This is a genomic window from Cupriavidus sp. UYPR2.512, from assembly GCF_000379565.1.
Classification (GTDB): Bacteria; Pseudomonadota; Gammaproteobacteria; order Burkholderiales; family Burkholderiaceae; genus Cupriavidus.
The window spans coordinates 1-52,756 of record NZ_KB903152.1 but is presented as its reverse complement, the minus strand read 5'-3'; the positions used below and the strand labels follow the sequence as shown (position 1 = coordinate 52,756).

51 protein-coding genes, 1 pseudogene and 1 riboswitch are annotated in these 52,756 nt (G+C 66.8%); of the genes and pseudogenes, 23 read left to right on the top strand and 29 right to left on the bottom strand.

Annotation, left to right across the window (positions count from 1 at the left end; all coding sequences use genetic code 11):
- From A3A5_RS0126010 to A3A5_RS0125945, 14 genes are all read right to left on the bottom strand, one after another.
- The coding region (locus tag A3A5_RS0126010; protein WP_026201137.1) for an alcohol dehydrogenase catalytic domain-containing protein at positions 1 to 432 on the bottom strand (432 nt) is incomplete at its 3' end.
- A gap of 181 nt (positions 433 to 613) precedes the next feature.
- Entirely contained in the window at positions 614 to 1,198 is a 585-nt protein-coding gene (locus tag A3A5_RS0126005) for a glycerol-3-phosphate responsive antiterminator (protein WP_018313403.1), read from the bottom strand.
- 6 nt (positions 1,199 to 1,204) lie between these two features.
- Positions 1,205 to 2,755 (bottom strand): FAD-binding oxidoreductase, encoded by a 1,551-nt coding sequence (locus A3A5_RS0126000; protein WP_018313402.1) that lies wholly within the window; start codon positions 2,753 to 2,755, stop codon positions 1,205 to 1,207.
- The gene (locus A3A5_RS0125995; protein WP_018313401.1) at positions 2,752 to 4,431 is read right to left on the bottom strand and encodes a glycerol-3-phosphate dehydrogenase/oxidase; all 1,680 of its coding nucleotides are present in this window, start codon (positions 4,429 to 4,431) and stop codon (positions 2,752 to 2,754) included. The genes A3A5_RS0126000 and A3A5_RS0125995 overlap by 4 nt, the downstream gene beginning before the upstream one ends.
- An 18-nt stretch (positions 4,432 to 4,449) precedes the next feature.
- Positions 4,450 to 5,973 carry an FGGY family carbohydrate kinase gene (locus A3A5_RS0125990; RefSeq protein ID WP_020508586.1) on the bottom strand — a complete coding sequence of 508 codons (1,524 nt, stop codon included), beginning with the start codon at positions 5,971 to 5,973 and terminating at the stop codon, positions 4,450 to 4,452.
- A complete protein-coding gene (locus A3A5_RS0125985) occupies positions 5,970 to 7,433 on the bottom strand; it encodes an MFS transporter (RefSeq protein WP_018313398.1) in 1,464 nt (487 codons plus the stop codon). The genes A3A5_RS0125990 and A3A5_RS0125985 overlap by 4 nt, the downstream gene beginning before the upstream one ends.
- 122 nt (positions 7,434 to 7,555) lie before the next feature.
- On the bottom strand, positions 7,556 to 8,941 hold the full coding sequence (locus A3A5_RS0125980) for an NTP/NDP exchange transporter (protein WP_018313397.1): 1,386 nt from the start codon (positions 8,939 to 8,941) through the stop codon (positions 7,556 to 7,558).
- A gap of 12 nt (positions 8,942 to 8,953) precedes the next feature.
- Positions 8,954 to 9,871, bottom strand: a complete 918-nt coding sequence (locus A3A5_RS0125975) for an aldo/keto reductase (protein WP_018313396.1) — start codon at positions 9,869 to 9,871, stop codon at positions 8,954 to 8,956.
- Positions 9,872 to 10,019: 148 nt separating this feature from the next.
- On the bottom strand, positions 10,020 to 10,400 hold the full coding sequence (locus A3A5_RS0125970) for a type II toxin-antitoxin system VapC family toxin (protein WP_018313395.1): 381 nt from the start codon (positions 10,398 to 10,400) through the stop codon (positions 10,020 to 10,022).
- Entirely contained in the window at positions 10,397 to 10,603 is a 207-nt protein-coding gene (locus A3A5_RS0125965) for a type II toxin-antitoxin system VapB family antitoxin (RefSeq protein ID WP_018313394.1), read from the bottom strand. The genes A3A5_RS0125970 and A3A5_RS0125965 overlap by 4 nt, the downstream gene beginning before the upstream one ends.
- A gap of 520 nt (positions 10,604 to 11,123) precedes the next feature.
- The gene (locus A3A5_RS0125960) at positions 11,124 to 12,485 is read right to left on the bottom strand and encodes a GntP family permease (RefSeq protein ID WP_018313393.1); all 1,362 of its coding nucleotides are present in this window, start codon (positions 12,483 to 12,485) and stop codon (positions 11,124 to 11,126) included.
- 108 nt (positions 12,486 to 12,593) lie between these two features.
- Positions 12,594 to 12,986, bottom strand: coding sequence for a RidA family protein (locus A3A5_RS0125955; RefSeq protein ID WP_012355941.1), 393 nt, complete (start codon positions 12,984 to 12,986; stop codon positions 12,594 to 12,596).
- 53 nt (positions 12,987 to 13,039) lie between these two features.
- A complete protein-coding gene (locus tag A3A5_RS0125950; protein ID WP_018313392.1) occupies positions 13,040 to 14,512 on the bottom strand; it encodes an amidohydrolase family protein in 1,473 nt (490 codons plus the stop codon).
- 2 nt (positions 14,513 to 14,514) lie between these two features.
- Positions 14,515 to 15,420 carry a MurR/RpiR family transcriptional regulator gene (locus A3A5_RS0125945; protein ID WP_013952846.1) on the bottom strand — a complete coding sequence of 302 codons (906 nt, stop codon included), beginning with the start codon at positions 15,418 to 15,420 and terminating at the stop codon, positions 14,515 to 14,517.
- 224 nt (positions 15,421 to 15,644) lie between these two features.
- Here A3A5_RS0125945 and A3A5_RS0125940 point away from each other — a divergent pair, with 224 nt between their 5' ends.
- The 3 genes from A3A5_RS0125940 (at position 15,645) to A3A5_RS0125930 (ending at position 18,572) form a co-directional block, all read left to right on the top strand.
- Complete coding sequence (locus A3A5_RS0125940; RefSeq protein ID WP_026201136.1) at positions 15,645 to 16,913, top strand: amino acid deaminase; 1,269 nt, start codon at positions 15,645 to 15,647, stop codon at positions 16,911 to 16,913.
- A gap of 13 nt (positions 16,914 to 16,926) precedes the next feature.
- A complete protein-coding gene (locus A3A5_RS0125935) occupies positions 16,927 to 17,862 on the top strand; it encodes a sugar kinase (RefSeq protein ID WP_018313390.1) in 936 nt (311 codons plus the stop codon).
- A gap of 65 nt (positions 17,863 to 17,927) precedes the next feature.
- Entirely contained in the window at positions 17,928 to 18,572 is a 645-nt protein-coding gene (locus A3A5_RS0125930; RefSeq protein WP_018313389.1) for a bifunctional 4-hydroxy-2-oxoglutarate aldolase/2-dehydro-3-deoxy-phosphogluconate aldolase, read from the top strand.
- A gap of 93 nt (positions 18,573 to 18,665) precedes the next feature.
- Here the strand turns inward: A3A5_RS0125930 and A3A5_RS0125925 are convergent, their stop codons facing one another.
- The 3 genes from A3A5_RS0125925 to A3A5_RS0125910 form a co-directional block, all read right to left on the bottom strand.
- Positions 18,666 to 18,797, bottom strand: a complete 132-nt coding sequence (locus A3A5_RS0125925; protein WP_010814145.1) for an entericidin A/B family lipoprotein — start codon at positions 18,795 to 18,797, stop codon at positions 18,666 to 18,668.
- Positions 18,798 to 18,941: 144 nt separating this feature from the next.
- Entirely contained in the window at positions 18,942 to 20,267 is a 1,326-nt protein-coding gene (locus tag A3A5_RS0125920; RefSeq protein WP_018313388.1) for a GGDEF domain-containing protein, read from the bottom strand.
- A 317-nt stretch (positions 20,268 to 20,584) separates the two neighbouring features.
- Complete coding sequence (locus tag A3A5_RS0125910) at positions 20,585 to 21,898, bottom strand: hemolysin family protein (RefSeq protein ID WP_018313386.1); 1,314 nt, start codon at positions 21,896 to 21,898, stop codon at positions 20,585 to 20,587.
- A 258-nt stretch (positions 21,899 to 22,156) separates the two neighbouring features.
- On the opposite strand from A3A5_RS0125910, the gene A3A5_RS0125905 reads away from it, so the two are divergent.
- From A3A5_RS0125905 to A3A5_RS0125885, 5 genes are all read left to right on the top strand, one after another.
- Positions 22,157 to 23,101, top strand: coding sequence for a YncE family protein (locus A3A5_RS0125905; RefSeq protein ID WP_018313385.1), 945 nt, complete (start codon positions 22,157 to 22,159; stop codon positions 23,099 to 23,101).
- An 84-nt stretch (positions 23,102 to 23,185) separates the two neighbouring features.
- Entirely contained in the window at positions 23,186 to 24,520 is a 1,335-nt protein-coding gene (locus tag A3A5_RS0125900) for an MFS transporter (protein ID WP_018313384.1), read from the top strand.
- On the top strand, positions 24,517 to 25,527 hold the full coding sequence (locus A3A5_RS0125895; protein ID WP_018313383.1) for an amidohydrolase: 1,011 nt from the start codon (positions 24,517 to 24,519) through the stop codon (positions 25,525 to 25,527). The genes A3A5_RS0125900 and A3A5_RS0125895 overlap by 4 nt, the downstream gene beginning before the upstream one ends.
- Before the next feature lie 38 nt (positions 25,528 to 25,565).
- Positions 25,566 to 26,555: a LysR family transcriptional regulator gene (locus A3A5_RS0125890; protein ID WP_026201134.1), complete on the top strand. Its 990-nt coding sequence runs from the start codon at positions 25,566 to 25,568 to the stop codon at positions 26,553 to 26,555.
- 35 nt (positions 26,556 to 26,590) lie between these two features.
- Complete coding sequence (locus A3A5_RS0125885; RefSeq protein ID WP_018313381.1) at positions 26,591 to 27,484, top strand: helix-turn-helix domain-containing protein; 894 nt, start codon at positions 26,591 to 26,593, stop codon at positions 27,482 to 27,484.
- Here the strand turns inward: A3A5_RS0125885 and A3A5_RS0125880 are convergent.
- Positions 27,459 to 27,998, bottom strand: coding sequence for an acyloxyacyl hydrolase (locus A3A5_RS0125880; RefSeq protein WP_018313380.1), 540 nt, complete (start codon positions 27,996 to 27,998; stop codon positions 27,459 to 27,461). The two genes, A3A5_RS0125885 and A3A5_RS0125880, sit on opposite strands and share 26 nt — an antisense overlap.
- 326 nt (positions 27,999 to 28,324) lie before the next feature.
- Positions 28,325 to 28,484: riboswitch (FMN riboswitch) on the top strand.
- A gap of 171 nt (positions 28,485 to 28,655) precedes the next feature.
- On the opposite strand from A3A5_RS0125880, the gene ribB reads away from it, so the two are divergent.
- The 3 genes from ribB (at position 28,656) to A3A5_RS0125865 (ending at position 30,442) form a co-directional block, all read left to right on the top strand.
- Complete coding sequence (ribB, locus tag A3A5_RS0125875) at positions 28,656 to 29,339, top strand: 3,4-dihydroxy-2-butanone-4-phosphate synthase (protein ID WP_026201132.1); 684 nt, start codon at positions 28,656 to 28,658, stop codon at positions 29,337 to 29,339.
- Positions 29,340 to 29,444: 105 nt separating this feature from the next.
- Positions 29,445 to 30,032, top strand: coding sequence for a surface-adhesin E family protein (locus tag A3A5_RS0125870; RefSeq protein WP_018313378.1), 588 nt, complete (start codon positions 29,445 to 29,447; stop codon positions 30,030 to 30,032).
- 176 nt (positions 30,033 to 30,208) lie between these two features.
- The gene (locus A3A5_RS0125865; protein WP_018313377.1) at positions 30,209 to 30,442 is read left to right on the top strand and encodes a hypothetical protein; all 234 of its coding nucleotides are present in this window, start codon (positions 30,209 to 30,211) and stop codon (positions 30,440 to 30,442) included.
- A 516-nt stretch (positions 30,443 to 30,958) separates the two neighbouring features.
- Here the strand turns inward: A3A5_RS0125865 and A3A5_RS0125855 are convergent.
- On the bottom strand, positions 30,959 to 31,390 hold the full coding sequence (locus A3A5_RS0125855) for an RT0821/Lpp0805 family surface protein (RefSeq protein WP_018313375.1): 432 nt from the start codon (positions 31,388 to 31,390) through the stop codon (positions 30,959 to 30,961).
- 202 nt (positions 31,391 to 31,592) lie between these two features.
- Here A3A5_RS0125855 and A3A5_RS0125850 point away from each other — a divergent pair, with 202 nt between their 5' ends.
- The 3 genes from A3A5_RS0125850 to mdoH all read left to right on the top strand — a co-directional run bounded on the left by A3A5_RS0125850 (position 31,593) and on the right by mdoH (position 36,479).
- Positions 31,593 to 31,928 (top strand): hypothetical protein, encoded by a 336-nt coding sequence (locus A3A5_RS0125850; protein ID WP_018313374.1) that lies wholly within the window; start codon positions 31,593 to 31,595, stop codon positions 31,926 to 31,928.
- 367 nt (positions 31,929 to 32,295) lie between these two features.
- Positions 32,296 to 33,894, top strand: a complete 1,599-nt coding sequence (locus A3A5_RS0125845) for a glucan biosynthesis protein G (protein ID WP_018313373.1) — start codon at positions 32,296 to 32,298, stop codon at positions 33,892 to 33,894.
- Entirely contained in the window at positions 33,867 to 36,479 is a 2,613-nt protein-coding gene (gene mdoH / locus A3A5_RS0125840) for a glucans biosynthesis glucosyltransferase MdoH (RefSeq protein ID WP_081623988.1), read from the top strand. Before A3A5_RS0125845 ends, mdoH begins: the two co-directional genes overlap by 28 nt.
- A gap of 105 nt (positions 36,480 to 36,584) precedes the next feature.
- Here mdoH and A3A5_RS0125835 read toward each other — a convergent pair whose 3' ends face one another.
- Positions 36,585 to 37,172, bottom strand: coding sequence for a hypothetical protein (locus A3A5_RS0125835; RefSeq protein WP_026201131.1), 588 nt, complete (start codon positions 37,170 to 37,172; stop codon positions 36,585 to 36,587).
- Positions 37,173 to 37,564: 392 nt separating this feature from the next.
- Between A3A5_RS0125835 and A3A5_RS0125830 the strand changes: the two genes are divergently transcribed.
- Positions 37,565 to 38,770, top strand: coding sequence for a Bcr/CflA family multidrug efflux MFS transporter (locus A3A5_RS0125830; RefSeq protein WP_018313370.1), 1,206 nt, complete (start codon positions 37,565 to 37,567; stop codon positions 38,768 to 38,770).
- 19 nt (positions 38,771 to 38,789) lie between these two features.
- Here A3A5_RS0125830 and A3A5_RS0125825 read toward each other — a convergent pair whose 3' ends face one another.
- Complete coding sequence (locus tag A3A5_RS0125825) at positions 38,790 to 39,644, bottom strand: mechanosensitive ion channel family protein (protein ID WP_018313369.1); 855 nt, start codon at positions 39,642 to 39,644, stop codon at positions 38,790 to 38,792.
- Between the two features lie 213 nt (positions 39,645 to 39,857).
- Positions 39,858 to 41,060: an ammonium transporter gene (locus A3A5_RS0125820; RefSeq protein WP_018313368.1), complete on the bottom strand. Its 1,203-nt coding sequence runs from the start codon at positions 41,058 to 41,060 to the stop codon at positions 39,858 to 39,860.
- Positions 41,061 to 41,569: 509 nt separating this feature from the next.
- On the opposite strand from A3A5_RS0125820, the gene A3A5_RS0125815 reads away from it, so the two are divergent.
- From A3A5_RS0125815 to A3A5_RS0125805, 3 genes are all read left to right on the top strand, one after another.
- Positions 41,570 to 41,851 carry an HU family DNA-binding protein gene (locus tag A3A5_RS0125815; protein WP_010814166.1) on the top strand — a complete coding sequence of 94 codons (282 nt, stop codon included), beginning with the start codon at positions 41,570 to 41,572 and terminating at the stop codon, positions 41,849 to 41,851.
- A gap of 211 nt (positions 41,852 to 42,062) precedes the next feature.
- Positions 42,063 to 42,548, top strand: coding sequence for an acyl-CoA thioesterase (locus A3A5_RS0125810; RefSeq protein ID WP_018313367.1), 486 nt, complete (start codon positions 42,063 to 42,065; stop codon positions 42,546 to 42,548).
- Between the two features lie 14 nt (positions 42,549 to 42,562).
- Positions 42,563 to 43,045, top strand: coding sequence for a CreA family protein (locus A3A5_RS0125805; RefSeq protein ID WP_018313366.1), 483 nt, complete (start codon positions 42,563 to 42,565; stop codon positions 43,043 to 43,045).
- 44 nt (positions 43,046 to 43,089) lie between these two features.
- Here A3A5_RS0125805 and A3A5_RS0125800 read toward each other — a convergent pair whose 3' ends face one another.
- The 5 genes from A3A5_RS0125800 to A3A5_RS0125780 form a co-directional block, all read right to left on the bottom strand.
- Positions 43,090 to 43,932, bottom strand: a complete 843-nt coding sequence (locus A3A5_RS0125800; protein ID WP_232431459.1) for a phosphatase PAP2 family protein — start codon at positions 43,930 to 43,932, stop codon at positions 43,090 to 43,092.
- Positions 43,933 to 43,979: 47 nt separating this feature from the next.
- Complete coding sequence (locus A3A5_RS0125795) at positions 43,980 to 45,728, bottom strand: class I adenylate-forming enzyme family protein (RefSeq protein ID WP_018313364.1); 1,749 nt, start codon at positions 45,726 to 45,728, stop codon at positions 43,980 to 43,982.
- A gap of 99 nt (positions 45,729 to 45,827) precedes the next feature.
- Entirely contained in the window at positions 45,828 to 46,592 is a 765-nt protein-coding gene (locus A3A5_RS0125790; protein ID WP_011617096.1) for an SDR family oxidoreductase, read from the bottom strand.
- 205 nt (positions 46,593 to 46,797) lie between these two features.
- A complete protein-coding gene (locus A3A5_RS0125785) occupies positions 46,798 to 47,664 on the bottom strand; it encodes an arylamine N-acetyltransferase (protein WP_018313363.1) in 867 nt (288 codons plus the stop codon).
- Positions 47,665 to 47,691: 27 nt separating this feature from the next.
- The gene (locus A3A5_RS0125780) at positions 47,692 to 48,444 is read right to left on the bottom strand and encodes a Crp/Fnr family transcriptional regulator (protein WP_018313362.1); all 753 of its coding nucleotides are present in this window, start codon (positions 48,442 to 48,444) and stop codon (positions 47,692 to 47,694) included.
- 216 nt (positions 48,445 to 48,660) lie between these two features.
- Here A3A5_RS0125780 and A3A5_RS0125775 point away from each other — a divergent pair, with 216 nt between their 5' ends.
- Positions 48,661 to 49,158: a DUF962 domain-containing protein gene (locus A3A5_RS0125775; RefSeq protein WP_018313361.1), complete on the top strand. Its 498-nt coding sequence runs from the start codon at positions 48,661 to 48,663 to the stop codon at positions 49,156 to 49,158.
- Here the strand turns inward: A3A5_RS0125775 and A3A5_RS43605 are convergent, their stop codons facing one another.
- Positions 49,159 to 49,311 carry a hypothetical protein gene (locus A3A5_RS43605; RefSeq protein ID WP_157637297.1) on the bottom strand — a complete coding sequence of 51 codons (153 nt, stop codon included), beginning with the start codon at positions 49,309 to 49,311 and terminating at the stop codon, positions 49,159 to 49,161.
- Between A3A5_RS43605 and A3A5_RS43600 the strand changes: the two genes are divergently transcribed.
- From A3A5_RS43600 to A3A5_RS0125755, 4 genes are all read left to right on the top strand, one after another.
- Positions 49,310 to 49,540 carry a hypothetical protein gene (locus tag A3A5_RS43600; RefSeq protein WP_081623987.1) on the top strand — a complete coding sequence of 77 codons (231 nt, stop codon included), beginning with the start codon at positions 49,310 to 49,312 and terminating at the stop codon, positions 49,538 to 49,540. The genes A3A5_RS43605 and A3A5_RS43600 overlap by 2 nt on opposite strands.
- Before the next feature lie 181 nt (positions 49,541 to 49,721).
- Entirely contained in the window at positions 49,722 to 50,180 is a 459-nt protein-coding gene (locus A3A5_RS0125765) for an HU family DNA-binding protein (RefSeq protein ID WP_018313359.1), read from the top strand.
- Between the two features lie 172 nt (positions 50,181 to 50,352).
- Positions 50,353 to 51,339, top strand: a complete 987-nt coding sequence (locus A3A5_RS0125760) for an alpha/beta hydrolase fold domain-containing protein (RefSeq protein ID WP_018313358.1) — start codon at positions 50,353 to 50,355, stop codon at positions 51,337 to 51,339.
- 608 nt (positions 51,340 to 51,947) lie between these two features.
- Positions 51,948 to 52,514, top strand: coding sequence for a reverse transcriptase domain-containing protein (locus tag A3A5_RS0125755; protein ID WP_018313357.1), 567 nt, complete (start codon positions 51,948 to 51,950; stop codon positions 52,512 to 52,514).
- 14 nt (positions 52,515 to 52,528) lie between these two features.
- Here the strand turns inward: A3A5_RS0125755 and A3A5_RS39365 are convergent.
- Positions 52,529 to 52,756 (bottom strand): annotated as a pseudogene (locus A3A5_RS39365) (recombinase family protein); the annotation flags it as partial.

Below are 52,756 nucleotides of genomic sequence, written 5' to 3'. Positions count from 1 at the left end.
GTGGTTGGCAAATGTCGACGTGCCCATGTAGTGGAAGATCGGCTTGCCGTCGATGGAAAAGCGCGAGGTGCCGTCCGGCATCAGGCCCTTGCCCTGCGTGGCGCGGATGGCCTGGCACAGGTTGGTCTTGCGCGACAGGCAGAACTTGCACTGGCGGCATTCCGGCGTGTAGAGCGGGATCACGTGGTCGCCGGGCTTGAGCGAGGTTACGCCCGGGCCGACGTCGGTGACGATGCCCGCGCCTTCATGGCCCAGGATCGCCGGGAAGATCCCTTCGGGGTCGGCCCCGGACAGCGTGTAGTAATCGGTATGGCAGATGCCGGTGGCCTTGACTTCCACCAGCACTTCCCCGGCGCGCGGGCCATCCAGGTCCACGTCTTCAATGGTCAGCGGGGCGCCGGCTTTCCAGGCGATGGCGGCTTTGGTTTTCATGGGGGAGTCCTCCGGGATCAGGAATGTGGGGGTGGCTTGCGGGCTGCGCTGCGCGGGCTGGCGCGGCGCGCGGGGGCAAGCCAGGTCCGAGGACATGACTATACGATTTTCCTGCGGCAGAAGGCCAGCTTTGGCCGATCAGCGGTCAGCGAAACTGCCCAGGCCGCGCCAGGCCGCAGTTCTACGGCTTCAGCGCTCCCGCTTCCAGATTCCAGAGCTTGCGGTCGCTGGTGGAGACGGCCACAGCGCCATGTGCGAGCGCGCTGCGGATATCATCCCGATTGCAGACAAAGCCTGACGTCACGATCGGCGGCAGCGCCTTGCGGTCCGCTTCGGGCAGGTGCGACAGCATCGGCGCCGGCATCAGCTGCACCAGGTTCGGGTCGCTCTGCTCGAGCGCCTTGACGCTGCGCGGCCAGGTGGAGCGGTCGGTCACAAAGACCTTCTGCATCGTCACCATGCCAGCGCGGTTGGCGCGCTGGATCGTTGCCACGCGTGTGGAAACCAGACTGGTCACCCCGATGTCGGCCAGGTACTCCACCCCGCCCTTGTCCTGCGACAAGCCTTCGCAGCTGTCGATATTGACGATGACGTACTTGCCGGCGCTGGCCAGCGTGGCGATGACTGGCTGCAGCTTGCGCAATTCCACGTTGGCGACAATGCAGACTTCGGCCACGCTTTCAAAGATGGCGTCGATCTGGTCAACACCGTAGAGTGTGCCGATGACGGGGTGTCGCGTCAGGCGCGCACCGAGGGACCTGTCCATGCCGGGTTACTTCGGTTCGTTGGTGAGCACGTCACTGAGACCCAGCTTGCCTGGGTTCAGGATATTCTGCGGATCAAGTGCCTGCTTGACTGCCGCCAGCAGCGGGAACGCCGTGTCCAGCGACGAGGCCATATATGGCGCGCGCAGCAGTCCGACTCCGTGGTGGTGGCTCAGTGCCGCATTGTATTGGATCAGCACCGCATTGGCAGCATCCCATGCCTGGCGATACCACTTCTGGCGGTCTGCCACCGCGACCTCGCCGCGCAGCGAGAAGTACAGGCAGGCGCCGTCCACATAGGCGTGCGACTGGTGCGCGGAGCCGGCGAGGGTGCCCGGCACCGCATTGATGGCCTTGACAACGTCCGTGTAGATGGCAGCCAGGTCGCGCCACGGTCCGGACATTTCGAGCGTGTCGGCGACAAAGCCGGGGCTGCGCTTGAAGCCCTCGGCGCTCTTGCCGGTCAGGTAGCGTGTGTCGAGCCAGCGCTCGAAAATCGACTCGCTGTCCAGCTTGTCACCACGTTCCAGGCATACGCGTTCGCTGATCGTCATCACCGCATCGACGATCTCGCGCGCACCCTCGTCGGCAACCAGCAGCACATTGGTGTCGGGCAGCCCGAACTGCACGCCGCTCTCCAGTTCGTCATAGAGCCGCAGCGCGGCCGGATTGGCCCCGCGCTGCATGATCTCGCGGCAGGCCTCCAGGCCGATGGCAAAAGTCTTGAAGCCATAGGCGATGGCGCGACCGTAGTCGGGCAGGCGGTGCAGCTTGAGGCGCACACGCACGATCACGCCCAGCATGCCCTCGGATCCGATGAACAGTTGCTGCAGATCCGGGCCTAACGCCGCGCGCGAATAGCCGCCCACGGTGACCAGGCTGCCGTCGGCCAGCACGACGTCCATGCCGAACACCATGTCCTCGATCTTGCCATAGCGCGTGGACAACTGGCCGGCGCCGCGGCAGGCTACCCATCCGCCGACCGTGCTGATGGCGTACGACGATGGCCAGTGGCCCATCGTCATGCCGAATTCCTTCTGCATGGTCTGTTCGAAAAGGTCGCCGAACATGCCGGCTTCCACGTCGACGATCTGGCTGTCCTTGTCGAATCCGACAAGCTTGTTCAGGCCGCATACGTCCAGCACGATTCCGCCGCGCACGGGCAGGGCGGCGCCCGTCACGTTGCTGCGTCCGGCCGATACGGTGACCGGGATGGCACTGGCGCTGGCAATGCGCATGACTGCCTGCACCTGTTCCACGGTGGAAGCGCGTACGATGACCGCGCGCGGCGTGGCGGGCTTGCCGGCGGTCTCTGTGATCATCGATCCGGCCCACCAGTCGCGTGTCCACGCCACTACATCGGCGGTATCGGTCAAGACTTCATCGGCAACCTTGCGCAGGGCCGCGACATCGGCCGCGCCGACAGCAATGGTGTCGCGCTGCAGGCCCGGCGCATCCGGGGTGTCCTGGATGTTCGCTGCATAGCCCGGCGGCGTGTGGGCGCCGACGACATAGTTGCCGCGGTTGTAGCCGCGCTTGATGGCTTCCTTGCTGATCATGCTGAGTCTCCCATGAGGACGGATTTTTCGAGGGCGACGGCGGCCAGGTATTCGCTGACCTGCCGCGCCACGGCCGCTTCGGACAATCCGAGTTCGGCCTGGAGGATCTGGCCCACCCGCGCTGCGGCCCGGGCGGAGGCATCGCGCGCCATCAGGCGTGCGCGGATGCGACGTGACAAGACGTCGTCAACCGTGCCGGCCAGTTCATGGCGCACGGCATAGACGATTTCGGCCTCGGTATAGGGCAGGCCTTCGACGATCGGCGTGGCCAGGGTGGCGTCCGCCTGCAGGATGTCGCTGACAAAGCGCGCCTCTGTGCCGTAGCGCTCGCCCAGGTGCGCGGACATGCCGCCGGACGCGACGATTGCCTGCGGGTCATAGCCAGCCGCCCCAAGCAGATAGGCCGATCTGGTCAGGCACTTGCCGCGCTTGCCGATGACCTTCTGCGCGGCGTCGATGGTTTGCTCGGCCATGTGCCGCGAGGTCGTGAGCTTGCCGCCGACGATGGTCACCAGGCCGTCGTCCGCGATATGAATCTCGTGATTGCGCTTGATTTCCAGGGTCTTGCCGCCGGGCGGCGCCACCAGAGGGCGGCACCCCGCGATGCTGCCCACCACGTCTTCCGGCTTCAGGTCGGTGTTGAGTGCCGAACGCGCGCCCTCCAGCAGGAAGTCGAGTTCCTGCCGGGTGCACATGACATTGTCGAGGTCGCCTTCATAGTCTTCATCGGTGGTGCCAAGGTAGGACACGTTGCCCCACCGCGTGATGGTTGCCCGGCGGCTGCGCCCGGGCACCGGGATGGTCACCGTGCAGTCATTGCGGATCTTCAGCCACGGGATGGCAACGTGGACGCCCTTGGCAGGGCGAATGTGCAGGGTCCTGGCCTCGCCCTTCCTGCGTCCGGTCCAGTCGCGCAGCCAGACCCCGGTTGCCATGATGACCACGCCTGCGCGCACGCGGATCTCGCGCTCGCCGGCGTGGACAATGGCGCCATCCACCTTGCCGTGTCCGTCGCGGGTGATCTCGGCGACGGTCGCGTGATTGACCACTGCCGCGCCATGGAACGCTGCCGTGCGCGCGAGGTTCAGTGTCAGGCGGGCATCGTCGACGCGCGCATCGAAGTACAGGTAGCCGCCGGTCAGATGTTCCTCATTGAAGGTCGGGCAGTGGGCCAATACCTCGGCCTTGGTCAGCTTCTGGTGCAGGATTCCCTCGCGCCAGCCACCGGCGAGGTCGTAGGTCCAGAGCAGGCTCTCGAAGGCCCTGGCCAGGCGCTTGTCGAACACGCCGTTGCGCTCCATCACCGGGAACAGGAACGGCAGCCGCTGCACCAGATGGCGCGCGTTGCGGCGCAGGCGCTGGCGCTCCAGCAGTGAATGGCGCACCAGGCCAAGATTGCCCTGTTCGATATAGCGCAGGCCGCCGTGCACCATCTTTGATGATTTGGACGAGGTCCCCGCGGCGAAGTCGCACTTTTCAACCAGCGCCACGCGATAGCCGCGCAGGCTGGCATCCAGCGCGGCGTAGGCGCCCGTCACGCCGCCGCCGACCACCAGGATGTCGAATGCATCCGCCTCCAGGCGGTCAAGCAGGTCCCGGCGCACCAGCCGCAACGGTTCGGTGCTGGTCATGGCGGCGCGCTCGCGGTTGGCGCTGCGGGATGGAAAAATCACCATGTCTGTTGTTGCTCCTTGTTAATGGACCGCAAGCGCGTCCGCATGGTTGAGCTCGGATGCCACCCGCGCATTCCAGAGCGCACGCCGCTGGGCACGCTCATCGGCGCCAATTGCCGGCTCGAACACCGCGTCTGGCGTTGTGGTGGCACGGGCCTGCTGCATGGAATCCCAAAGCAGGCCGGAAGACCCGGCGAGGTAGGCGATGCCGCGCAGGCTGGCACGGTCCGTTTCCTTCATGCGGTGGATGGGAATGCCGCTGAGGTCCGCCTGCATCTGCAGCAGCGCGTCGCTGCCAGACAAGCCGCCGCCAACCACGAGCTCCGACACCGGCACGCCCGCGATCTCCCGGTTTGCCTCGATGCATGAAGTCACCGAATGCGCAATGCCTTCGAGGATCGCAAAGGCCATCTCAGCCTGCGTCGTTGCCATCGAGATACCGGTCAATGCCGCTCGCGCCTCAGGCTGCATGCGTGGGACCCGCAGGCCGGTCAGCGCGGGGACAAAGGTCACGCCCCGTGAGGACGCAACCGTGCTGGCCAGCGCACTGATTTGCCTGGCATTCTCAAACCAGCCGAGCTTGTCGCAGACCCAGTTGAGCGCGGAGCCGGTGGTGGCGACAAAGGTTTCGACCGAGAAATGCGACACGCCCAGCTGCCGGCGCGCGGTCATGGTCAGGGTGCTGTCTGACTTGCCGCTGCGGGCAGGAAGGTTCGGGCCGACTACCAGATCGACGAAGCTGCCGGTGCCATGCAGGCACATCGCCTGGCCGGCATCGAGACACCCCAGACCGATTGCGCCGGCGAGCTGGTCGCCGGCACAAGCCAGGATCGGCACGTCAATCCCCAGCACTTCCGGACGCGTGCGGCCAAAGTCGTCCGCATCCTGGCGCAGTTCGGGCAGCAGTTCGCGCGGAAAGCCAAGCGCATCGATCCAGTCGAGCTGGTAGCGATGCCCGGTCAGCACGTAGGCGTTGCAGGAGGTGGCATTGGTCGGCGTGGTGATGCATGCGCGTGCCGTCGACAGGTGCCAGAGCAGCCAGCTGTCGATGGTGCCGAATGCGAGCCGGCGCGCGCGGAAGGCGTCAGTCACAGCCGGCGTGTCGCGCAGGTGCCGCGCTGCCCAGAGGTACGGCGAGCGTACACCGCTCGGGCGGCCGGCCGTTTTGCGCAGGGTCGCGTCCCATGCCGGCGCAAGCTGGGCGAGATCGGCCGCGTACCGCGTGTCCTGCCACACCATCGCGGGTACCAGCGCACGTCCGGTCTGCGTGTCCCATAGCACCGCGGTGGCGCGCTGGGTGGCGATAGCGAGGGCAGTGACGTTCAGGTTTTCGCGAGCCGCCTGTGCCAGGGTGGCGCGGCAGACCGCCAGGGTCTTGTCGAGCAGGACGTCGGCGTCCTGTTCCACCACGCCGGGGCAGGGGGAGCGGACTTCAAGCGTGGTGTACTCGAGGCACCTCACATGGCCGTCGGCGGCTACCACCGCGGCGCGCGTGCCAGAGGTGCCCTCATCGATCGCGAGGATGACATTTCTGCGCTGGATCATGGCCGGGCCTTCTCGATCGCGGGATCCATGAAGCCAGGAGCCTCCGGCTCATCGCCCTTGAACTGCGGAGCATTCGCTTCATTGTCGGGGTTGATGGTGGTACGGGTCGGGTCCCAGCGGATCGCGAAGCAAATGATGCTGGCCAGCAGCGGCACCACGGAAAGAATCAGGAAGGTAGTCTCCAGGCCATACTGTGCGCGGAACAGCGGGAAGACCAGCAGGCCCAGTGCAGCGCCGATGGCACCGAGCGCGCCGATGATGCCGTTGGCGCCCGCGCGCAGTTCGCTGCGGAAAGACAGTGACGACAGGCTCTTGCCATTGGCGCCGGGGCCGCCCGAGTGGAACAGGATGAACAGCGACGGAACGACCACTGCCGCCCACATCGGCATCTTGCCGTTGAACAGGCCCAGGATCAGCAGCATGGCGAATACCGCCGCAAAGCCGAACGCCGAGGCGCGGCGAAGGCCCAGCTTGCGGCCGATCAAGGGCGAGAGGAAGCCGCCAAAGATGCCGCAGACGTTGAAAACCAGCGCGCCAATCGTCGCGTAGACGAAGTCCTTGCCGAACAGGGCCGCACTGATCAGCGGCAGGTACCAGCCGATCGCGAAGTACTGGATCGACTGCCCGATCTGCACGGTGGCCGCCAGCATGGTGCGCGGCAGGTAGACGCCGCGGAAGATCAGCAGCACGTTGGCCAGGCCGCGGCGCGCCTGGTTGAGGACGGGGATGCGTTCCGCGGGCGGGGCGGCAACGAACTCACGGCCGTAGATGCGCGTCATGGCGTGCGCGGCGGCATCGAGCAATTCCTTGCGTGCCAGCCAGATCGGGCTCTCCACCAGGAACAGGCCCTGCAGCAGCAGGATGATCACGCCGAAGACCGCGGTGGCCGCCACCGAGTAGCGCCAGATCGTATCGCCAACGTCCCAGGAATAGAACAGCAGTGCCAACAGGAGGTTGGAGCAGACGGCCGTGTACCACATGCCTTGCCATGTGTTCAGCCGACTCTTGAGTTTCACCGGCGTGAACTCCGCCAGCACCGCCATGGCGATGGCAAAGTCGATGCCGTAGGCCGCGCCGACAAAGAAGCGCCCGGCCAGGATCACCTCGAAGCCGGGGGCAAACACTACCAGCAACGCGCCGACCACAGCCAGTACCTTGGCGAGAATCAGTGGCCGGACACGGCCCCAGCGGTCGGCCATCCAGCCACCGATAGGGTTGAAGGCAATGGCCACCCAGGAGGCAAACGAGGTCAACAGGGCGACCTTTGCAGGCGCGAGCTGAAGGTTGCGCGTCATCGGCCCGAGGCCGGCGCTCAGCGCAGAATTGGAAAACGCATCAAGGAAAAGGCCGCCGAGTGCGAGCCACCAGATGACACCGGCCCTGCCGCGAATGCCTGGGCAGGAATCTATGTAGGCAATGACATCATCGATGCCACGAATTTTGATAGCAGAGCGTTGCACGGCGGTCTCCTCTTATTTGTTCTGTAAGAGGCCGCAGCAACTGCAAGGCGCTAAGAGACCATCTTACAGATGGTCTCTTATCTAGATCTGCACGGCCAATGTATGGCTTCGCAGACACAGCGTCAACCGGGAAAACCCTTGTCCTGGGCAGCGGTGTTCCCCACGGCACGGCTGAGACTGGCGTCCTGCGGGCCCAACTGCCCCTCATGCCGCCGCCCCAGCCACCACCCCAGTCCCGCCCACACCAGCGCCAGCACAGCGCCAGCCAGTGCCACCGTAGCCGGATGGCCCGACAGCGCATCGATTCCCGTCTTGACCCACGCACTGACCGCGTCGCCCGCACGGTAGACGGCGGTGTCGATCACGTTCTTGGCCTTGTACTTGGTTTCGGGATCGACCACGGTGAACAGCATCTCGCGCCCCGGGCGCAGCAGCGCGTATTCGCCCACGCGCCGCAGGATCATGACGCCGGCCAGCATGCCGAAGGTCGGCAGCATCGCCAATATGAGGAAGCCGCAGGTCACCGCCAGCGGCACCGCGGTCAGCAGCACGGTGACGCCATAGCGGCGCGCCATGCGGCCGGTGAAGAAGAGCTGGACCAGGATGGTCAGCGCCTGCACGGTAGCATCCAGCGCGCTGAAGACCTGGGTCTGGCGGGTGCGCTCCGGGAAGACCTCGGCCACCAGCCGCGCCTGCTCGAAATACAGGAAGGTGCTGGCCGTGGCCAGCAGGATCACAAACAGGCCGATGCCAAGCAGGTAGCGCGAGCGCAGCAGCAGCGACAACCCGGCCAGCAACCGGCCGCCGATGGGGGTGGCCGGATCCTGCGCCGCGCCGGCCGAGGCTTCGCCCGGCTGCACCACGCCCGCGCCGGCGCGGCGGCGCCAGCCAAACAGCCAGCCCACGCCGGGCAGCGTTGCGGCCAGCAGCGCGGCCGACAGCAGCATCAGCCCGGTCAGGCCGATCTGCGGCACCAGCCAGCCGCCCAGCACGGGGCCGGCGAGCCCGCCCGCGCTGGCGCCGGCGGCCAGCAGTGCGAACAGACGGCGCGCCTGCTCGGGGCGGAACACATCGGCCATCAGGCTCCATGCCACCGATACCACAAACAGGTTGAACACCGACAGCCACACGTAGAAGACGCGCGCCAGCCAGACGTTGTCCGGCAGCGCACGCGTGGCCAGCGCAAAGCCAAGCAGGTTGGCGATAAAGAAGGCGTACACCCAGGGCACGAAGCGGCGCCGCGGCAGCCGCGCGCAGACCGCGCCGTACAGCGGGATCGCGGCCAGCATCACGACAAAGGTTGCGGTGAACAGCCACTGCAGGTTCTTCACGCCGCCGGCAATGCCCATGGTCTCGCGCACCGGGCGCAGCATGAAATAGCTGGCGAACAGGCAGAAGAAGAACAGGAAGCCGCCCACCACGGCGCCGGTCTCGCCGGGGCGGATGCCGAAGCCGCGCCGCAGCCGGGCCAGGCCGCTGGCAGGCGGGTCGCGCGCGGGTTCGTCCACGATCGATACGGCTCAGCGCAGCAGCGCGGCGATGCGCTCGCGCTGGCCGGGATCGGGCATGCGGCCGAGTCCGGCCCCAAGGTTGTCGGCCATATTGCGCGGCTTGGAGGTGGCCGGGATCGCCACGGTCACGGCGGGATGGCTGACGATGAACTTCAGGAACAGCTGGCCCCACGAGCCGCAGTCGATATCGCCAGCCCACGGCGGCAGCGGGCGGTCCTTGACGACGCGGAACAGGCGCCCGTCCTGGAACGGCCGGTTGACCAGCACCGCCACGCCGCGCGCTTCGCACAGCGGCAGCAGCGTGCGTTCGGCATTGCGCTCGGCCACGGAGTAGTTGATCTGGACAAAGTCCACGCGCTCGCTGCGCACGATCTTCTCTAGCGCCTCGTGCGCATCGTCGCGGTAGTGGGTGATGCCCAGGTAGCGGATGCGGCCCTGTTCCTTCAGCTCGCGCAGCCAGCGCAGGTTGGCCTGCCAGTCGATCAGGTTGTGGATCTGCAGCAGGTCGATCTTGTCCACCTGCAGGTCGGCCAGCGAACGCGCCCATTGCGCCTGCGCGGGCGCGCCGGACCGGGCCGAGATCTTGGTGGCCAGAAACACGCGGCTGCGGGCATTGGCCGCGCGCAGCAGGTCGCCGGTCACGGCTTCGGCGCTGCCGTAACTGGGCGCGGTATCGATGACCGAGCCTTCGGTCTGCAGCAGCAGGCCCATCACCTCCGCCAGCGGCTTGCGTTCGTCTGCGCCGGTGCCGACGTTGAAGGTGTCGGCGGTGCCCATGCCGACCACGGGCAGGGCTTCGGTGGTGCCAGGGATATTGCGGCGCAACGGTGCGGCGACAGTGGCGGCATGGACCGGCGACACCGGCCTGAGGCCGGTAGCGGCCAGACCGGCGGCCAGGCTGAGAAATGAGCGACGGTCGATCGACATGGGTGGTTTCCCGGCAAGTCATTGCCTGGTTGACCTTAGGCGGTGGGCGCAGCCATGTAAACCGTTGTGTTGATGTGAGCGCACAAAGCGCTTGCCGTGCCTCATGAGGCTCAGTGTGCGCCGCTCGAGTGGTGGCGCTTCACGTGACCTAGTGAAGCTTCGGCCGATGTGCCACACCAAAACGTACCGACAAATGGTCGAGACGCTGGTCCAGTGTCCATAGCCGTGCGCCAGGCGTGATCAAAGTGGAAGCCAGCAAGGAGACATCGACCAGGCCGCAACCCAGCCCATACAATTTCTCGTGCTCGATGAACGCCATCACCTCTGCCAGGCTTGCTTGCTTTGCGGGTTGCAATAGCCCGATGTCGCCAAGTGTCCGGATCCGCGGCGCTGGGGGTGTTCCGCAAGCTAATTCAACCAGGACCATGGGGTGGGTCAGGGCTTGATCCGACACAAGCAAGCTGACCAGTCTGTCATTCCGGTTCTTGAAATGATCTACCCACACAGAGGTGTCGACGAGCACGCTCATTTCGCTTCAGGTTCCGGACGGCGGCGTGTCACGTCTTCCATATTGGGAGCGGCGCCACCCAGTGCTGCGAGGCGCTTGGCTGCTTGTACCCGAACGAAAGTCTTGATTGCCTCACGAAAAAGGTCAGATTTGTCCATGTTAGGGTCGGCTACCTCTAGTGCTTGCTCATACAGGGCGTCATCGATCGTCACGGTCGTGCGCATGTCATGCTCCTTGCTTCAGATATGATGCAATATTGCATCAAAAAAAACATCTAGGCAAGGTTGCCCGGAAGATCGTGTGACGAGTAGATCATCAATGACGCCACCAGTATTTGCTGTCGGTGCCGGGTAATCGATGAGAGACGTCGCATTTCTAAGGGCGGGCGAAATTTGAACCCATGCCGCCGACGCAGGAATCGCCAACTTTTGAAAATGCGCGTGCGCCTTAGTCGCCCGAGTCCTTCACCTGCGCAAACTTGTCGAACTCAAGGTTGTGCAGCTTTCCGTTGACCTACTCGACCTTGCGGACATGGACCATCTGCACCACGTCCAGCGTCGCCAAGGCCGCGAGAGCGTGCAGCAGCGGGGCGATGGTGATGGGAGGCTCTCCCCGTTGGCGCGCGGCGCTGGCGGCCGCATCAAGGAGGCAGTGCGGGAGGGCGCAGGCCAGGCAATCCCGGCTGATGCCGGGTTTGCCTGGCTGCCCGGCGCGCCCCCGGGACGGAGGCGCGGGAGGGGACGCTCAGACCAGCGTGGCCAGCCCCAGCGTCAGCAGCAGCGCCACCACCGAGATGATGGTTTCGCAGACCGACCAGGTCTGGAAGGTCTGGGCCACGGTCATGTTGAAGTACTCCTTGACCAGCCAGAAGCCGCCGTCGTTCACGTGCGACAGGATCAGCGAGCCGGCGCCGGTGGTCAGCACCAGCAGCTCCGGGCGCGTGCCCGGCACGCTGGCGGCGATCGGCGCGACGATGCCCGCCGCGGTGGTCATGGCCACCGTGGCCGAGCCCGTGGCGATGCGGATCATCACCGCCACCAGCCAGCCCAGCACCAGCACCGACACGTTGGCGCCGGTGGCGACGTCGACGATGGCGTTGGAGATGCCCGAGTCGCGCAGGATGCGGCCAAAGCCGCCGCCGGCACCGACCACCAGCGTGATGATGGCGGTGGGCGCCACGCACTCGTTGGTGAACTTGAGGATGGTCTCGCGGTTGAAGCCGCGCGCCTTGCCGAAGGTGTAGAAGCTCACCAGCGCCGCAATCAGCAGCGCCATCACCGAGTTGCCGATCAGCTTCAGGAAGTCGTTGGCAAAGGTCTTGGGCGTGGCGATGAGGTCTGCCCAGCTGCCGATCAGCATCAGGATCACGGGCAGCAGGATGGTGAACACCGTGATGCCGAAGCCCGGCAACTCATGCGATGCCTTGACGCGCTCATCCTCTTCGGTGAACTGCTCCGCCAGCGGATTGACCTCGGGCAGCTTGACGTAGCGGTCCATCAGCTTGGCGAACAGCGGGCCAGCGAGGGCTGCTGTGGGAATGCCGACGATCAGCGCGTACATGATGGTCTTGCCGATGTCGGCGCCATAGGCGGTTACCGCCAGCAGCGCGGCCGGGTGCGGCGGGATCAGGCCGTGCACCACGGACAGGCCGGCCACCATCGGGATGCCGACCAGCACCATCGAAGTGCCGGTGCGCTTGGCCACATTGAAGGCGATCGGCACCAGCAGCACGAAGCCCACTTCAAAGAACACCGGCAGGCCGACGATAAAGGCGATGGTGGCCATCGCCCAATGCACGTTCTTCGCGCCGAAGAAATCGATCAGTGTGTTCGCGATGCGCTCGGCACCGCCGGATTCGGCCATCATCTTGCCGAGCATGGTGCCCAGGCCCACCACCAGCGCGATATGGCCAAGGGTGCCGCCGACGCCGGCCTCAAAGGACTTGACGATGTCGCCCATCGGCATGCCCACGGCAAAGCCGAGCAGCACCGATACGACCACCAGGGTAATGAAGGGGTTGAGCTTGAAGCGCGCGATCAGCACCACCAGTGCGATCACTGCGATCAGCGCATACACCAAGAGCGTGGTTCCGGTGACGGGACCCATATTGTCTCCTTGCGTGGAAAAAAGGCCGCTTGTGGCGGCAGGGATTAGTTTTTGGTTTTTCCCCCTGCCGCGGTCGGGAGGGGATGACGCAATCCGCTGGCAGCAGGCTCAGGCCGCCGGCTTCTTGTAGGCGATGCAGTCCACTTCGACCTTGCAGTCCACCACCATGCTTGACTGCACGCAGGCGCGCGCGGGCGGGTTGGCGCCGAAGTATTCCTTGAAGATCTTGTTGAACGAGGCGAAGTCGCGCGTGTCGTCCAGCCATACGCCGCAGCGCACGACGTGCTCGGGGCCGTAGCCGGCCTCGGCCAGGATGGCCAGCACGTTCTTGATGGCCTGGTGGGTCTGGGGCACGATGCCGCCGTCGATGACCTCGCCGTTGACCATCGGCACCTGGCCGGAGACGTAGAGCCAGCCGTCGGCCGCGACCGCGCGGGCGAAGGGCATGTGCTGGCCGCCGGTACCGGTGCCGCCTTCGACGCCGAATCGTTTGATGTCCATGGGTACTCCTGGGATTGTGTTGGATTTGGGAAGGAAGGAGGGCAGCGCGCCGGTCAGGCGGCGCCGAACTCAGGCCGCGGGCCTCGCGGCAGGAACCGGCCGGCGCGCACGCCGGTGGTCTGGCGCTGCTGCCATGACAGCTCGCCATTGACCCAGACCGCGGCAATGCCCTCGGCCGGTTGCATGGGATCGGTAAAGCTGGCCGTATCGCGGATGGTGGTGGCGTCGAACAGCACCAGGTCGGCCCAGTAGCCTTCGCGCACGAAGCCGCGCTCCTGCAGCCCGAAGCGCTCGGCGGACATGCCGGTCATCTTGTTGACGGCCACCGTCAGCGGGAACAGCTCGCGGTCGCGCGCGTAGTGGCCCAGCACGCGCGGGAATGCGCCCCACAGGCGTGGATGCGGCAGCGGGTCGTTGGGCAGGCCGTCCGAGCCGACCACCGTGGCCGGATGGCTCAGGATGCGGTCGACGTCGGCGTCTTCCATGCAGTGGTAGACCGCGCCCGCGGGCATCAGCCGGCGCGCGGCTTCGTGCAGGTCGACCTGCCATTCGGCGGCGATATCGGCCAGCAGGCGGCCGCCCATCTCGGGCGCGCCTTCGGACCAGGTCACCATGATGTCGAAATCGCTGGTGACCTGCTTCAGGTCCAGCGTGGAGGAACTGGCGGTGTAGGGGTAGCAGTCGCAGCCCACCGGCTGCCAGCGCTGCGCGCCGTCGAGCGCGTCCAGCACCTCGGTGCTGCGGCCCCAGTTGGCCACGCCCGCGCATTTCAGGTGCGAGATCACCACCGGCACGCGCGCATGGCGGCCGATGCGGAAGGCCTCGTCCATGGCGTCGAGGATCTCGGCAAACTCGCTGCGCAGGTGGGTGGCGTAGAGCGCGCCGGCCTTGGCCAGCGGTTCGGCCAGCGCCAGCACCTCATCGGTCGGTGCGCTGAAGGCGTTGGCGTAGGCCAGGCCCGTGGACAGTCCCAGCGCGCCGTGCTGCAGCGCTTCTTCCAGCTGCGCGCGCATTGCCGCGATTTCTTCCGGCGTGGCGGCGCGGTCGAAGCGGTCCATATGGTTGCTGCGCAGCGCGGTATGGCCGACCAGCGCGGCGACATTGACCGCGGGCTGCGCGGCGCCTACCGCATCGACGTAGCTTTTGAAATCCGGGTAGCGGAAGGCGTCGGCATGGCCGAGCAGGTTCATCGGGTCGGGCGGTTCGCCTGCCAGTGTCACCGGCGCGGCGCTGATGCCGCAGTTGCCGACCACCACCGTGGTGACGCCCTGTGACAGCTTGGGCGTCATCTCGGGCTGGCGCACCACGTTGGTGTCGTCGTGCGTATGCACGTCGATAAAGCCCGGTGCAAGGACCAGGCCGTCGCCTTCGACGACATGCGAGGCGGCGTCGGGATCGATCGCGCCGGCTTCATCGATGCGGGCGATGCGGCCGTCGCGCAGGGCCACGTCGGCCAGGCGCGCGGCGGCGCCGGAGCCGTCGATCAGGGTGACGCAGCGGATCAGGGTGTCGAACAGGTGTGGCATGGTCAGTCTCCCAGCGGCTGGCGGCTGTCGGGGCCCCTGGCGGGGCCGCTTTCACCGCGGTGGGTGTCCAGCACGTACTTGAGCCGGCGCAGTCGCTCCTTGCTCTGGTCCGGCTGCAACAGCGCGCATTGCGTGGCCAGCACGTCCAGCACCATCAGCATGGCGTAGCGCGATGCCGACGGCTTGAAAATGAAATCCGTCTCCAGCGTGCGCACCGGCAGCAGCACGTCGGCGCGCGCGGCCAGCGGCGAGCCCAGCGCGGTCACGGCCACCAGCCGGGCACCGTACTCGCGCGCGATATCGCAGCTGGCCAGCATCTCCGGCACGCGGCCGCTGGCCGAGAACGCCAGCACCACGTCGTCGCGGCCCAGCGTGGCCGCCACCATCTTCTGCAGCAGGGCGTCCTGGTAGCTCGCCACCGGCTGGCCCAGGCGCGCCAGGCGATGGCGGGCCTCGTCGGCCATGAATGACGAGCCGCCGCCCATGCCAAAAGCGTAGACCATGCGTGCGCCAAGCAACAGGCGCGCGGCCTGCTCGATGCGCTGCGCGTCCATCAGGCCGCGGTTGACTTCCAGCGCGGTGAGGATGTCGGCGTGGATGCTGTCAGCGAGCGTGGCCGGGGCGGCTTCACCGGCGGGAACGCTGCCGGGCTGCAGGAAGCGCGCGCCTACCGCGGTGGCCTGGGCCAGGCGCAGCTTCAGGTCGCGCACGTCGCGGCAGCCGATGGCCTTGGCAAAGCGCGTCACGCTGGCCTCGCTGACGCCGGCCTTGCGCGCCAGCTCATTGATGCTGGCGGCGGCCGCGCCGGCCAGGTCTTCCAGCACCACCTGCGCCACCTTTTGCTCGGCCAGGCGCAGCGCGGGGCCGCGCTCGGCGATGCGGGTCAGGATGTCGAAGGGCGCGGTCATGGGCGGCAGGTCTGGTCGGAAGACGGATCGGATCGAAATGTGACGGAAGCTGCAGTGCCCGCGGGCAGGGGCTATAACAGTGATTGGCGCATCTGGCGGGTGCCAATCGCGTGGTCCCGGCTAGCCCTTCCGGGCATCTGCGTGTTACTTTATAACAAGGATGAAATATCTTATTTTCAGGGCTATCATTACGTCAATCAGATTTTTTCAGGATGATGACAAGCATGCGTGAAATAAAGTATCAGGCCGGCGTGATCGATCCGCTCAACAAGGCGCTGGGCCGGATGGAAGCCCCCATTGCCCCGGATGCGGCCGGCCAAACCGGCTGGAACCTGTTGCAGGAAGAGTTGAGCCTCCCGGCCGCGGTGCTCTATGAAGACCGGCTTGCGCACAACCTGGAATGGATGCGCCGCTTCATGAACGAATACGGCGTGCAGCTTGCGCCACATGGCAAGACCACCATGGCGCCCAAGCTGTTTGCGCGCCAGCTCGGCGCCGGCGCGTGGGGCATCACGCTGGCCACCGCGCACCAGACCGCGGCCGCGCATGCGCACGGCGTCAAGCGCGTGCTGATGGCCAACCAGCTGGTGGGCCGGCGCAATATGGAAATCATCGCTGACCTGCTGCGCGATCCGGATTTCGAATTCTTCGCGCTGGTGGACTCGGCTGCGCTGGCCGACCAGCTCGGCAAGTTCTTCCAGGAGCGCGGCCAGAAGCTGCAAGTGTTGCTGGAACTGGGCGTGGAAGGCGGGCGCACCGGCGTACGCGACGGCGCGCAGCAGCAAGCCGTGCTTGAGGCGCTGGCGCGCTGGCCCGATGCGCTGTCGCTGGCCGGTGTGGAAATCTATGAGGGCGTGCTCAAGGAAGAGGCTGATATCCGCAAGTTCCTGCAGCGCACCGTGGCGGTGACGCGGCAGCTGGCACAGGAAGGCCGTTTCGGCCGCAGCCCGGTGGTGATGTCGGGTGCCGGTTCGGCCTGGTACGACGTGGTGGCTGAGGAATTCGCGCGCACCGAGATCGGCGCACCGATCGACATCGTGCTGCGTCCGGGCTGCTACCTGACGCACGACGTGGGCATCTACCGGGCCGCGCAGCAGCGCATCCTGGCCAGCAACCCGGTCGCGCAGAAGATGCGCGAGGGCCTGCTGCCGGCACTGCAGCTGTGGGCCTATGTGCAGTCGATCCCCGAGCCGGACCGCGTCATCATCGGCATGGGCAAGCGCGATGCGGCCTTCGACGCCGGCATGCCGATCCCGGCGCGGCTGTACCGGCCCGGCACCGAGGCGCCGGTGGACGTGCCCGCGCATTGGGAAGTCACCGGCATGATGGACCAGCACGCCTACCTGCAGGTCAAGCCGGGCGACGACGTGCAGGTAGGCGACATGATTGCCTTCGATATCTCGCACCCGTGCCTGACTTTCGACAAGTGGCGCCATATCCCGGTGCTGGACCGCGACATGCGCGTGATCGACATCGTGCAAACTTTCTTCTGAGGCAGGCGGCCCCATGAGCATCGACATCCTGGCCTACGGCGAACCGCTGGTGGAGTTCAACCAGCAGCCCGACGATCCGTCGCGCTACCTGCAAGGCTTTGGCGGCGACACTTCCAACTTCTGCATTGCCGCTGCGCGCCAGGGCGCCAGCACCGGCTACATCTGCGCGGTCGGCGCCGACACCTTCGGCGAGCGCTTGCGCGCGCTGTGGACGCAGGAGCGCGTCGATACCCGCCACGTGCGCGTCGACCCGAGCGCGCCTACCGGGGTCTACTTTGTCTCGCACGACAACCACGGCCACCGCTTCGACTATCTGCGCGAAGGCTCTGCCGCCAGCCTCTACCAGCACGAGCATCTGCCGCTGGGCGCGATTGCGGCGGCGCGCTACCTGCACCTGTCGGGCATCAGCCTGGCCATCAGCACCAGTGCCTGCGATGCCGGGCTGGACGCGATGGAGCATGCGCGCAAGGCCGGCACCAAGGTCACACTGGACACCAACCTGCGGCTGCGGCTGTGGTCGCTGGCGCGCGCGCGCGGCATCATGCGCGAGGCCTTTACGCTGACCGACGTGTGCCTGCCCAGCTGGGATGACATCACCGTGCTGACCGGGCTGGACGACCGCGACGCCATCGTCGACTACCTGCTGGGCTGCGGCGTCGGCCTGGTCGCGCTGAAGCTGGGCGAAGAGGGCTCCTATGTAGCCACGCCCGAGTCGCGCGCGCTGGTGCCGCCTTATCCGGTCAAGCCAGTCGATGCCACCGGAGCCGGCGACTGCTTCGGCGGCAGCTTTGTCGCGCGCCTGGCCGCGGGTGCCGATCCGTTCGAGGCGGCGCGCTATGCCAACGTGGCCGCCGCGCTGTCGACCACCGGGTATGGCGCGGTGGCGCCGATCCCCGACGCCCAGACCGTGCTGGGCCGGCTGGCGCAGTCGGTGTCGGTGATCGCGTGACCCGGTTGGCCTGAACTCTTGCTTCCCTGAAACCCTGCTTCCGCACTCCTTATTCCGAGACAGCCATGCAAAACCAGACTTCCCCGCTGCTTCAACGCCTTGCCGATGTGCCGGTGATCCCGGTGCTGGAATTCCACTCGGTCGACGAGGCCCTGCACGTCAGCGAGGCACTGGTCACCGGCGGCTTGCCGCTGCTTGAGATCACGCTGCGTACGCCGGTAGCGCTGGAAGCGATCAAGGCGGTGGCGGCAGCCTTGCCGCAGGCCTGCGTCGGTGCCGGCACGGTGCTGAACGTGGCGCAACTGCACGCCGTGCGCGATGCGGGCGCGCAGTTTGCGGTCTCGCCCGGCCTGACTCCGGCGCTGGCCGACGGCGCGCAGGGCGCGGGCATCTCGCTGCTGCCGGGCGTGGCCACTGCCAGTGAGGCGATGGCGGCGCTGGAAGCCGGCTTCACCTTCCTCAAGTTCTTCCCGGCGCAGGCCGCGGGCGGCGTGCCGATGCTGAAGTCGCTGGGCGGGCCGCTGCCGCAGTTGCGCTTCTGCCCGACCGGCGGGATCGACGCTGCGCTGGCGCCGACCTACCTGGCGCTGCCCAACGTGGTGTGCGTGGGCGGTTCATGGGTGGTGCCCAAGGACGCCGTCGCCAGCGGCGACTGGGGCCGCATCCGCACGCTGGCCGAGCAGGCCAAGGCACTGCGCAACAAGGGCTGAGCACTGGCCGCGCAAAGAGAAACGGCACGCCATGCGGCGTGCCGTTTTCATATCGACGCGGTGCGGGCCGCATCAGACTTGGGGGCTGGCGGCTTACTTGTGACGGTCCGCCGAGCTTTCGAGCTTCTGGCCACCGCGCTGAATGTCCTGGCCGAGCCCCGCCATCGTGTTGCAGCCAGCCAACAGGGTGGCAAACAAAACGCACCAGATCCAACCTTTCTTCACGCCGGGCTCCTTTTGAGGATTTTAAGAATCGAGAGATTCAGGGATTGAGGGATTTGCGCCGATTTTACCGCTGCTGTGAGCGGGTTTGATATCTGCTATGTGCCAATTTGTAAATCGTGCAACGGCCGCAACGCCAGCCGTTTCTCAGGCGTGGGGCGCCAGCAGCTCCCGGGCGCGCTGCTGGATTGCCGCATGGGTCTGGAGCAGCCAGGCCGCGGGGAATGGCTGCGCCAGCAGGTAGCCCTGCACGCTGTGGCAGCCCCAGGCATGCACCGCCTCGAGCTGCTGGCGGGTCTCGATCCCCTTGGCACAGACCGACACGCCGGCGCCCCGGGCCAGCCGGCAGGCGGCGCGCAGGCTGTCGGCACGGTTGGCGGAATCACCGGGCCGGGGTGCATGGCCCAGCCGGCGCGCGTCCAGCGTGACGCTGTCCGGGTGCAGCGCCGCCAGCAACTGGCGGCAGCCCGGGCTGTCGTCGAAATCGCCGAGCGTCAGTTGCAGCCCGCGCCGGCGCAGGGCGGCAAAGCGGGCAATGACGTCGGCGTCGGCCGGCACGGCGCTGGCCGACACTTCGATGCACAGGCGGTCCGGTGCGATGCCGCCTGCGTCGATGGCTTGGGCCAGTGCCTCCACCATCTGCGGGCGGTGCAGCTGCGCGCTGGAAGCCAGCAGGGTGAACTGTAGCGGGGCCACGTTTTCGGCGGCACGTACCAGCGGCAGCACGCTTTCCAGCAGCCAGCTGCCAATCCGGCCGACCAGCCCCAGCGACTCCACCGCCGGCAGGAAATCCTGCGGCGCCACGCGCCCCAGCGCCGGATGGTGCCAGCGCAGCCGCACGGTGTAGCCGCTGACAACGGCGCTGGCGAAGTCGGCGCGCGGCTGCAGCTGCAGGCTCAGCTCGCCGCGCTCCAGTGCGTCGGGCAGGGCTGCCAGCAGGGGCGCGGTCGGCGGCGCGGCGGGCTTGTCGGCGCGCGCCAGGCCGTCGCCCCCGCGTCGGTCGACCCGCAGCATGGCGTCCAGGGCCTGCTGCAGGCTGCGCTCAGCCGGGATATCCGGATGGTCGGTGGCCACGCCGATGCTGCACGAAATGAACAGCTCGAAGCCCTCCAGCGCGAACGGCCGGGACAGGTCGTCGGCCAGCCGGCTGGCCACCGGACCGGGGTCGGACACACCGTCCGGCAGTGCGGTAATGACCACCAGGTCTGCCGCTGCCATCCAGTGCATGATGGCGCCGGGCGGCAGCAGGCAGGCGACGCGTGCCTGCACGATGGCCTGCAGCCTGGCCGCGCGCCGGGGCCCCAGGGTTTCGCAGGCGCTGGAAAAGCGGTCCAGGCGGATAGAAAGGATCGTCGCTGGCTGCCCGTTGCCGGAGCGGCGTGCCGCCAGCGCGGACACCAGGGCGGAAGGCTGCATCGCGCCAAGCGCGCCCGCGGCCGCTGGCGCGTCGATGTCATCGGCATCAGGATGCATGGATGGTCTTGCGGGCAGCCATGTTGATGGCCTTGCAATGCCCGCGTCTCCCCGGTATCAGATTTGGTCGTTCGGCTGGCCGTTGGGGCGGCCGCCGGCGCTTGTCGTCAGGCCTTGGTGATTCATGCCTGCCACGGCCGCATGTGGGCCGCACAGGCCGATCATAAGCGAAGGGGAGGAGGCGGAACATTGCAAATTGCGCCAAGGTGACTTGGCCGCAACCTGCAACTTGATATGGATCAAAATGGCCGTCATCGGCTGTGATCCCGGATTGACGCCACCGCCGGAATCCGGCAGTGGCGGATTGACTGGCCTGATCAGCCGGTGGTTTCTTCCTCAGGCCCTTCCTGCGGGGGCAGGCGCGCGGCCAGCACCTTGTCGATGCGTTTGCCGTCCATGTCGACGATCTCGAAGCGCCAGTCGCCCCATTGCACACTGTCGGCGATCTGCGGCAGGCGCCCCAGCAGCAGGAGCAGCATGCCGGACAGGGTGTGGTAGCGCTCTTTTTCTTCCTCCGGCACCTGGCGCAGGCCGATGCGGTCCTTCAGTTCCGGGATCGGGATCAGGCCGTCGAGCAGCCACGAGCCGTCGTCGCGCTGCACCGCCCATTCCTCGCCGGCGGCGTCGGCCTTGAATTCGCCAGTGATGGCCTCGATCAGGTCCTGCAGTGTGACCAGGCCCAGCACTTCGCCGTATTCGTCGATGACAAAGGCCATCTGGCCGCCGGAGCCGCGGAAATTCTCCAGCAGTTCCATGCCGGTCACGCTCTCGGGCACGAACACTGCAGGCTGCGCCGCAGCCTTCAGGTCGGCTTCCTCGCCGCGCAGCCGGCGCGCCAGCAACTGGCGCGCGCTGACCACGCCGATGATGTCGTGCATGCCGCCGCGCACAACCGGAAAGCGCGAGTGGTCGGATTCTTCGATGCGGTGCAGGTTTTCATCCAGCGTTTCTTCCACGTCCAGATAGACGACATCGCCGCGCGGCACCATCAGCGAAGCCAGCTGGCGGTCGTCCAGCCGGAACACGTTGCGCACCATGGTGTGCTCGTGCTGCTCGATCACGCCGGCTTCAGAGCCTTCGACCAGCAATGCGTGGATTTCTTCCTCGGTCACACCGCGGCCGCGATCGACCCTGGTGCCCAGCAGCCGCAGCACCAGCCGGGTGGAGCCGGACAGCAACTTGACGAACGGAGTGGAAGCGACGGCCAGCCAGCCGATCGGGCGCGCCACCAGCCGCGCGATGGCTTCCGGGGCCATCTGGCCCAGGCGCTTGGGCACCAGTTCACCCAGCACGATGGAAAAATAGGTCAGGCCGGCCACCACGATGGCGGTTGCCACATAGCCTGAGGTGCTGGGCGCCAGGCCAAAGCCTTGCAGCCAAAGGCCAAACGGCTGCGCCAGCGTGGATTCGCCGACCACGCCATTGAGCACGCCGATTGACGTGATGCCGATCTGCACCGTGGACAGAAAGCGCGTGGGGTCCTCGCCCAGCTGGACCGCGGCAATGGCGCCCCGGTCACCGTTCTCGATCTGGCGCTGTAGACGTGCCTTGCGGGCCGTGACCAGTGCGATTTCGGACATCGCGAACAGGCCGTTGAGCAGAATCAGCGCCAGTAGTATGGCAATTTCCATCAGGGTACGCGCCCTTTGCGTGTGAGTTGAAAGCACCAAGCATACCATCCGCGCACGACGACTCGGCGCCGGGCCGGCTGGCGATGGCGGTGGCGGCGGCAGCGGTCGGCGTAGCGATAACCAATGGAGATAGCTCGATGCCTAATATTCAATAGATAGTTATCGTTGGCTGCGCCAAACTTCTGTCCGTGGCACCACCTTTGCCGCCGTACAAAAAAGCCTGGAATCCCACAGGCGTGCGAATCACAAGGAGACAGAATGGACAACCGATGGACGGCCGTGCTGGTGGAGAAATTCGGCCATAGCTTCAGCGCCTACGAACTGGCTGGCGGTGAGCGCCGCTTCAGCGTGCAGTTGCCGGACTATCCCCATGAGTTCGTGGTGGACCGCGAGCGCCTGTGCGGCTACGTCGGCCACTATGGTGTGCAGACCTTCGCGCATGCCGGTGACGGTGGCGCCGCGGTGATCGCAGTCGACCTGATGCGCGGCGCAGTCGGGGCACGGCTGGATTGCTCGCCCTATCACCGCATCCATGGCCTGCAGATCGACCGGCAAGGGCGCGTCTATGCGCTGAGCGAACGCGACAATATGCTGCTGGTGTTCGAGGCGCCGCTGGAGCGCCCGGTGCCGGACCGCGCCGTGCCGGCGGGCGGGGTAAAGAGCCATTTGTTCGTGTTGTCGGCCGATGGCGAGCGTGCCTACGTGACCAACCTGCTGTCGCATACCGTGACACTGGTGCACCCCTACGATGCCACCCGCGCACCGCGGGCGGCCTACGCCGGCAGGCGTCCCGAAGGCTGCTGCCTGAGCCGCGACGAAGCGGCGCTCTATGTCGCCAGCCGCGACGATCACAGCCTTACCCGGCTGGACGCGCGCACGATGGAAGCCGTGCGCACGGTGCCGACCGGCGAGGATCCCACCCGCATCTACTGGTCGCCGGACGACCGCCTGTTCGTGCTCAACTACGGCGAGCGCAGCATCCGCATTTTCGATCCCGACACGCTTGTCGAGACCGGCCGCGTCGATACCGGCGCGAAGCCGATCGCGCTCGCCTTCCATCCGGCTGACCCGAGCCGCGCCTATGTCGCGCTCAACGACCACACCGTCGGCCAGCTTGACCTGCCTGGCCTGACCCTGCGCCATGCCTTCGCCACCGGCAAGGAGCCGGATGGCCTTGCCATCCTGGCTTTGCCGCCGCGGTAGCCAGCGGGCGTTTCAACCAAAAAGGCCGCGAAGGCAGCGCAGATGCCGGCGGCTGATACCTAGAAATAAGTACGGAGACAGATCATGAAAGGCTTGGACCAAGCCGGCGCCGGCACGTCCGTCGCTATTGACGCGACACCTACCGGTGCCGCCGGCATTCCCGCCCAGCGCTGGTGGCGCATCATCCCGCCGATCCTGATGGTCTGCATCGTCTCGTACATGGATCGCGTCAATATCGCCTTCGCGATGCCGGGCGGGATGGGCGATGCGCTCGGGATCGGCGCCAGCATGGCCGGCCTGGCCGGCGGCATTTTCTTTGTCGGCTATCTCTTCCTGCAGATTCCCGGCGGCAAGCTCGCCGTGCGCGGCAGCGGTCGCAATTTCATCGCCTGGTCGATGCTGGCCTGGGCCGTCATTTCCGTGCTGACCGGCCTGGTGCGCAACGAGACCGAACTGCTGATTCTGCGCTTTGCGCTGGGGGTGGCCGAGGGCGGCATGCTGCCGGTGGTGCTGACCATGGTCGGCAACTGGTTTCCAGACCACGAACGCGGACGCGCCAACGCCCTGGTGATCCTGTTCGTGCCGATCGCCGGCATCATCACCGCGCCGCTGTCGGGGCTGGTGATCGCGGCGCTCGACTGGCGCTGGCTGTTTATCGTGGAAGGCCTGATTTCGCTGGCCTGCCTCGGCGTGTGGTGGAAGCTGGCCTGTGACCGGCCGGAGCAGGCGCGCTGGATTTCGGCCGAAGAGAAGGCTTATCTGCTGGCCCGCCTGCGCGAGGAAGAGCAGCAGGCAGCCGCCGCTGGCGCGAACGTGGGGCAGGGCGCGGGCGGCACGCGCGCGGTGTTGGCGCACATCCTGTCGCAGGACGTGATCTGGCGCCTGATTGCCGTCAATTTTCTCTATCAGATGGGGATCTACGGCTACACGCTGTGGCTGCCCACCATCCTGAAGGGCCTGACCGGAGGCGGCATGGGGCAGGTCGGCATGCTGGCTGTGCTGCCCTACCTGGGTACCATGGCCGGCATCCTCGCGATGTCTTCGCTGTCCGACCGCAGCGGCCGGCGCAAGGCCTTCGTGGTCTGGCCGCTGCTGGGTTTCGCTGCCTGCCTGGCCGGTTCGGTCTGGTGGCACGACAATACCTGGGTGTCCTATGGCCTGCTGGTCGGCAGCGGCTTCTTCCTGCAGTCCGCCGCGGGGGTGTTCTGGACCCTGCCGCCGCGGCTGCTGGCCGCCGAGCACGCCGGCGTGGCGCGCGGCGTGATCAATGCGCTGGGCAACCTGGGTGGATTCTGCGGTCCCTACGCGGCGGGCGTGCTGATTGAGCGCGTCGGCGCGGGCGCCGGTGTCTACCTGCTGGTTGCCGCGCTGGTGCTGGCCGGCGCCCTGGCCGCCACGCTGCCGAGGCAGTGCCGATGAACTGGGTAGCAACTGGCGCGCTGCCCCCAGGCCTGACCATCGTCGACGCCCACCACCACCTGTGGCAACTCGGGCGCGGCCGCTATCCCTGGCTGCAGGACGAATACCGGCCGCAGAGCTTTTTTCTCGGCGATTACCAGGCCCTGCGCAGCGATTACCTGGAGGCGCAGTACGCGCATGACACCAGCGTCGTCACCGTGCTGGCCACTGTGCACGTAGAGGCCGAACGCGACCGCCGCGAAGCCGTCGACGAGACCGCGTGGCTGCACCGGGAAGCCTGGCGCCCCGGCATGGCTGCCGCGGTGGTGGCCTACGCACCGTTCGGCACCCCCGGGTGCGCCGAACTCCTGGCGCGCCAGGCTGGTTTTGCGCGGGTCAGGGGGATCCGGAGCAAACCGCTGACAGCGGCGGCGCCGGGCGAGTCGGTGGCAGGGCGTCCCGGGTCGATGCAGGACCAGGCCTGGCTGGAGGACCTGGCGCGGCTGGAACGCCATGGCCTGTCGTGGGACCTGCGGGTACCGTTCTGGCACCTGCGCGAGGCGGCCCAGGTGGCGGCCGCCTTGCCGGGCGTTCCCATTGCGCTCAATCACGCGGGCCTGCCGCTGGATCGCTCGGAAGAGGGCCTGGCTAGCTGGCGCGCCGGCATGGAGGCGCTGGCCGCCTGCGCCAATGTGTCGGTCAAGCTGTCGGAATTCGGGCTGGCCGGCGGGCGCTGGGATGCGCAGGGCAACCGCCGCATCGTGCGCGAGGTGCTGGCGATTTTCGGGCATGAGCGGGCGATGTTCGGCAGCAACCTGCCGGTCTCGGGCCTGAGCGCGGACTTCGGCACGATTCTCGGCATGGTGTGCGAGGCGCTGCCGGATCCCGTGGACAGGCAGCGCGTGCTGGCCGGGAATGCGGCGAGGTTCTATCACATAGCGCCGGCGCAAATGATGGTGCGAAGCGAAGCCAACGATGCTAAGGGTGCTCCAAAGCCGTCAGGGCTGCCTAACGCGCGCATGCTATAAAGGCCGATCTTCGCCGAAGTCCCGCCTGAGCGGCCACCATGCCAGACCTCCCCGCCACCCTCTCCAGTGCCTCCACCCTGCGCAAACGCCTGCATATGCGGCATCTGCGCCTGGCCCTGGCCCTGGCCGAGCACCGCTCGCTGCGGCGCGCCGCCGCACAGATGGCGCTGTCCCAGCCAGCCGTCACCAAGGCATTGCGCGAGCTCGAGAGCGTGGTTGGCACGTTGCTGTTCACGCGCCATGCGCGCGGCATCGAGCCGACGGTATTCGGCGAGGCGCTGATCCGCTACGCGCGCGTGGTGCTGGCCGACCTGGATGCCCTGCATGATGAATTTGCCGCCATCGCCGCGGGCGAGGTCGGCAAGGTGCGGCTCGGCTCGATCCTGGCCCCGGTGCCTTCGGTGCTGTCCGGTGTCATCAACGCGCTCAAGGCGCGCTATCCGCATTTGCATATCGTGATGCAGGTCGATACCAGCGACGTGCTGGTGCAGGCTCTGCGGCAGGATGCGCTGGACGTGGTAATCGGACGCATCCCTGAGGGTACGGTGGCCGACGATCTCGACTTCGAGCCACTGTTCGAAGAGTCGCTGGCCATCGTGGCGCGCGCCGGCCATCCGCAGGCGGGCAAGCGCAGCGTCAAGCTGGCCGCCCTGGCTGGCTACCCCTGGATCATCCCGCCAGCGGCCGTGCCGATGTGGCAGATCATCGACCAGACCTTCCGCGACAACCGCGTGCCGCTGCCGGAAGACATCATCGAGACCTCGTCGATCATGGGCACGCTGCCGCTGCTGGCGGAGAGCGACCGCATTGCCGTCGTGCCGGGTGCCATCGCGGACTACTTCGGCTCGCTGGGCGCGCTGGCAGTCCTGCCGGTGCCGATGCGGGGGCAGTTGGTTCCCTATGGGATTGTGGTGCGCCGGCGCCGTGCCGCGACGCCGGCCATGCGCCTGCTGATCGACGCGGTGCGCGCGGCGCGGCCCGGCCAGCCGAATGCGGTGGCTGAATTGGAGTCATTACCTGGCAGGTAATGGTCATGCGTCCCAACGCGTGCTGTAATGCAGCCATGGAAACGCTGACCCCCGCCTCCGAAGCCACCCTCGACTTCCCCGGCCTGCTGCGTTACTGGCGCGGCAAGCGCGGTTACAGCCAGCTAGCGCTGTCGCTGGCGGCCGGGGTATCGCAGCGCCACATCTCTTTCCTGGAATCCGGCCGCGCCCGCCCCAGCCGTGAAATGGTGCTGGCGCTGGCGGAACGCCTGGGCGTGCCGCTGCGCCAGCGCAATCGGCTGCTGCTGGCCGGCGGCTTTGCCCCGGCCTACAGCGAACACGCGCTGGCTTCGCCGCCGCTGCAGATGGTGCAGCAGGCGATTGCGCTGATCCTGGCCAAGCAGGAGCCGTACCCGGCCGTGGTGCTGGACCGCTTCTGGAACCTGGTGGATGCCAACCTGGCCTACCGGCGCATGCTCGATGCCCTGCTGGGCGAGCGCGTGCCGGCATCGCTCGCGCAAGGCAGCCACAGGATCAACCTGATGCTGACAGTGTTTGATCCACAGGGCCTGTGGCCGGTGATCGAGAACGCGCGCCAGGTCGGGCGCTACCTGTTGCGGCGCGTGTGGCAGGAGCTGCAGGTGCAGGCCCACGACCAGACCGCGCGCGAGATCTTCGGGCGCATCGCCGCCTGGCATCCTGACATGGTCGGGCCGGGCGGCGTGCTGCTGCGCGAGGACGACGGCACCGATGGCCCGCCGGCGCCATTGCTGCCGGTGGTGCTGCATGCGGGCGCGTTCCGCGCGTCGCTGTTCTCGACGCTGACCACGCTGGGCATTCCACAGGACATCACGCTGCAGGAGCTGCGCATCGAATGCTTCTTCCCGGCCGACGATGCCACCCGCACCCTGTTTGAAACGCAGGGCGCGCTGCAGCGGCCGGCGCTCAGAAGCGGTAGCGCAGATAAATGACGTGGAAGCTGGTGCCAGGATTGGGCTGCTTGATGCCGCCATTGGACAGGTGCTGGAAGCGGTAGCCGGCGGTAAAGCGCCGGTCCTTGCCCACCGTCAGGCCGATCCCGGCGTACTCCGAGAACTGGAAGGCAGTGGAGATGTCGTGGTCGCCCGAGGTGTGCGTGCTGGTCAGCAGGCGCGGCCCGACCGACAGTTCAAGGAAGGGCACCCAGGTGTGGCGCCACCATGCGATCCGCACCACCGGCGAGGCACCGAACTCCCATAGGTCGTTGGGTTGGTTGTCGCTGCTGCTGTGCCAGCGCGCAACGTTGACCTCCCATTGCAGGTCGACCTGCCAGCCTTGCGGATTGCCCCACGCAAAGCCCGAATCCCACAACATGGCAACCTCGGCCTTCTGCACGTCGTGGGTATCGTCGAAGCCGTAGCCAAGCTGCACGGCAGGCGCGGCGCGCGCCGTCGCTCCCAGGCACAAGGGCAGGGCAAGCAGGCCCGCGGCGACAGTGCGGCGCACTCGCTGTTGCCACGCACGCCGGCAGCGCGGGGACGGATGGAAGGAGGAACAACTCACATGGCGGTCTGGTCTGGCTTCTTGTTCGTGTCGGCGCATGGGAAGCACGGATGAAGAGGTGCTGCGTTGTTGTCCGGCAAGGCATGAGGCGGCCGCCACTGCGGGCACCGCTTGCACATGCGCTGCCTCCCTCCCTTATTTGTAGTACACGGGAAGCCACCTTGCGATGTCGGACATGCCCAAACGTGGGCCAGGGTCCGTGCAAAGAAAAAATAACAATCGTGCTAACATTCGCGGGCCGACGCCGGCTACATGGCCGCGCCGGTTCGTTACGTCTTCAGGGCGGGGTGAAAGTCCCCACCGGCGGTATGCCGCGGCGCGCAGTGCGTGTCCCGGTGAGCCCGCGAGCGCTCGCATTCCCGTGCGGGGTCAGCAGACCTGGTGAGAGGCCAGGGCCGACGGTCATAGTCCGGATGAAAGAAGATGGGCGGAGCTTGCCCGCGCGGCCTGGCGCCTTGCCCGGCCTTGCGGTTTGCTGTTGCCTTGCGCCGCGCGCAGGGCGCGGCTGTTCGTGCGTGCGCTTGAGGCGCGGCGTGCGGCGCTGCAACTCCGTTGATCCTTCCCCTGGAACGCCCATTGATGCTGAACAAGGAGCGTTTCATGCCTAGCCTTTCCACCGAAGCTGTTGCACCCGAGGTGTCCGCCGATCTTGCCGCCGATGCCGACCCCCGTTCCCTGGCCGCGCGCATCGCGCAGGCGCTGGACGCCATGCGCGAAGGCCGGCCGGTCGTGCTGCTCGACGATGACGACCGCGAGAACGAGGCCGACCTGATCCTGGCCGCGGAACGCCTGACCAACGCCAACATGGCGATGATGATCCGCGAATGCAGCGGCATCGTCTGCCTGTGCCTGACCGAGGACAAGGTGCGCAGCCTCGGCCTGCGGCCGATGGTCGAGCACAACCGCAGCCAGTATGGCACCGCCTTCACGGTATCGATCGAAGCCCGCGAAGGTGTCAGCACGGGTGTCAGCGCCGCCGATCGCATTACCACCATCCGCGCTGCCATTGCGGGGGATGCGGGCACCGGTGCGGTGGTCAGCCCGGGCCATGTGTTTCCGCTGGTGGCGCGCGACGGCGGCGTGCTGGTGCGCCGCGGCCATACCGAGGGCTCGGTCGACCTGGCCCGCATGGCGGGCCTGTCGCCGGCGGCGGTGCTGTGCGAGCTGATGAACCCGGATGGCACCATGGCGCGCCGGCCGGAGGCGCTGGCCTTTGCCGAGATGTACCAGTTGCCGGTGCTGACCATTGAGGACCTGGTGGCCTGGCGGCGCCTGCACGACTGAAAAGTCGCCGTTTGCACGCACACCGGCATGCAAACGGTGCCGGGATGCGTGCTTCCTGTGCGACAATGCGGATCGCTTTTTTCCCGTCTATATGAGGGCAATTCCATGGTGTTCCGCATTTTTAGGCGCGCCGCCGCGTTTGCTGGCTGCCTGATCGGCCTGGCCGCACCGCATGCGCATGCCGAAGGCAGCGCCGGCCCGGCCCCGTCCGCCGTTCCTTCCAGCACGAGCCGCCCGGCCGCGGCCGCCGGCCTGTACGAGTGCCAGGTCGCCGGCGCCGGCACTGTGTTCCGGTCCACGCCCAGGGAAGGCTGCCGCCTGGTCGCGGCACCCGATCCCGCCGCCCCCGATCCGCAACGATGGCTGCCCCTGATGGGTGCCAATGGCGTGATTTCCTATTTCGACCAGTCCGCGGTGCGCCGCCAGGGCACTGAAGTTGGCGTGGAGGTGATGCGCAATTCGCCGTCGGGCGTGATCCGCACCGCCAGCGGCGAGCCGATCCGCTCGTCGCTCAAGCGCATGGTGCTGAACTGCGCCACGTCCATGTTCGCCGTGGTCGAGCAGACGCTCTACAGCAAGCGCTTTGCGCGCGGCGACTCGCTCTATACGATCCGCGCGCCGCAGTACGGCACCTTCCAGACCGCTGGCCCCGGCACGATTGCCGGAGAGTTGCTGCGCAAGCTGTGCAGGTAAGCCCGGCGGCGACCGGCGATCCACGGCTCCCTATCCAGCTCCCTATCAGGGTTTGTCCCGGTCAACGGCGCGCAAACCTTTCTCGTTGATGCTGGTGACAGGGCGCGAGCGCAAAAGCGCCAGTCATGGCAGGCATCCCTGCCATACCTACCTGCAGCGCAAACGAGGAGATGGAAATGAAGAAATGGATCGTCATGCTGTCGATGGCAATGTTTGGTGCGGGCGCGATGGCGCAGACGCCGGCGACTCCGGCGACTCCGGCAACGCCTGCCACCCCGGCGGCTGCTTCGACTGACAAGGCCGCGCCGGCCAAGGCGGACAGCAGCAAGGCCAAGGCCAAGAAGACCAGCAGCAAGAAGAAGAGCCATGCGCCTGCGGCCAAGGATCCGATGAAGAACAAAGGCGCCTGAGCGCGCTGACGATGGCGGCGGGCGCACGGCTCCCCGGCAAGCGGGGATGCAGGCTGCGCCCGTGACTGCCATGCCGCCACGCAGATGATGGCTGGCCGTGCCTGCATGGCGCGGACCCGCCGCGCGCAGGACAGCCCTGCGGCACGCATTGCGTGTCTTCCGGGGGGATAAAGCCGGGCATGTCGGGCGGATCGCAACAGGAGGCTTCGGCCTCCTTTTTTTTGGTCCGCTGCCGCAGGCTTCCGCCGCCGCAAGCCAGGCTGGTCACGGTGGCGGTGGTCCTGCTGATTACCCGCGCGCTGCAGCGGCTGGTGTCGAAAACCTTCAAGGCGGTGCAGAGGACCAGTTCAACACCGACGACGTGCAGATCATGTCGCCACCGGACAAGACCGTCTACGTGCCCGGGGCCAAGTGGTACGAGGCGCCCGGGTCGCCACAGGTCGATCCGGCAGCGCGGCCGCAGCGCGCGCCGTCGCGCGCGGCATGAACGCCGGCGGCGCGAGCGCTCAGCCCAGCTTAGTCAGCCACCTGGCGCGACTTCCATTGTCCGTTGGACTGCTTGCAGAACCAGCCGCTCCAGTGCTCTTCAGCGCTGCCGCGCTTGAGGTCTGACTTCAGGCGCCGGCAGGGCTGGCCCTTGTCGGTCTTGCTTTCGACCGGCGTGATGGTGCCGTCGATCTGCTGGCGCCGCCCCGCCGCGGGGAACGTCCATTCAACGGTCTTGCCGTCGGCCGTATCGTTCAGTGCCGTGCGCACTGACTTGGCCAGCGATGCGCCTTCCTTGTCGTTGAGGGTGCCGATGATGGTGCCGCTCAGGTAATTGTCGAAGTACGCCTGCGCCGGTGCCGCAGCGGCAAACAGCAGGGCGGCACCAAGCGCGCCAGTGACAGCGGCGCGCAGGGCAGGGCGGACAGGGCTGGCGGTAGGGTCGGATGGCCGAGGCAGCATGACGATTCCTTGTGGCTTCGTGGTGGCGTTTGGGTGGCATTGTAAGCGCAATGCAGCGCCGCAGCAGCGCTCGGTGCGGTTGACACCTGTCAGCCGCTGACCTAGCGTTCATTGTTGCCCCTGCGCTGCGCGTTGGCCGGCAGCGGCGCCTGTTGTGCGCTTTGCACGGCAAGCGCCTTTCCCCCCTGCGAGAGGAGATCCCATGAAGCTGCGCTATCTGACCATCGGCCTGGCACTTGCCTGCGCATTCGGCACGCTGCACGCCCAGACCACGGGCAAGGCCGACAAATTCAATCCCTACACCGACGGCGCCAAGCAGGACAAATTCAGCCCGTACTCGGATGGCGCAAAAAGCGACAACGTGACCTCGCTGAACCCGGGAGCCCGCCCTGACCAGATGGAGCCGATCCAGGGCGGCGCGCAGAAGTCCTTCGACTCATACAGCCAGGGCGGCATGAAGAGCGGGAAGTTCGATCCGTATTCCGAAGGCGCCAAGAGCGGCAAGTTTGATCCATACAGCGAAGGCGCTAAAAAGTAACACTGTATTAATGGGGCCGGCTGCCGGCCGGCCCCGATCTGCACCAGATTCTCGCAACCGGCAGAGGTTGGCCTCGCCGGGACTTGCGGCCGTGTGACCCCGGCGCCCGCAAAGCCTTGTCCGGAGCGGCTTTCGGGCAACCTGGCCAACATTTTGTTTCAAACCTTGCGTGATCGAAACGTGACTTCTGCGTCTCGAATTGTTATGGTTTATTGCGCATCGCAACAAACCGGACACAGTGCCCCGCGGGCCGTCTGCCTCGTGTCCGGGCCTCGCCACTCGGCGTCGGGCCCGTCTCTTGCTGTGTCGTCCTTCGTTCTGACCGCCGATGCCGGTCACCCCGATTCAACCGCTCACCCTGGCATACATGTCACAGATCGCCACGCCACGCCTGTCCGTTACCCATCCCTTGCCCGCCGCCGGGCCGGGGGCCCGCCGCCGCGCGGCGCGGGCGGGTGCGCGGATCGCAGCCTGGCTTGGTGGCAGCGCGCTGGCGCTGTGTGCCATGGCAGCCCATGCGTTCGATTTCGACACCGTGGCGGCGCGCGCGCACCAGCTGGCTGCCTCACCTTACAAGGCGCCGCCGCAGAACCTGCCGCGCGAGCTGCGCGAGCTGTCGTACGAGCGCTACCGCGAGATCGAATACAAGCCCGAACGCTTTGCCTGGCGCGGCACGCGCGCCCCGTTCGAGCTGTCGTTCTTCCACGAGGGCATGGTGTTCGACCAGCCCGTGCGCATCCATGAAGTGGTGGGCAACAGCGTGCGTGAATTCCGCTTCGACCCGTCCGCATTCAACTACGGCCCGCACAAGGTCGATGCCGGCAAGCTCAAGGGCCTGGGCTTCGCGGGCTTCCGCATCCTGTATCCGCTGAACCAGGGCAAGCGCAAGGATGAGCTGGCGTCGTTCCTGGGCGCGAGCTATTTCCGCGCGCTCGGCAAGGACCAGTGGTACGGGTTGTCGGCACGCGGCCTGGCGGTCGACACCGCGCTCAATTCGGGCGAGGAGTTCCCACGTTTTGTCGAATACTGGATCGAGCGTCCCGGCCCCAATGCCAAGGAGATCACGATCTACGCGCTGATGGATTCGCGCCGCATGAGCGGCGCGTACCGTTTCACCATCAAGCCCGGCGCCGAGACCGCGATGGAGGTCAAGTCGCGCCTCTACCTGCGCGAGAACGTGACCAAGCTGGGTCTGGCGCCGCTGACCAGCATGTTCCTGTTCGGCGAGAACCAGCCGTCGGCCGCGCAGGATTTCCGGCCCGAGGTGCATGACTCTGACGGCCTGTCGATCCACCTGGGCACCGGCGAATGGGTCTGGCGCCCGCTGATCAATCCCAAGCGCTTGCTGGTCACCTCGTTCGCGGCGACCAATCCGCAGGGCTTCGGGCTGATGCAGCGCGACCGCACCTTCAACAGCTACCAGGAGATCGGCTCATGGTATGAGCGCCGGCCCAGTGGCTGGGTGCAGCCGCGCGGCAACTGGGGCTCGGGGCGGGTAGAGCTGGTGCTGATCCCGACGCCGGACGAGACCAATGACAACATCGTCGCGTACTGGGTGCCGGACAACCCGCCCAAGCCGAAGCAACCCTTCGACTATGAGTACCGGCTGCTGTGGCAGAAGGACGGCGAACAGCAGCCGCCGCTGTCGTGGGTGACCCAGACCCGGTTGGGGCAGGGCCAGACCCGCAACAAGGAAGACACGAGCTTTTCGCTGGTGGTGGACTTCGAAGGCCCGGCCTTCGGCAAGCTGCCGGCGAACGTGCGCATCGACCCGGTGGTTTCGGCCGATGCCAACGGTGAGCTGCTGAAAACGTCGGTGCAGCGCAATGAGGCAACCGGCGGCTGGCGCATGACCATGGTGATGCGCCGCAAGGACGAAACCAAGCCGGTTGAGTTGCGCGGCTACCTTCGCAACGGTAATACAACCCTATCCGAGACGTGGAGCTACATCTTACCCCCCGGCTAAAGCAGCGACCGGCCCAGGCGGCGGCATGCGAGCGCTATGTCGACCGCCTGCCGGTATCGCCTGAAGTGCGCAGCGAACTGCTGGCGGACGGCGCGGCCGCGACGCCAGTCGCACCGGTCACGCCCATGGCATCCGTTGCCCCCGTGATCGCTGTTACCCCCGACGGCCGCGATGCGCAGGACGCGATCACGCGCCTGCAGTCGCGCCTGGCGGCCAAGGACACGCCGCCCGCGCAAGGCGGCAGTGCCTACGCCTCCGTCGGCCGGCGTTTCACCATGGCATACGGCAATCCCCAGGTGGATGGCGCGCCGCTGCTGCAGCGGCGCGAAGACGGCACCGTGAAGGTCGACACCGGCCCCGAGCCCGAGCGCAGCTCGATGGTGCCGCGCCAGTGGCCGCCGCATATCGTCACCGGCTGGCTGCGCAATACCTGGCGCCGCATGCTGGGCCGTCCGCCCGTGCCCGAGACCTGGGACACGCTGCACGACGGTCCCGATGCCGAAGGCAAATGGCATCCGGCCGGCTCGCACCGCCGCTGGTTCCTGCTGGGCCTGGTCGTGATCCAGACCGTGCTGGCCACGTACTTCATGAGCAACGTGCTGCCGTACCACGGCGCCGATCCGCTCGAAATCGCCATCCTGGTGCTGTTCGCCGTCCTGTTCTCATGGGTGTCGGCCGGCTTCTGGACGGCAATGATGGGCTTCCTGGTGCTGGCCAAGGGCGGCGACCGCCACCTGATCTCGCGTTCGGCCGCGCCCGACGGGCCGATAGCGCCCGAGGCGCGCACCGCGATCATCATGCCGATCTGCAATGAGGACGTGACGCGCGTGTTCGCGGGACTGCGCGCCACCTATGAATCGCTGGCGCGCACCAGTCACCTGTCCAACTTCGATTTCATCGTGCTGTCGGATAGCGGCAATCCGGACCTGCGCACCGCCGAGCATGACGCATGGATGGAACTGTGCCGCGCCGTCGGCGGCTTCGGCCGGATCTTCTACCGCTGGCGCCGCCACCGCGTGAAGCGCAAGACCGGCAATGTGGCCGACTTCTGCCGCCGCTGGGGCAGCAAGTACCGCTACATGGTAGTGCTCGATGCCGACAGCGTGATGAGCGGCGACTGCCTGGCCACGCTGGTGCGGCTGATGGAAGCCAACCCCGGTGCGGGCATCATCCAGTCCGCACCCCTGGCAGTGGGCCGCGAGACCCTCTACGCGCGCGTGCAGCAGTTCGCCACGCGCGTGTACGGGCCGCTGTTTACGGCCGGCCTGCATTACTGGCAGCTGGGTGAATCGCACTACTGGGGCCATAACGCCATCATCCGCGTGCATCCGTTCATCGAGCACTGCGCGCTGGCGCCGCTGCCCGGCCGCGGCCCGCTGTCGGGCGAAATCCTGTCGCACGACTTTGTCGAAGCCGCACTGATGCGCCGCGCCGGCTGGGGCGTGTGGATTGCCTACGACCTGGAAGGCTCGTACGAGGAACTGCCGCCCAACCTGCTGGACGAGGTCAAGCGCGACCGCCGCTGGTGCCAGGGCAACCTGATGAATTTCCGGCTGTGGCTCAAGCAGGGCTTCCACGTGGTGCACCGCGCGGTGTTCCTGACCGGCATCATGGCCTACCTGTCGGCGCCACTGTGGCTGCTGTTCCTGCTGCTGTCCACGGCGATGCTGGCCAAGCACGCGCTGGTGCCGCCGGAGTACTTCACGCAGCAATACCAGCTGTTCCCGACCTGGCCCGAATGGCATCCCGAAAAGGCGCTGGCACTGTTCTCCGCCACCGCGACGCTGCTGTTCCTGCCCAAGCTGGCCAGCGTGGTGCTGCTGATGAAGCAGGCGCGGCGTTATGGCGGAGCGGTGCAGCTGATTGCCAGCATGCTGATCGAGGTGCTGCTGTCCGCGCTGCTGGCGCCCACGCGCATGCTGTTCCACACCAAGTTCGTGATCGCCGCGTACAGCGGGTGGGGCATCTCGTGGAAGTCGCCCCCCCGTGAAGACACCGAGACCACCTGGGGCGAAGCGTTCCGCCGCCACGGCTGGCACACCGCGCTGGGCCTGGCCTGGGGTGGTTTGGTGTACTGGCTGAATCCGTCCTACGTGCTGTGGCTGCTGCCGATCGTGGGCTCGCTGGCGCTGTCGATCCCGCTTTCGGTGATGCTGTCGCGGGTGTCGTTCGGTCGTGCCTCGCGCAATGCGGGCCTCTTCATGATCCCTGAGGAAACGCAGGTGCCGCGCGAGATCGTCGAGACGCAGCAGCATGTCGAAGCCGCGGCCGAAACGCCAGACTTTGTCGACGCCGTGGTGGACCCGGTTACCAATGCGCTGATGTGCGCGACCGCCACGCCGCGCGTGGTGCAGCCGGTATCGGCACGCAGGCGCCATGAGGCCCTGGTCGAGCATGCGCTCACGCATGGCCCGCGTGCGCTGACCCCCGCGCAGAAGCACGTGCTGCTGGGCAACCCGTTTGCACTGGCACGCCTGCATGAACTGGTGTGGGGTTCGCCGCTGGCCGATGCTGGCTGGAAGGACACGCGCATCCTGGTGCGGCGTGCGGCCAACGTGCTGCCGCTGCGCCCGCGCGCTGCCTGAGCGGGACTGTCCCAAACGAGAACGGCCCGCATCTGCGGGCCGTCTTTCTTTTCGCGGGTGGCGTGCCGTCCCGCGTCAATTGCAATCGATTCTTGTTTGTGTTGGCTAACGCAGTGCCGCCGTGCAGATGGGCGCGTTGATGTAGACATCGCCGATGCGGCGCTCGCCACGGTCCTTGCGCGTCATGTAGCGGAACATCAGGCTGATGCCAAGCTTGGTCAGGATCTCGACGTCGCGGTTGGCGCAGATGTTGCGCTGCAGGGGCGCGGCGTAGTTGACCTCGAAGCTGGCCAGATCCAGCATCGGCCCGCGGTAGTTGGTGAGCTCCAGTTGGAACAGCACATGCTTGCCGGGGATCGACTGGCAGCGGCGCAGCCGCGTTTCGCCGTCGATTTCGATCGGCAGGGCGTCGTTGAGCTGGCGGCAGGCGCGTGCCAGCACGTTGTCGGGCCGCGTGGTGTTGCGCAGCAATTCGGGCACGCCGGCAGCGCCGGTGTTCTGGCCGGTGGCAGCGCCCTTGAGCATGCGTGACAGCGGGTCGGCCTCATCGATCGCTGGGACCGGCGCCGAGGCGGCGACATTGCGCGCCTGCACCGGCGCGGCGTTGCCGGGCAGGGGCAGCGGCAACAGCAGCGCAGCCGCGAGTGCGGCCGGGCCTAGCGAAGCGGGAAGCGGCGTGTGTCGTATTCTCATGCAGGCTAACGTTGCCGGGACCGATACTGTCGTCCGTCTCCGCGTGGCCGACGGTGTGGCTTGCGCCGACAGGCTGGCATTGTACCCTCCACCTTGCCGCAGGTGAAAGCCGCGCCACCCGGCAAGGGCATCTGCAGCGCCGGATTCGCGCTGGCGGGATCGCAAATGGCCTGACACCACTATTCACCAATAACGCCAACTTCGCCAGCAACATCGAACCGGATCTTGGCAGGGCAGTTCTTCTGAACGACTGTTTCAAAACCCGGTACGCCAGCGCCGTACCGACTTCGTTATGCTGTGCAACAATTGCGCCTTTTCACGGGTTGCAGGCGCGGGCCGCGGCGCAAGCAGGCTGGCCGTGCGTGACAACGCCGTTCCCCCGGATACTTTCCATGCCCCGTTCCACCCGCGCTGCCTCGCCCGCACGCTTCCCCGCCTGGCTGCTGATCTGCGGTTCGCTGATGGCGATCGCGCCGCTGTCGATCGACATGTACCTGCCGAGTTTTCCGTCGCTGGCTGGCGATCTCGGCGTGGACATCGGCCAGGTGCAGCTGACCCTCGGCACATTCCTGGTGGGACTGGCGCTGGGGCAGGCTTTCTACGGGCCGTTCAGCGACCGCTTCGGGCGCAAGCCGCCGCTCTATGTCGGCCTGTGCCTCTACGTGGCCGCCGCGGTGGGCTGCGCGCTGGCACGCAGCGTGGAGTCGCTGATGCTGTGGCGCTTCCTGCAGGCGCTGGGGGGCTGCGCCGGCATGGTGATGGCACGCGCGGTGATCCGCGACCGGCTTGAGGCGCATGAGTCGGCGCGCGCCTTCTCGTCGCTGATGCTGGTGATGGGGGTTGCGCCGATCCTGGCCCCGATCGTCGGCGGCGCCATTCTCACCATATCGGGCTGGCGCGCGATCTTCTGGGTGCTGGCGGTGGCAGGGATGCTGATCCTGCTGCTGGTCCACCTGCGCATGGAAGAATCGCTGGACCGGCGCCACGCGGCGCCGCTGCGGCTCGGCACGGTGGCGAAAAGCTACGCCGAGCTGCTGCGGGATCGCGAATTCCTCGGCTACTCGCTGTCTGCCGGTTTCGGCTCGGCGGGCATGTTCGCGTATATTTCCGGCTCGCCATTCGTGCTGATCGAGCTGCACGGCATTGCGCCGTCGCACTACGGTTTTGTGTTCGGCGCCAATGCGCTGGGCCTGATCACGATGTCGCAGCTCAACGCCAGGCTGGTGCGCGGCCGCTCGCTCGACCAGGTGCTCGGGGGTGCGCTGCTGGCGGCCTGTGTAGCGGGCCTGGCGCTGGCGGTTGCCGCGTTTGCAGGCGTGGCGGTGCTGCCGGTGCTGCTGGCGGGCTTCTTCGTCTTTATCGGCGCGCTCGGTTGCGTATCGCCGAATGCGTCGGCACTGTCGCTTGCCCATCAGGGCCATCGCGCCGGCACGGCCTCGGCGCTGATGGGCACGCTGCAGTTTTCACTCGGCACGCTGGGCGGCGCGGCCGTCAGCCTGTGGCGCGATGGCACCGCGCTGCCGCTGGGCGTGGTGATGGCGGCCTGCGGCGCGGGTGCGGTGCTGATGCGCTACTACGGGCGCTCAGGCCCCCGTTGACACCGGCTGCGAGTCGTCATCAGGCGGCCTGTTGCGCGGCGGCCTGCTGCGCGGCAGCCTGTTGCACCACCACCATCTGCGCCGGCATCGGTGCGGCATAGCCGGCCTGGCCGAAGCTCTCGCGGATGATGCGGTTGGTATCGAAATAGACCTGCCAGTAGTGGTCGTTGTGGCAGTGCGGACGCACCGCCAGCACCGGGCCCACCAGCGTGAACTCCAGGATCTCGACATCGACCGGGGGCACGGCCAGCACGTTGGGGATCTCCGCGATGCGGGCCTTCAGCAGCGCTGCCGCATGAGCGGTGTCGGTGCTGCCGGCAAGCTGTGCTTTCAGTTCCACGCGCCGGTGCGGGTTGGCCGTGAAGTTCTGGATGGTATCGCTGAAGATCTTGTTGTTGCCAACCACGGTCTGGACATTGTCTGGTGTGTCGAGCGAGGTCGCGAACAGGCCGATCTCGCGCACCGTGCCGGTCACGCCGCCGATCGTCACGAAGTCTCCCACCTTGAACGGGCGCAGCACCACCAGGAACGCACCGGCAGCGAAGTTCGCCATCAACCCCGACCAGGCCATGCCGATGGCCACGCCAGCGGCGGCGATCAGTGCGGCAAACGTCGTGGTCTGGATGCCGAAATAGCCGAGGATGCCGATCACCAGCACCACGTTCAGCGTCACGGTGACGATCGAGCCGACATAGCGCAGCAGCGTGGGATCGACCTTCTGCTTGCCGAGCGCGTTCTGCACCATGCGCACGACAAAGTGGATCAGCCAGCGGCCGATGACCCAGAAGGCAAAGGCCGCCAGGATCTTGACCCCGAATTCTGTCGCGTAGGTGACAACCAGGGCCTTGAGGTTATCAAAGGTAGTGGCATCCATCGGCGTATTCCTTTCATGTTGGTGTCCGGCCGGCCGCCGGCACAACATCCCCCGATTCAGCCGGCAGCTGCGTGCTAGCCCTGCGCGCTGTTGCGGCGCAATACATGGGCACGGCAATTATTGAGACGCCATGCCCGAAGCGCAAGCAAATTATTGTTAAGACAAGCTGCTCTGCGCAGCTTGTCTGTTTCCATCAGGATGGCCCGAACGCGATTACCAGTTGGTTTCCCGTTCCGGGGTTGCCGAAATCCGGTGCAAGGTCAGGTCCGCACCGTTGAATTCGCCTTCGGCATCCAGCCGGATGCCAATCAGCTTCTTCAGCGCACCGTATACCAGGGTGCCGCCGGCCATTGCCACCACGATGCCAAGCACGGTGCCGATTGCCTGCGCGCCCAGCGACACGCCGCCCAGCCCGCCCAGCGCCCTGGCCCCGAAGATGCCCGCGGCAATGCCGCCCCAGGCGCCGCACAGCCCGTGCAGCGGCCACACGCCGAGCACGTCATCGATATGCCATTTGTTCTGCGCCAGCGTGAACATATAGACAAAGAGCGCGCCAGCCACCGCGCCGGTGATCAGCGCGCCGAGCGGGTGCATCAGGTCCGAGCCCGCGCATACCGCCACCAGCCCGGCCAGCGGGCCGTTGTAGGCAAAGCCCGGGTCGTTGCGCCCGGCCGCCCAGGCCGCCAGCGTGCCGCCGGCCATTGCCATCAGCGAGTTGATCGCCACCAGGCCGCTGACCTTGTCGACCGTCTGCGCGCTCATGACGTTGAAGCCGAACCAGCCCACCGCCAGCACCCAGGCGCCCAGCGCCAGGAACGGGATGTTTGAGGGCGGATGGGCGCTGATGCGGCCGTCCTTCTGGTAGCGCCCGCGCCGCGCGCCCAGCAGCAGCACCGCGGGCAGCGCGATCCAGCCGCCCAGCGCATGCACCACCACCGAGCCGGCAAAGTCATGGAACGGTGCGCCGGCCACGCGCGTGATCCAGTCCTGCACGCCATAGCGCTGGTTCCAGGCGATGCCTTCGAAGAACGGATAGACAAAACCCACCAGCACAAAGGTGGCGAGCAGCTGCGGATTGAAGCGTGAACGCTCGGCAATACCGCCCGAGATAATCGCCGGAATGGCCGCGGCAAATGTCGCCAGGAAAAAGAACTTGACCAGTTCGTAACCGTTCTTCTGCGCCAGCGTTTCGGCCCCGGACATGAATTGCACGCCGTACGCAATGGTGTAGCCGATAAAGAAATAGGCGATGGTTGAAACCGCAAAATCCACCAGGATCTTTACCAGTGCGTTGACCTGGTTCTTCTTGCGCACCGTGCCCAGTTCCAGGAAGGCAAAGCCGGCGTGCATCGCCAGCACCATGATGGCGCCTAGCAGGATAAACAGGGCGTCGGTGCCGGTCTTCCAGTTGTCCATAGTGACCTCATGCTCAAAATGGGAGCATGGGTATGCAAAAAGCATTCCAGCAATTGCCACATCCTGGTGCCAGGTGCACCTTGTCGGGTAAAACCGCACCGGAATGCCGCGTGCAGGCAGGTCGGCGTTGTTGGCAACGTTGCCGCTGGCATCCCCGCGGTGGTTCGAATGCGCCGAAATGGCGCGCGGCGGCGGCACACGCTGAACCTTTATGGTGCGTCGCCCCATTTGTGGGAATTTGTTCTATGCTGCTTTGGTTTGCCCCAAGCGCGGGCCGGCCCGGCGTTGCCGCGCGGCATGATGGCCAGGCAAAGCCGGCTTCAGGCAAGCGGGAACAGCGTGGGAAATTGCCCGCTAACCGGCCTCAAGCAAGGATTTGCGGGTTTTTTTGTCGCATTGGTGCCACTGGGGATTGCTCTACGCGCGACGGGCAGATTAGACTGCGCCGATCGATGGCTTTGCCGCGAGGCACGCACATCGGTGACGACGACCAACAAGGGAAATCAGCCATGAATAAAGGTGAACTGGTATCGGCCATCGCCGCGGAAGCAGAACTGAGCAATGCCGCCGCCGAGCGTGCGCTCAACGCAGCGCTGGACAGTATCAAGAAGGCAGTGGCAAAGGGCGATTCGGTGACGCTGGTGGGCTTTGGCAGCTTCAGCGCCGGCAAACGCGCCGCCCGCACCGGCCGCAATCCGCGTACCGGTGAGACCATCAAGATCCCGGCCGCCAAGACGGTCAAGTTCTCTGCCGGGCAGGGTTTCAAGGACGCGGTGAACAAGAAGAAGTAAGCAATTTGCGTCCACAGCGTGAAAAGCGGCCTTGCAGGCCGCTTTTTTGTTGCCTGGCACGGCCACGCCTGCCGGCACGGGGCGGCCGCCGGCAACGGCGGGCACGATCCGGGTTAAACTGCCGGCGCCAGCGTTCCGGCCATTGCATTCAGGCAATGCCGCCCTCGCAGGTTCGCCCCTGAAACCCCGCCCCGCAATCCGTACCCGCATCATGAACGACCAGTCCCACCAGCTTTCCATGACCGTGCTGATGACGCCGGACATGGCCAACTTCTCCGGCAACGTCCACGGCGGCACCATCCTCAAGTACCTGGACATGGTTGCCTATGCCTGCGCCAGCCGCTACGCCGGCCGCTACGTGGTGACGCTGTCGGTCGATCAGGTGGTGTTCCGCCAGCCGATCCACGTGGGCGAGCTGGTGACCTTCCTGGCCTCGGTCAACTTCACCGGCCGCAGTTCGATGGAAATCGGCATCAAGGTGGTGACCGAGAACATCCGCAGCAAGCTGGTGCGGCATACCAACAGCTGCTACTTCACCATGGTGGCCGTGGACGACAACGGCGCGCCGGCCGAGGTGCCGCCGCTGGAGCCGCGCGACGAGGTGGAGCGCCAGCGCTTTGCCGCCGCCCAGCAGCGCCGCGCGCTGCGCCAGGAAATGGAAAAGCGCCACGACGACATCAAGTCGTCGGTGACCTGAATACCGACTACGCCATGAAGCGCAACTGCAATCGCGTCCGCACGGCCCTGGCCGTCGCCTGTCTGGCGGCTGCCGCGGGCGCCCACGCCGAGGAGATCGGCAGCGTCAGCACCAATTTCCGCATGACCGGCTCTGACAAGGTCGTGATCGAAGCCTATGACGACCCCCAGGTGGATGGCGTGACCTGCTATGTGTCGCGTGCCCGCACGGGCGGCATCAAGGGCCAGCTGGGCATGGCCGAAGACCCGCCGGAGGCATCGATCGCCTGCCGGCAGGTAGGCACGATCGCCTTCAAGGGGCCGATCCGGCAACAGGACAACGTCTTCTCCGAACGCATGTCTATCCTGTTCAAGGTCCTGCACGTCGTGCGCGCGGTCGACCGCAAGCGCAATACGCTGGTATACCTGACGTACTCCGACCGCATTGTCAGCGGCAGCCCGCAGAACAGCGTCACCGCCGTGCCGGTGCCGGCCGGCACGTCCATCCCGGTGAAGTAACCCGTGAAGTAACCCGTGCAGTAGCCGGCCCGGCACCAGGCGGATCAGGGGGCCAGCGCTGCGCTCTCCGCCTGGCAGTCGCGCGACGGGCGCGCGCCGCTGGCGCGTGCCGCCGCCACTTCGCGGCGGGCCTTGTCCAGGTCGGCGCGGAAGGTGGGATCGGCATGCAGCCGCGCCACCGTTGCCGCGGCCATCATGCGGCCCTCGTTGACATCGCTTTGCCAGTGCACGTTGCAGACCACGCGGCTCTGACCGAACGCGCGCCCGCGCGCCAGGATGTCATTGGCGCGTTCCGGCTCGACCTCCGCCAGGATCAGCGCCCAGGCCCAGCCGATGGCGCTGTGGCCGGACGGGTACGAGCCGTCCTTTTCCAGCTTGGCGGCCTCGGCCGGCGTGCACATCGGCGTCTTGTTGGCCACAAAGGGGCGGGTGCGCTTGTAGCGGTCCTTGACGCCGTAGGTGGACAGGCCGGCATCGGCCAGGCTGCGCCGCAGCAGGATGTTCAGGTAGGGCGTGTCCTTCTCGCTGACCGGCACGCCCAGCGCGCATGAGAACGCGCCGGCGGCCCGGGGGAACGTCAGCACGGCATCTTCGGTAGCCAGTTGCCAGCGCGCCGAGCCGCGCAACGTGCCGGCCTGGCGTGCGGCGTCTTCATCCAGCGCCAGGGCGGGCGAGCCCTGCGCCGGCGGCCCGGGCAGCAGCTTCAGGCTGTCCGGGCGCGCATCGGCCGCCAGGTACCCTGCCGCAACGCCGGGGCGCAGCTCTGGCACCGCGGACAGGTTGGTGCCGCCGGCGGCGCAGCCCGCCACCAGGGCGGCGAGTGCCACGGCGATAGGTGCCCGCACTGGCGTGGACAGGGAGTGGTCACGCTTTGCTGGTTCCGTCAATTTGTTATTCCTTGTTGTTTTTGTCGAGTCGGCTGTCCTGCCGCGAGTCAGGCGGCCGCGTCGAACAGCTTGCGCAGGTTCGACTTCAGGATCTTGCCATTGGCATTGCGCGGCAGCATCTCCTGGTAAATCAGGATACGCACCGGCACCTTGAATGCCGCCAGCCGCGTGCGCACGAAATCCTGCAGAACGGCCTCGCTCGCCTGCATGCCGGGCTTCAGGCTGACCACCGCGGCCGGCTCTTCGCCCAGCGTCTTGTGCGCGAGCCCGACTACCGCGGCATCCATCACCGCCGGATGCTCGTACAGGGTGCTTTCCACCTCGATGCAGTAGATGTTCTCGCCACCGCGGATCAGCATGTCCTTCATCCGGTCGACGATATAGACGTAGCCTTCCTCATCCAGCCGCGCAATGTCGCCGGTGCGCAGCCAGCCGTCGGCAAAGGTCTGCGCCGTGGCCTCGGGCTTGTTCCAGTAGCCGCGCACGACATTGGCGCCGCGCGCCATCAGCTCGCCGGTTTCGCCGGGCGGCAACGCGCGGCCTAGCCCGTCCACCACCTTCATCTCGCCGATCGGCAGCGCCGGACCGCTGCTGTCCGGGCGCATCACGTATTCCTCGGCGCTGTGGCTGGTGAAGGTGGACGACGTTTCCGTCATGCCCCAGCCGATGCCGGGTGCGGCCAGCGGGAATATCTCGCCGATGCGCCGCACCAGTTCAGGCGATGCCGGCGCGCCGCCGTAGTTGACGTTCTCCAGCGAGGACAGGTCGAAGCGGCCGCGCTCCGGATGCTCCAGGATCTGCCATGCGATGGTGGGCACGCCGCCGGCCGCGGTGCAGCGCTCGCGCTCGATCAGTTCCATGCCGCGCAGCGCGTCCCAGCGGTGCATCAGCACGATCTTGCCGCCGGTGGCGATGGCGCCGTTGAGCACCGCCATGCAGCCGGTGACGTGGAAGAACGGCACCGCCAGCAGCATGGCCTTTTGCGGCGCGGCGGGGTCGGGCGCGGGAATCGGCTCGCCCCGGCGCAACAGGTTGCGGATCGGGCTGAAGCTGCCGGCGACTGCCACGTTGGTGGAGTTGCGGTGCGTGCCGAGCGCGCCCTTGGGTTTGCCGGTGGTGCCCGAGGTGTAGAAGATGGTGGCGTCGTCGTCCGGATCGATGTCGACCTGCGGCGGCGCCTGGTCCGGCAGCGCGGCCCAGTCAGCCGGGCTGCCGATCACGCTCTCCAGCGGGACCACGCGCGGCTCGGCCGCGGTGCCGCCGGCACGTGAAGCATAGACGCGTTCCAGCGCCGGGCAGCCCGGCAGGTGTTCCAGGATGCGGTCGAGCCGTTCGGCATCGACGATCGCCACGCGGCTGCCCGAATCGGCCAGGCCATACTCCAGCTCGGCGCCGGTCCACCAGGCATTGAGCGGTGTCACGATTGCGCCGGCCAGCAGCGCGCCATAGAAAGCCACTGGCCATTCAGGCAGGTTGCGCATGGCCACGGCCACGCGGTCGCCCTTGCGCACACCGTCGCGCACCAGTGCATGGGCCAGGGAGATGGCGGCGCGCCGGAAGGCATCGTAGGAAACGCGCTCGTCCTCGTAAACCACGAAGGTGCGGTCGGCAAACGCGCGCGTGGCCAGCAACAGCTCGCGCAGCGTGGGCGGTGCGTTCTTCCAGACGGTGGTGGGGATGCCGCGGATCACGCGCGTTTCGGTTTCGAACGGCGCGCCGGGCGCGGTAAGCCGGGCGTGGGCCTCGGCCAGCGACATGACCGGCCAGATGCCGGCCACTTGCGGATTGCTCGACATGACTGCCTCCCGGAACTGCACTGCAGGTTGAGGGAAATGCAGGAAAAGCGGCGGGCGCCGGCTCTCAGGGCCGGCGCCCGCAACGCTTGGGTCAGACGCTCAGATGGTCACGCCGCCGTCTACGACCAGCGCCTGGCCGGTCATGAAGGTGCTGGCTGCCGACGCCAGGTAGACCGCCGCCCCGGCGATCTCGACGGGTTCGCCGATGCGGCGCAGGGGGGCGCCCTGGGTGGACTGCTTGTAGCGCTCGGGATCTTCCCACAGCGCGCGCGCAAAGTCGGTCTTGATCAGCCCCGGCGCGATGCAGTTCACGCGCACGTTGTGCGGCCCGAACTCGACGGCGAGGTTGCGCGCCAGCTGGAAGTCGGCAGCCTTGGAGATGTTGTACACGCCGATGGTGGGCGAGCCGCGCAGGCCGCCGATCGACGACACGATGATGATCGAGCCGTCCTTGCGGTCGATCATTTGCGGGGCCACCATCTGGATCAGCCAGTGGTTGGAGATGACGTTGTTGTCCAGCACCTTGCGGAACTGGTCGTCCGACACGCCGCTCATGGGCCCGTAGTACGGGTTGGACGCGGCATTGCAGACCAGCACATCGATCTTGCCGAAGGCGCGGTTGGTCTCGTCGACCAGGCGCTGCAGGTCGTCCTTCGAAGAAATATTGGCAGGGACCGCGATCGCGGTGCCGGCGCCATGGCGGGCGTTGATGGCATCCACCACTTCCTGGCAGGCCTCGATCTTGCGCGAAGAAATGACCACCTTGGCACCCTGGACGGCCATCTGCTCGGCGATGGCGCGGCCAATCCCGCGCGAGGAGCCGGTGACGATGGCAACCTTGCCCGTCAGATCAAACAATGACATGGAGTCTCCTGTATGGCTGCGCCGGCGTCAGGGGCCGGCTTTGTCCTGGCGACGTGCCCGCAGGCAGCATCGCCGGGACATTATGGTGGCGCCGCTGGCCTCAGTCCACAGGCCCGGGTGCCGTGCGCCGGCCATATCAGGATTCTTTCTGCGGGCAATGCGCGCCGTGCATGGCAGGCATGCTGCATAGCAAAATCATGGCGCCTCAGGTGCCGGAAGATACCGTTGCGGGCGCCAGCAACGCCGGCAGGGCGTCGGCCAGGCCACGCCGCAGGTCATCGTCCAGCAGCACGCCGAATCGATCCGACAAGGCCTGCACCACGGCCTCGGGCGAGGCCAGCCGCGTCCGGTGCACGGTGCCGTCCGGTGCGCGCTCGGCCAGGTCGCCGTCGGCCAGCGTCACGCGGGTGCCGCCGTCGGTGCGCGCGGCCATCAGCCGCTGCAGGAACACGCTGTCAGGGTGTGTCGATACATACCAGTTGCGCGGCACGAAATCGATCCACGGCTGCGGCGTCAGGTCGAAGCGGTAGACCTTGATCCAGCCGGCATCGCCGCGCGCCTCCAGGTCGTAACTGTGGAACGCGGTGGCGGCGGTCTCCGGCGGCGAAGGGGCCAGCCGGTATGGAAAACTGTCATCGCCGGGCTCGGACAGCGGCATCGCCCGGTATGGCGTGGGGCCGCCGAAACCGACATCGGCAACGTAGCTGCGATGCGCCACTTCCACGCGCAGCAGCATGTGCGAGGTCGCGGTCGGCACATCGTCGGGAACGCCCCAGCGCACGCGCGCGGCCAGCGGCGTCACGGCGTAGCCAAGTGCGCCCAGCCCGGCCGCCAGCAGTGTATTGAGTTCAAAGCAGTAGCCGCCGCGCCGGCGCGTGACGAGCTTGTCGAAGACCGCATCCAACTCGATCCGCACTGGCCGGCGCAGCAGCGGATCGATGTTCTCGAACGGAATGCTGGCCAGGTGCGCGGCCAATACGATATCCAGCGCTTCCAGCGTGGGCGAGGGCGGGGCGGCAATGCCGAGGCGCGCCAGCCAGGCGTCCAGTTGGGGGGCGTCCAGGGTCATCATGGTGTGCGGGGCTCCGGTGCGATGCGTTCAGTTGAGCGCTTCCAGCGCCCGCAGGTCAAGCAGTTCAATGCCACCATACTCCAGCCGCAGCAGGCCCCGTGCTTCCAGTTCGCGCAGCGCATGGTTCACGGTCTGGCGCGACAGGCCCAGCATCTGTGCCAGCTGCTCCTGCGGGATGCGCACGCGCTGCGTGGCCTGGGCCTGCGGCAGGTTGCCGTAGCCATGCGCGATCGCGGCCAGGCGCCGGGCAATGCGGGCCGCCGGCGGCAGCAACTGTGCTTCCTCGACATAGTTGAAGGCCTGGCGCGTCTTGGCTGCCAGCAGTTGCCCGAAGGCCTGCCACCATGCCGGCTGCTGCGCCAGGCGCCGTTCCAGGCTGGCGCGCGGCACGTGCCACAGCATCGTGGCGCTGACCGCGCGCGCGTCGTGGGTGCGCGGCAGGCCGTCGAACAGGCAGATTTCGCCGAACCAAGTGCCGGGCTCCAGCAGGCCGAGCAACGCCGCCTTGCCCGATTCGCCGCTGGCGTGGATCTGCATGGTGCCGCTGGCGACACAATACAGGCCGTCGAAACGGTCGCCGCGGGCAAAGAGCGTCTCGCCGGCAACCAGCCGGCGCAGGCTGCCGTCATCGAGCAGTGCCTGGCGCAGCGCCGGCGGCAACTGGCTGAACCAGGCGCCGGCACGTACGGCAGCAAGCGCATCGTCGCGCGGCGGCACCGGGCCGGGCAGTGCGCCGGCGAGTTGCGATGGGGGGCATTGCGGCGGGCTCGCCAGTCCCATGCCGGTCTCCTATCAGATGGGGGCTGTGCCGGGTGTCAGCCGGGACACACAAGGGCACGCTGCGACAGTCCGGACTGTCAAAAACCTGACAGACCGCACGGTGCGCGCCCACTACTATAAATCCACATCGCGCCCGCCGCGCGGCAGCAGGCGGCAGCGTCCGGAAGCCCTTGCGGCGCCGCGCGCGCACGCCTGCGCATACAAGGAGACGCCCCCGTGAAAACCCTGATCGAACACCTGGCCAACTACGCCGCCTACCATCGCGACCCGCGCAACGTCTTTACACACTTCATCGGTATCCCGATGATCGTGCTGGCAGTGACGACGCTGCTGGCGCGCCCGGCCCTGCCGCTGGGCGACGGCTCTGCCTACATGACGCCGGCGATGCTGCTGTACATCCTGTCGTGCCTGTTCTACCTGCGCCTGTCGCTGGTGTTCGGGGTAGCGATGGCGGTCATCCTGGCGTTCTTTCTCTATGCCGGCGCGCACATTGCGGCGTTGCCCACCGTCTGGTGGCTTGCCATCGGCCTTGGCCTGTTCGTGGTGGGATGGGTGATCCAGTTCATCGGCCACTATTACGAGGGGCGCAAGCCGGCGTTCGTCGACGACCTGGCCGGCCTGCTGATCGGCCCGCTGTTCCTGGTGGCGGAGACCGCCTTTGCGCTTGGGCTGGCACGCGACACGCGCGAGGCCATGGCCGCCCGCGCGCACTGATCAAGGCAGCCCCGCCGGCAGTCGCAGCCGCGCCGCCAGCCCGCGCAGCGGGCTCGATGCCAGCGCCAGGCTGCCTTCGTATATCGCGGCGCGCCTCGCACTGGCGGCCGGTGCACCGGTTTCACTGCTGTGCGTGGCGAGCCTGTTCGGCATGCAGGCCGGCCTGCATGCGTGCTGGCAGGCATGGTGGCATGCCGATGCAAGGCTGGCGATGATCGCGCTCGGCACCCTCTTCGCGGATTCCTTGCTGGCGCTTGGCACGGGTGAGCAGGCAGCAAACGGTAGCGCTGCGGCACGCGCATCGCTGCGCGCGCAGGCACCTGAAGAAGCTGCCGCGAACGCCAAAACGGGGGGACGTAGGCCGTATTCGCGTTTCCACTGAGGCAAAGCCGCGACAAAACCCGGGGTTTTCACCGGGTTTTACGCTTCGCATGCACGAAAACCCCTTGACTTACGGTACTTTCCGCTATGATTCAGTGGGCGTCGAGAAGACGATTGCGCAACGCTGAGAAGCAATGCGAAACACCTGCCGACACCCATCTGTTCAACTTACGAATATCGATATGGCGACCAAAGCGAAACCGACCGCGAAGACTGCAACCAAGCCCGCTGCCAAGAAGGCTGCGGCAACCAAGGCACCCGTGAAGGCTGCCGCCAAGAAGGCCACGCCGGCCAAGAAGGCTGCTCCCGCCGCTGCGCCCGTTGCGCGCCCGCTGAAGGACACCTTCAACAAGTCGAGCCTGGTCGCTCACCTGGTAGCCCAGACCCAGCTGGAACCCAAGGCCGTGAAGACGGTGCTGGCCCACCTGGAAACCACCATCGTCGGCGCGCTGAACAAGAAGGGCGCTGGCGAGTTCACGCTGCCCGGCCTGCTGAAGGTCACGGCGCAGCAAGTGCCGGCCAAGAAGAAGCGCTTCGGCAAGGACCCGTTCACCGGTGAAGAGCGTTGGTTCCCGGCCAAGCCGGCCAGCGTCAAGGTCAAGGTCCGTCCGCTGAAGAAGCTGAAGGATGCCGCAGCCTGATCTGCGCCACGTTGTCCTGAAAGAAAGGAGCCGCTTGCCGGCTCCTTTTTTCATTGGTGCGCCGGGCAGGGCGCACTCACTTGAGGGTGAAAGTCCCTCGTGAGCGCAATCCGTGCCGCGCGTTCCTACATTTTCTGGCCGCCGGCGACAGACCGGCGCGGGAGGAGACACGATGCCAAGTCTGCAATGCCAGCTGTGGCGGCTTGCCTTGCGCCTGGTCCGGCGCAAGCGGCGGTTTGCCAGCGCGCAGGCGCTCCATGATGAAATCCGGCGGCGCCGTATCGTCGGGCGCGCCTATCCGTCCCGGCGCCTGCGTGCGCGGCACGCGGTCAGCGAGGAGCGGATCGCAGGGATGGAGGTCTACACCGTGCAGCCCAGGAGCGGGCCTGCGCATGGTAATGCCCGTCATATCCTTTACCTGCACGGCGGCGGCTATGTTTTTGATATCGTCAGCCAGCACTGGGATTTCATCGGCAAGCTGGTGGACGCGCTTGGCTGCGCGGTGACGGTGCCGGTCTATCCGCTGGCGCCGGAACATACCCACCGCGACGTGTTCGCGGCCATGGTGCCGCTGTGGCAGGCGCTGCGGCAGCGCTATCCGGGCGCAGACCTGACCGTCATGGGCGACTCCGCTGGCGGCGGCATGGCGCTGGCGCTGGCACAGGTGCTGCGTGACAGCGGCCAACCACTGCCGCGGCGCCTGGTGTTGCTGTCGCCATTCCTGGATGCCACCGGCGACAATCCCGGCATCGACGCCCTGGAGCCGTTCGACCCGATGCTGTCACGCCCTGGGGGCATTGAATGCGGGCGCGTCTATGCCGGCGCGGATCCGGTCACCTTGCCGCAGGTCAGTCCCATGCACGGCGTGTTGCGCGGGCTGCCGCCCACCACGTTGTTCATCGGCACCCACGACATCCTGCTGCCCGACTGCAGGAAGTTCCGCCAGATGGCCGACGAGCAAGGCCTGCCGCTTCGGTATCACGAGGGCGAGGGAATGTTCCATGTCTGGATGCTGCTGCCGATGCCGGAAGCGGACGCGGCGTTTGCCGAGATTGTGCGCTCAGTGCTTGCCGACGACGCCCATGGCACGGAGGGCAGGGACGGGCTGGCGCCGGTGCGCGCTGTCGTTGCCCCGCAGGAGGTGACGGATCCGGGGTGATGCCGGCCGCCGGGTGATTCATGCCAGGCTGGCCGCAACCGGATCCGACTGGAACAAATTTAACCTGCGTCAAACTGGCAACACGGGCGCCCCCCTAGAATCGGTCAGGTCATGGGTGCGGGGGCGCTCCCCATGACAGAGCTTCCGGAGTCTTCCTGAAGCTTCCGCCCGCGGCCGCAATGGCCGCGGGTTTTTTATGTGTGCCGAGCATGCCCAACAGCTCGGGGGTGCAAGTCCCCTATCCAACCTGATGGTGGTGAAGGATTAGTGAAGCGCAAGGGCGTCGTCGCGAGGCGGGGTTTGAAGGAAGCGTGGAACAAAGCCACGACCTGACGAACAGAAATCAGATATGAGGCCTACCCGGCCGGACGAGCGAGCATATGATCGCGAAGTCCATAACCATCAAGGGCGGGGGTGGTAAATCTGGCAGGTGTGTGGCGAAGGCGGTTGGGCTTACCTCGGGAGGCCTGCAGGGTGTCCTGGAACCAGGACTGAGCGACTCGTGAGGGTCGCTGACCGCCCGGCAGGAGTCAGCAGAAGGCGAAGTACGGCGGCAACGCCGGAAGGCCCGAACGGAAAGGAGCGGCAAGTAAGCCGGACAACTCGACATGGAAGGGCAGCAGAAAACGCAAGGCGGCCTTGATGCCGGGGATAGGGGTGAAGCCCCGATGCTCTGTCGTCGAGGGGCTGAATCCATGGCGGCGAAGCCCGAGACCGAAAGCCCGTCGGTTTGCGACCGACTGATGGAAGCAGTATGTGAACGAGAGAACCTGCGACAGGCGCTGAAGCGAGTGAAGGCCAACAAGGGCTCCCCGGGCGTGGACGGCATGACGGTCCGGGCCTTACCGGGGTTTCTGCGTGAGCACTGGCTGACGATACGAGCGGCCCTGTTGAGCGGCAGCTACCGGCCGCAACCGGTGCGGCGGGTCGAAATACCGAAACCGGACGGCGGCACCAGAAAGTTGGGTGTGCCCTCTGCGCTCGATCGACTCGTCCAACAGGCGGTGCTGCAGGTGCTGCAAAGGCAGTGGGATCCGACCTTCTCGGACTCCAGCTATGGTTTCCGGCCAGGTCGCTCGGCGCATCAGGCGGTGGCACGAGCGCAGAGCTATATCCAGTCGGGGTACACGTGGGTTGTAGACCTCGATCTGGAACAGTTTTTGGATCATACATAGCAATGCCCTTTGGTTCATGAAGCGTGCTCGAAGAGGTCAGGTTGTTCGCTGACTGCCTTGATGCGTAAGCCTTTGCGCCGTCCCTGGCAGACCAGGACGGCATCGAGTTCGCCGCGCTTTACACGCTGCAACACAGTTTGGCGGGACACGCCGAGCAGCTTGGTTGCTTCCTGCATGACGACGTAGCCATCTGGGCTGTGCGCGACGAATTGTTGTCGCAGCGCATCGGTGATGCGGATGCG

Excerpts from the sequence above, each read along its gene's own strand:
- A3A5_RS0126005 (WP_018313403.1), bottom strand. The coding sequence starts at position 1,198 with ATGGACAGGTCCCTCGGTGCGCGCCTGACGCGACACCCCGTCATCGGC.
- A3A5_RS0126000 (WP_018313402.1), bottom strand. The coding sequence starts at position 2,755 with ATGATCAGCAAGGAAGCCATCAAGCGCGGCTACAACCGCGGCAACTAT.
- A3A5_RS0125995 (WP_018313401.1), bottom strand. The coding sequence starts at position 4,431 with ATGGTGATTTTTCCATCCCGCAGCGCCAACCGCGAGCGCGCCGCCATG.
- A3A5_RS0125990 (WP_020508586.1), bottom strand. The coding sequence starts at position 5,973 with ATGATCCAGCGCAGAAATGTCATCCTCGCGATCGATGAGGGCACCTCT.
- A3A5_RS0125975 (WP_018313396.1), bottom strand. The coding sequence starts at position 9,871 with ATGTCGATCGACCGTCGCTCATTTCTCAGCCTGGCCGCCGGTCTGGCC.
- A3A5_RS0125970 (WP_018313395.1), bottom strand. The coding sequence starts at position 10,400 with ATGAGCGTGCTCGTCGACACCTCTGTGTGGGTAGATCATTTCAAGAAC.
- A3A5_RS0125965 (WP_018313394.1), bottom strand. The coding sequence starts at position 10,603 with ATGCGCACGACCGTGACGATCGATGACGCCCTGTATGAGCAAGCACTA.
- A3A5_RS0125960 (WP_018313393.1), bottom strand. The coding sequence starts at position 12,485 with ATGGGTCCCGTCACCGGAACCACGCTCTTGGTGTATGCGCTGATCGCA.
- A3A5_RS0125955 (WP_012355941.1), bottom strand. The coding sequence starts at position 12,986 with ATGGACATCAAACGATTCGGCGTCGAAGGCGGCACCGGTACCGGCGGC.
- A3A5_RS0125950 (WP_018313392.1), bottom strand. The coding sequence starts at position 14,512 with ATGCCACACCTGTTCGACACCCTGATCCGCTGCGTCACCCTGATCGAC.
- A3A5_RS0125945 (WP_013952846.1), bottom strand. The coding sequence starts at position 15,420 with ATGACCGCGCCCTTCGACATCCTGACCCGCATCGCCGAGCGCGGCCCC.
- A3A5_RS0125940 (WP_026201136.1), top strand. The coding sequence starts at position 15,645 with ATGCGTGAAATAAAGTATCAGGCCGGCGTGATCGATCCGCTCAACAAG.
- A3A5_RS0125935 (WP_018313390.1), top strand. The coding sequence starts at position 16,927 with ATGAGCATCGACATCCTGGCCTACGGCGAACCGCTGGTGGAGTTCAAC.
- A3A5_RS0125930 (WP_018313389.1), top strand. The coding sequence starts at position 17,928 with ATGCAAAACCAGACTTCCCCGCTGCTTCAACGCCTTGCCGATGTGCCG.
- A3A5_RS0125920 (WP_018313388.1), bottom strand. The coding sequence starts at position 20,267 with ATGCATCCTGATGCCGATGACATCGACGCGCCAGCGGCCGCGGGCGCG.
- A3A5_RS0125910 (WP_018313386.1), bottom strand. The coding sequence starts at position 21,898 with ATGGAAATTGCCATACTACTGGCGCTGATTCTGCTCAACGGCCTGTTC.
- A3A5_RS0125905 (WP_018313385.1), top strand. The coding sequence starts at position 22,157 with ATGGACAACCGATGGACGGCCGTGCTGGTGGAGAAATTCGGCCATAGC.
- A3A5_RS0125900 (WP_018313384.1), top strand. The coding sequence starts at position 23,186 with ATGAAAGGCTTGGACCAAGCCGGCGCCGGCACGTCCGTCGCTATTGAC.
- A3A5_RS0125895 (WP_018313383.1), top strand. The coding sequence starts at position 24,517 with ATGAACTGGGTAGCAACTGGCGCGCTGCCCCCAGGCCTGACCATCGTC.
- A3A5_RS0125890 (WP_026201134.1), top strand. The coding sequence starts at position 25,566 with ATGCCAGACCTCCCCGCCACCCTCTCCAGTGCCTCCACCCTGCGCAAA.
- A3A5_RS0125885 (WP_018313381.1), top strand. The coding sequence starts at position 26,591 with ATGGAAACGCTGACCCCCGCCTCCGAAGCCACCCTCGACTTCCCCGGC.
- ribB (WP_026201132.1), top strand. The coding sequence starts at position 28,656 with ATGCCTAGCCTTTCCACCGAAGCTGTTGCACCCGAGGTGTCCGCCGAT.
- A3A5_RS0125870 (WP_018313378.1), top strand. The coding sequence starts at position 29,445 with ATGGTGTTCCGCATTTTTAGGCGCGCCGCCGCGTTTGCTGGCTGCCTG.
- A3A5_RS0125865 (WP_018313377.1), top strand. The coding sequence starts at position 30,209 with ATGAAGAAATGGATCGTCATGCTGTCGATGGCAATGTTTGGTGCGGGC.
- A3A5_RS0125855 (WP_018313375.1), bottom strand. The coding sequence starts at position 31,390 with ATGCTGCCTCGGCCATCCGACCCTACCGCCAGCCCTGTCCGCCCTGCC.
- A3A5_RS0125850 (WP_018313374.1), top strand. The coding sequence starts at position 31,593 with ATGAAGCTGCGCTATCTGACCATCGGCCTGGCACTTGCCTGCGCATTC.
- A3A5_RS0125845 (WP_018313373.1), top strand. The coding sequence starts at position 32,296 with ATGTCACAGATCGCCACGCCACGCCTGTCCGTTACCCATCCCTTGCCC.
- A3A5_RS0125835 (WP_026201131.1), bottom strand. The coding sequence starts at position 37,172 with ATGAGAATACGACACACGCCGCTTCCCGCTTCGCTAGGCCCGGCCGCA.
- A3A5_RS0125830 (WP_018313370.1), top strand. The coding sequence starts at position 37,565 with ATGCCCCGTTCCACCCGCGCTGCCTCGCCCGCACGCTTCCCCGCCTGG.
- A3A5_RS0125825 (WP_018313369.1), bottom strand. The coding sequence starts at position 39,644 with ATGGATGCCACTACCTTTGATAACCTCAAGGCCCTGGTTGTCACCTAC.
- A3A5_RS0125820 (WP_018313368.1), bottom strand. The coding sequence starts at position 41,060 with ATGGACAACTGGAAGACCGGCACCGACGCCCTGTTTATCCTGCTAGGC.
- A3A5_RS0125815 (WP_010814166.1), top strand. The coding sequence starts at position 41,570 with ATGAATAAAGGTGAACTGGTATCGGCCATCGCCGCGGAAGCAGAACTG.
- A3A5_RS0125810 (WP_018313367.1), top strand. The coding sequence starts at position 42,063 with ATGAACGACCAGTCCCACCAGCTTTCCATGACCGTGCTGATGACGCCG.
- A3A5_RS0125805 (WP_018313366.1), top strand. The coding sequence starts at position 42,563 with ATGAAGCGCAACTGCAATCGCGTCCGCACGGCCCTGGCCGTCGCCTGT.
- A3A5_RS0125795 (WP_018313364.1), bottom strand. The coding sequence starts at position 45,728 with ATGTCGAGCAATCCGCAAGTGGCCGGCATCTGGCCGGTCATGTCGCTG.
- A3A5_RS0125790 (WP_011617096.1), bottom strand. The coding sequence starts at position 46,592 with ATGTCATTGTTTGATCTGACGGGCAAGGTTGCCATCGTCACCGGCTCC.
- A3A5_RS0125785 (WP_018313363.1), bottom strand. The coding sequence starts at position 47,664 with ATGATGACCCTGGACGCCCCCCAACTGGACGCCTGGCTGGCGCGCCTC.
- A3A5_RS0125780 (WP_018313362.1), bottom strand. The coding sequence starts at position 48,444 with ATGGGACTGGCGAGCCCGCCGCAATGCCCCCCATCGCAACTCGCCGGC.
- A3A5_RS43600 (WP_081623987.1), top strand. The coding sequence starts at position 49,310 with ATGCAGGCCGGCCTGCATGCGTGCTGGCAGGCATGGTGGCATGCCGAT.
- A3A5_RS43605 (WP_157637297.1), bottom strand. The coding sequence starts at position 49,311 with ATGCCGAACAGGCTCGCCACGCACAGCAGTGAAACCGGTGCACCGGCC.
- A3A5_RS0125765 (WP_018313359.1), top strand. The coding sequence starts at position 49,722 with ATGGCGACCAAAGCGAAACCGACCGCGAAGACTGCAACCAAGCCCGCT.
- A3A5_RS0125760 (WP_018313358.1), top strand. The coding sequence starts at position 50,353 with ATGCCAAGTCTGCAATGCCAGCTGTGGCGGCTTGCCTTGCGCCTGGTC.
- A3A5_RS0125755 (WP_018313357.1), top strand. The coding sequence starts at position 51,948 with ATGGAAGGGCAGCAGAAAACGCAAGGCGGCCTTGATGCCGGGGATAGG.